General features: G+C 67.8%; 51 protein-coding genes and 1 other RNA gene (1 of these 52 only partly in view). 34 read left to right on the top strand and 18 right to left on the bottom strand.

Translation table 11 applies throughout. The features are described 5' to 3' along the window. Both xseA and D103_RS0112195 read right to left on the bottom strand, forming a co-directional pair. Window positions 1–842, bottom strand: the 5' portion of a protein-coding gene (xseA, locus tag D103_RS0112200; protein ID WP_018876989.1) for an exodeoxyribonuclease VII large subunit. It extends 568 nt beyond the left edge of the window; 842 of the gene's 1,410 nt are visible here — the first part of the coding sequence; the start codon lies at window positions 840–842; its stop codon lies beyond the left edge, outside the window. A gap of 11 nt (window positions 843–853) precedes the next feature. Further along, a complete protein-coding gene (locus D103_RS0112195; RefSeq protein ID WP_018876988.1) occupies window positions 854–1,627 on the bottom strand; it encodes a DUF4197 domain-containing protein in 774 nt (257 codons plus the stop codon). 193 nt (window positions 1,628–1,820) lie between these two features. Here D103_RS0112195 and guaB point away from each other — a divergent pair, with 193 nt between their 5' ends. The 6 genes from guaB to D103_RS0112165 all read left to right on the top strand — a co-directional run bounded on the left by guaB (window position 1,821) and on the right by D103_RS0112165 (window position 14,252). Next, window positions 1,821–3,281, top strand: coding sequence for an IMP dehydrogenase (guaB, locus tag D103_RS0112190; RefSeq protein ID WP_018866382.1), 1,461 nt, complete (start codon window positions 1,821–1,823; stop codon window positions 3,279–3,281). A 64-nt stretch (window positions 3,282–3,345) separates the two neighbouring features. After that, window positions 3,346–4,923, top strand: a complete 1,578-nt coding sequence (gene guaA / locus D103_RS0112185; RefSeq protein ID WP_018876987.1) for a glutamine-hydrolyzing GMP synthase — start codon at window positions 3,346–3,348, stop codon at window positions 4,921–4,923. A gap of 436 nt (window positions 4,924–5,359) precedes the next feature. After that, entirely contained in the window at window positions 5,360–9,085 is a 3,726-nt protein-coding gene (locus D103_RS0112180) for a PAS domain S-box protein (protein ID WP_018876986.1), read from the top strand. Window positions 9,086–9,087: 2 nt separating this feature from the next. Next, on the top strand, window positions 9,088–12,162 hold the full coding sequence (locus D103_RS0112175) for an ABC transporter substrate-binding protein (protein WP_369772236.1): 3,075 nt from the start codon (window positions 9,088–9,090) through the stop codon (window positions 12,160–12,162). 24 nt (window positions 12,163–12,186) lie between these two features. Then, window positions 12,187–12,570 (top strand): response regulator, encoded by a 384-nt coding sequence (locus D103_RS0112170; protein ID WP_018876984.1) that lies wholly within the window; start codon window positions 12,187–12,189, stop codon window positions 12,568–12,570. After that, window positions 12,567–14,252 carry a diguanylate cyclase gene (locus D103_RS0112165; RefSeq protein WP_026280361.1) on the top strand — a complete coding sequence of 562 codons (1,686 nt, stop codon included), beginning with the start codon at window positions 12,567–12,569 and terminating at the stop codon, window positions 14,250–14,252. The genes D103_RS0112170 and D103_RS0112165 overlap by 4 nt, the downstream gene beginning before the upstream one ends. 37 nt (window positions 14,253–14,289) lie before the next feature. Here the strand turns inward: D103_RS0112165 and D103_RS0112160 are convergent, their stop codons facing one another. Continuing rightward, window positions 14,290–14,871, bottom strand: a complete 582-nt coding sequence (locus D103_RS0112160; RefSeq protein ID WP_018876982.1) for a BLUF domain-containing protein — start codon at window positions 14,869–14,871, stop codon at window positions 14,290–14,292. Window positions 14,872–14,924: 53 nt separating this feature from the next. Continuing rightward, on the bottom strand, window positions 14,925–15,776 hold the full coding sequence (locus tag D103_RS0112155; RefSeq protein ID WP_018876981.1) for an HDOD domain-containing protein: 852 nt from the start codon (window positions 15,774–15,776) through the stop codon (window positions 14,925–14,927). Between the two features lie 131 nt (window positions 15,777–15,907). On the opposite strand from D103_RS0112155, the gene D103_RS0112150 reads away from it, so the two are divergent. Then, window positions 15,908–16,507: an RNA ligase partner protein gene (locus D103_RS0112150; RefSeq protein ID WP_017941871.1), complete on the top strand. Its 600-nt coding sequence runs from the start codon at window positions 15,908–15,910 to the stop codon at window positions 16,505–16,507. Window positions 16,508–16,557: 50 nt separating this feature from the next. Here the strand turns inward: D103_RS0112150 and D103_RS0112145 are convergent, their stop codons facing one another. From D103_RS0112145 to D103_RS0112135, 3 genes are read right to left on the bottom strand one after another with little or no spacing between them, the layout of a single operon-like run. Further along, complete coding sequence (locus D103_RS0112145; RefSeq protein ID WP_018876980.1) at window positions 16,558–17,661, bottom strand: RNA ligase; 1,104 nt, start codon at window positions 17,659–17,661, stop codon at window positions 16,558–16,560. Between the two features lie 31 nt (window positions 17,662–17,692). Beyond that, complete coding sequence (locus tag D103_RS0112140; protein ID WP_018876979.1) at window positions 17,693–19,363, bottom strand: Na/Pi cotransporter family protein; 1,671 nt, start codon at window positions 19,361–19,363, stop codon at window positions 17,693–17,695. A 21-nt stretch (window positions 19,364–19,384) separates the two neighbouring features. After that, the gene (locus D103_RS0112135) at window positions 19,385–20,785 is read right to left on the bottom strand and encodes an MBL fold metallo-hydrolase RNA specificity domain-containing protein (protein WP_018876978.1); all 1,401 of its coding nucleotides are present in this window, start codon (window positions 20,783–20,785) and stop codon (window positions 19,385–19,387) included. 193 nt (window positions 20,786–20,978) lie between these two features. Here D103_RS0112135 and D103_RS0112130 point away from each other — a divergent pair, with 193 nt between their 5' ends. Both D103_RS0112130 and D103_RS0112125 read left to right on the top strand, forming a co-directional pair. Further along, a complete protein-coding gene (locus tag D103_RS0112130) occupies window positions 20,979–21,410 on the top strand; it encodes a YbhB/YbcL family Raf kinase inhibitor-like protein (protein WP_018876977.1) in 432 nt (143 codons plus the stop codon). Window positions 21,411–21,434: 24 nt separating this feature from the next. Continuing rightward, window positions 21,435–22,979, top strand: a complete 1,545-nt coding sequence (locus tag D103_RS0112125; RefSeq protein WP_018876976.1) for a BCCT family transporter — start codon at window positions 21,435–21,437, stop codon at window positions 22,977–22,979. Between the two features lie 7 nt (window positions 22,980–22,986). Here D103_RS0112125 and D103_RS0112120 read toward each other — a convergent pair whose 3' ends face one another. From D103_RS0112120 to D103_RS0112110, 3 genes are read right to left on the bottom strand one after another with little or no spacing between them, the layout of a single operon-like run. Beyond that, the gene (locus tag D103_RS0112120) at window positions 22,987–23,331 is read right to left on the bottom strand and encodes a hypothetical protein (protein ID WP_018872340.1); all 345 of its coding nucleotides are present in this window, start codon (window positions 23,329–23,331) and stop codon (window positions 22,987–22,989) included. 25 nt (window positions 23,332–23,356) lie between these two features. Beyond that, the gene (locus D103_RS0112115; RefSeq protein WP_018876975.1) at window positions 23,357–23,686 is read right to left on the bottom strand and encodes a hypothetical protein; all 330 of its coding nucleotides are present in this window, start codon (window positions 23,684–23,686) and stop codon (window positions 23,357–23,359) included. A gap of 27 nt (window positions 23,687–23,713) precedes the next feature. Further along, on the bottom strand, window positions 23,714–24,838 hold the full coding sequence (locus D103_RS0112110; protein WP_018876974.1) for a transporter substrate-binding domain-containing protein: 1,125 nt from the start codon (window positions 24,836–24,838) through the stop codon (window positions 23,714–23,716). Window positions 24,839–24,912: 74 nt separating this feature from the next. On the opposite strand from D103_RS0112110, the gene D103_RS0112105 reads away from it, so the two are divergent. The 6 genes from D103_RS0112105 (at window position 24,913) to D103_RS0112080 (ending at window position 32,541) form a co-directional block, all read left to right on the top strand. Beyond that, a complete protein-coding gene (locus D103_RS0112105; protein ID WP_026280360.1) occupies window positions 24,913–26,154 on the top strand; it encodes a methyltransferase domain-containing protein in 1,242 nt (413 codons plus the stop codon). After that, window positions 26,151–26,906 carry a DUF429 domain-containing protein gene (locus D103_RS0112100; protein ID WP_018876972.1) on the top strand — a complete coding sequence of 252 codons (756 nt, stop codon included), beginning with the start codon at window positions 26,151–26,153 and terminating at the stop codon, window positions 26,904–26,906. The genes D103_RS0112105 and D103_RS0112100 overlap by 4 nt, the downstream gene beginning before the upstream one ends. A 60-nt stretch (window positions 26,907–26,966) precedes the next feature. Beyond that, window positions 26,967–29,300 (top strand): DNA translocase FtsK, encoded by a 2,334-nt coding sequence (locus D103_RS0112095; protein WP_038028887.1) that lies wholly within the window; start codon window positions 26,967–26,969, stop codon window positions 29,298–29,300. Between the two features lie 151 nt (window positions 29,301–29,451). Further along, the gene (lolA, locus tag D103_RS0112090; RefSeq protein ID WP_018876970.1) at window positions 29,452–30,105 is read left to right on the top strand and encodes an outer membrane lipoprotein chaperone LolA; all 654 of its coding nucleotides are present in this window, start codon (window positions 29,452–29,454) and stop codon (window positions 30,103–30,105) included. A 271-nt stretch (window positions 30,106–30,376) separates the two neighbouring features. Then, window positions 30,377–31,759, top strand: coding sequence for a replication-associated recombination protein A (locus D103_RS0112085; RefSeq protein ID WP_018876969.1), 1,383 nt, complete (start codon window positions 30,377–30,379; stop codon window positions 31,757–31,759). A 5-nt stretch (window positions 31,760–31,764) separates the two neighbouring features. After that, window positions 31,765–32,541 carry a TVP38/TMEM64 family protein gene (locus tag D103_RS0112080; protein WP_018876968.1) on the top strand — a complete coding sequence of 259 codons (777 nt, stop codon included), beginning with the start codon at window positions 31,765–31,767 and terminating at the stop codon, window positions 32,539–32,541. Here the strand turns inward: D103_RS0112080 and D103_RS0112075 are convergent. Next, window positions 32,476–33,033, bottom strand: a complete 558-nt coding sequence (locus tag D103_RS0112075) for a TMEM165/GDT1 family protein (protein WP_018876967.1) — start codon at window positions 33,031–33,033, stop codon at window positions 32,476–32,478. The two genes, D103_RS0112080 and D103_RS0112075, sit on opposite strands and share 66 nt — an antisense overlap. A 303-nt stretch (window positions 33,034–33,336) precedes the next feature. Here D103_RS0112075 and D103_RS0112070 point away from each other — a divergent pair, with 303 nt between their 5' ends. The 16 genes from D103_RS0112070 (at window position 33,337) to D103_RS0111995 (ending at window position 49,679) form a co-directional block, all read left to right on the top strand. Further along, a complete protein-coding gene (locus tag D103_RS0112070; protein ID WP_026280358.1) occupies window positions 33,337–33,579 on the top strand; it encodes a hypothetical protein in 243 nt (80 codons plus the stop codon). A gap of 90 nt (window positions 33,580–33,669) precedes the next feature. Then, window positions 33,670–34,026, top strand: a complete 357-nt coding sequence (locus tag D103_RS0112065) for a DsrE family protein (RefSeq protein WP_017941855.1) — start codon at window positions 33,670–33,672, stop codon at window positions 34,024–34,026. 127 nt (window positions 34,027–34,153) lie between these two features. Continuing rightward, window positions 34,154–35,467, top strand: a complete 1,314-nt coding sequence (locus D103_RS0112060; RefSeq protein WP_018876965.1) for a nitrate regulatory protein — start codon at window positions 34,154–34,156, stop codon at window positions 35,465–35,467. Between the two features lie 489 nt (window positions 35,468–35,956). Beyond that, window positions 35,957–37,261: a CmpA/NrtA family ABC transporter substrate-binding protein gene (locus D103_RS0112055; RefSeq protein WP_018866406.1), complete on the top strand. Its 1,305-nt coding sequence runs from the start codon at window positions 35,957–35,959 to the stop codon at window positions 37,259–37,261. A 48-nt stretch (window positions 37,262–37,309) separates the two neighbouring features. Next, window positions 37,310–38,245: a nitrate ABC transporter permease gene (ntrB, locus tag D103_RS0112050; RefSeq protein ID WP_018876964.1), complete on the top strand. Its 936-nt coding sequence runs from the start codon at window positions 37,310–37,312 to the stop codon at window positions 38,243–38,245. Window positions 38,246–38,271: 26 nt separating this feature from the next. Then, window positions 38,272–39,072: an ABC transporter ATP-binding protein gene (locus D103_RS0112045; protein ID WP_018876963.1), complete on the top strand. Its 801-nt coding sequence runs from the start codon at window positions 38,272–38,274 to the stop codon at window positions 39,070–39,072. Further along, window positions 39,072–41,552 (top strand): nitrite reductase large subunit NirB, encoded by a 2,481-nt coding sequence (gene nirB, locus D103_RS0112040; protein WP_018876962.1) that lies wholly within the window; start codon window positions 39,072–39,074, stop codon window positions 41,550–41,552. The genes D103_RS0112045 and nirB overlap by 1 nt, the downstream gene beginning before the upstream one ends. Beyond that, a complete protein-coding gene (nirD, locus tag D103_RS0112035; protein ID WP_018876961.1) occupies window positions 41,549–41,920 on the top strand; it encodes a nitrite reductase small subunit NirD in 372 nt (123 codons plus the stop codon). Before nirB ends, nirD begins: the two co-directional genes overlap by 4 nt. Before the next feature lies 1 nt (window position 41,921). After that, window positions 41,922–44,612 (top strand): nitrate reductase, encoded by a 2,691-nt coding sequence (locus D103_RS0112030; RefSeq protein WP_018876960.1) that lies wholly within the window; start codon window positions 41,922–41,924, stop codon window positions 44,610–44,612. Between the two features lie 2 nt (window positions 44,613–44,614). Continuing rightward, window positions 44,615–46,087, top strand: coding sequence for a siroheme synthase CysG (gene cysG / locus D103_RS0112025; RefSeq protein ID WP_018876959.1), 1,473 nt, complete (start codon window positions 44,615–44,617; stop codon window positions 46,085–46,087). Continuing rightward, the gene (locus tag D103_RS0112020; RefSeq protein WP_018876958.1) at window positions 46,084–46,965 is read left to right on the top strand and encodes a uroporphyrinogen-III synthase; all 882 of its coding nucleotides are present in this window, start codon (window positions 46,084–46,086) and stop codon (window positions 46,963–46,965) included. Before cysG ends, D103_RS0112020 begins: the two co-directional genes overlap by 4 nt. A 58-nt stretch (window positions 46,966–47,023) precedes the next feature. Then, the gene (locus D103_RS0112015; RefSeq protein WP_026280357.1) at window positions 47,024–47,965 is read left to right on the top strand and encodes an aldo/keto reductase; all 942 of its coding nucleotides are present in this window, start codon (window positions 47,024–47,026) and stop codon (window positions 47,963–47,965) included. Between the two features lie 102 nt (window positions 47,966–48,067). Next, window positions 48,068–48,721 carry a DUF6064 family protein gene (locus tag D103_RS0112010; RefSeq protein WP_018876956.1) on the top strand — a complete coding sequence of 218 codons (654 nt, stop codon included), beginning with the start codon at window positions 48,068–48,070 and terminating at the stop codon, window positions 48,719–48,721. A 31-nt stretch (window positions 48,722–48,752) separates the two neighbouring features. Beyond that, complete coding sequence (locus D103_RS0112005) at window positions 48,753–49,028, top strand: cupin domain-containing protein (RefSeq protein ID WP_012982192.1); 276 nt, start codon at window positions 48,753–48,755, stop codon at window positions 49,026–49,028. 74 nt (window positions 49,029–49,102) lie between these two features. Next, window positions 49,103–49,381: a type II toxin-antitoxin system RelE/ParE family toxin gene (locus tag D103_RS0112000; RefSeq protein ID WP_018876955.1), complete on the top strand. Its 279-nt coding sequence runs from the start codon at window positions 49,103–49,105 to the stop codon at window positions 49,379–49,381. Window positions 49,382–49,400: 19 nt separating this feature from the next. Continuing rightward, window positions 49,401–49,679, top strand: coding sequence for a HigA family addiction module antitoxin (locus tag D103_RS0111995; RefSeq protein WP_018866417.1), 279 nt, complete (start codon window positions 49,401–49,403; stop codon window positions 49,677–49,679). Between the two features lie 121 nt (window positions 49,680–49,800). Here D103_RS0111995 and D103_RS0111990 read toward each other — a convergent pair whose 3' ends face one another. From D103_RS0111990 to D103_RS0111970, 6 genes are all read right to left on the bottom strand, one after another. Further along, window positions 49,801–50,478: a glutathione S-transferase family protein gene (locus D103_RS0111990; protein WP_018876954.1), complete on the bottom strand. Its 678-nt coding sequence runs from the start codon at window positions 50,476–50,478 to the stop codon at window positions 49,801–49,803. A gap of 4 nt (window positions 50,479–50,482) precedes the next feature. Continuing rightward, a complete protein-coding gene (locus D103_RS0111985; RefSeq protein ID WP_018876953.1) occupies window positions 50,483–50,947 on the bottom strand; it encodes an EVE domain-containing protein in 465 nt (154 codons plus the stop codon). A gap of 31 nt (window positions 50,948–50,978) precedes the next feature. Further along, window positions 50,979–51,626 carry a 5-formyltetrahydrofolate cyclo-ligase gene (locus D103_RS0111980; RefSeq protein WP_018876952.1) on the bottom strand — a complete coding sequence of 216 codons (648 nt, stop codon included), beginning with the start codon at window positions 51,624–51,626 and terminating at the stop codon, window positions 50,979–50,981. Window positions 51,627–51,667: 41 nt separating this feature from the next. Then, a non-coding RNA gene (ssrS, locus tag D103_RS14115) (6S RNA) lies at window positions 51,668–51,853 on the bottom strand. Window positions 51,854–51,934: 81 nt separating this feature from the next. Next, window positions 51,935–52,372 (bottom strand): rhodanese-like domain-containing protein, encoded by a 438-nt coding sequence (locus D103_RS0111975; RefSeq protein WP_019583143.1) that lies wholly within the window; start codon window positions 52,370–52,372, stop codon window positions 51,935–51,937. Window positions 52,373–52,422: 50 nt separating this feature from the next. Then, window positions 52,423–52,932 (bottom strand): heme-binding protein, encoded by a 510-nt coding sequence (locus D103_RS0111970; RefSeq protein WP_018876950.1) that lies wholly within the window; start codon window positions 52,930–52,932, stop codon window positions 52,423–52,425. A gap of 150 nt (window positions 52,933–53,082) precedes the next feature. Here D103_RS0111970 and aroC point away from each other — a divergent pair, with 150 nt between their 5' ends. The 3 genes from aroC (at window position 53,083) to dapB (ending at window position 56,262) form a co-directional block, all read left to right on the top strand. After that, a complete protein-coding gene (gene aroC / locus D103_RS0111960) occupies window positions 53,083–54,186 on the top strand; it encodes a chorismate synthase (protein ID WP_018876949.1) in 1,104 nt (367 codons plus the stop codon). Between the two features lie 45 nt (window positions 54,187–54,231). Next, on the top strand, window positions 54,232–55,395 hold the full coding sequence (locus D103_RS0111955; protein WP_018876948.1) for an MFS transporter: 1,164 nt from the start codon (window positions 54,232–54,234) through the stop codon (window positions 55,393–55,395). Window positions 55,396–55,467: 72 nt separating this feature from the next. After that, window positions 55,468–56,262, top strand: a complete 795-nt coding sequence (gene dapB / locus D103_RS0111950) for a 4-hydroxy-tetrahydrodipicolinate reductase (protein WP_018876947.1) — start codon at window positions 55,468–55,470, stop codon at window positions 56,260–56,262. A 240-nt stretch (window positions 56,263–56,502) separates the two neighbouring features. Here the strand turns inward: dapB and D103_RS13540 are convergent. Then, window positions 56,503–56,724, bottom strand: a 222-nt coding sequence (locus D103_RS13540; RefSeq protein ID WP_026280305.1) for a transposase, incomplete at its 5' end; no start/stop codon positions are given.

Below are 56,724 nucleotides of genomic sequence, written 5' to 3'. Positions count from 1 at the left end.
AGGCCGGTGAGGCGTTCGCGGGCCCGCGCCAGCTGGTGGCGCAGGGTGGCGGCATCCGGGCTGACGGCCTCCGCCGCGGCGGTCGGCGTGGAGGCGCGCAGATCGGCGACGAAGTCGGCGATGGTGGTGTCGGTCTCGTGCCCCACGCCGGTGACGATCGGGATGGGGCAGGCGGCGATCGCGCGTGCGACGCTCTCCTCGTTGAAGGCCTGCAGGTCCTCCAGCGAGCCGCCGCCACGGGCGAGGATAATCACGTCGACCCGGCCCTCGGCCGCAGCCTGTTCCAGCGCCGCGACGATCTGGCCGGCGGCCTGCGCGCCCTGGACGGCGGTGGGGTAAAGCGTGACCGGCAGCAGCAGCGGGAAGCGCCGCGCCAGGGTGCGCTCGATGTCGTGGCGCACGTCGCCCTGGGTGGAGGTGATCACGCCCAGGCGGTGGGTCCAGGCGGGCAGCGGCTGCTTGCGCTCGGCGTCGAACAGGCCCTCGGCGGCGAGTTTCTCCTTGAGCCGCTGGAAGGCGGCCAGCAGGCGCCCCTCGCCGGCCGGCTGCAGGGCCTCGACGATGATCTGGAACTGGCCACGGGCGCCGTAGATCCCGGCGCGCCCGCGGATCTGGACCGCGTCGCCGTCGGCAAAACGCGCCGCCTGGCGCGCCTTGCCGCGAAACAGCACGCAGTTCACCGAGGCGTTCTCGTCCTTCAGCGAGAAGTACTGGTGGCCCGAGGCATACTGGCGCAGGTTGGAGACTTCGCCCTCGACGCGCACCACGCCGAGGCCGTCGCGGAGCAGCCCGTCGGCGCACTGGTTGAGTTGGGTGACGGAAAAGACCGGGGTATCGCTCATGCGGCCCTCGCTTACAGGCGGCTGAAGACGCGCTGGAACACGTCGGTGCCGCGCCCGACCGGGTCGACCCGCAGGCGGGCCTCTTCCTCGGCCATGGCATGGAACAGGCCGTCCATGGTGTGCTCCAGCACGTGCTCGGCAAGGTCCAGACGCACGTTCGCGAGGAACGGGATGTCGCGCATGCGCGCCTCCAGTTCGCGATAGGTTGTCAGGGCCTCCACGGCGTCCAGGCTGTTCTCCACGACCGGGCGCATGGCATCGGTCAGGCGCGGGCGCATGTGGGCCTCCAGATGGCGGGTGGCGGCGTCCTCGTCGCCCAGCAGGATGCCCCGTGCATTGTTCAGGTCGAGGGCGAAGATGGCCCGGATGAAGGGCTCCCGTGCCTGCCAGACGGCGTCCTCGGCCGCGCGGTTCATGCGCTCCTCCAGGGTGTCCAGCGGCGCGGCCATACCCAGGCGCCCCAGGGAGCGCCGGGTGGTCGCGAGTACCTCGGGCAGGGGGATGCGCACGTCGGGATTGCCGTAGAAGCCGTTGCGCCGGCTGAGGGTCTCGGAGGCCGCGTGGGTCGCGATGACCAGTGCTTCGTGGACGGCCTCGATCAGCTCCGCGGTGGACAGCCCGGAGAACTCCGGCGGACGCGTGATCAGCGAGCGGAACATGTCCTGGCCGAAGCGCCACCAGTCGGCCTGGGCGCTGGACGCGGTGGCCAGGCCGAGGCCGGGGGCCAGCAGCAGGGCCAGCGCGGAGCGGCGGGTGATGCGGGCCGGGGGCGCGCGTTCGGGCATGGGTTCTCGCCTGGCGGAGGGTCCGGAGTGAACCGGCATCCTATCAGGGTGCTCCGGCAGCGTCTGCGATCCGCCCTTCGCAGGCCTGTGTGCGCTTGTCGCGGGAGAGTGCGAATTCTATACTGAAGGGCTATTTATCTACCCCCGGGATTTCCTCCCCCTGCGTCCCGGCGGGCCTGTCCTGGAGTGGTGCATGCGGATACTCGGTGAAGCCCTTACCTTTGATGACGTGCTGCTGATCCCGGGACATTCGGATGTCGTTCCGCGCGATGTCGACCTGAGTACCCGGATCACCCGCGAGATCACGCTGTCCGCGCCGGTGGTGTCGGCGGCAATGGATACGGTCACCGAGGCCAGCCTGGCGATCGCGATGGCTCAGGAGGGCGGGCTCGGTATCGTCCACAAGAACATGTCGGTGGAGGCCCAGGCGGCCGAGGTCCGGCAGGTCAAGAAATACGAAAGCGGCGTGATCAGCGAGCCGATCACCATCGGCCCGGGCGCCACTATCGGCCAGGTGGTGGAGCTCACCGAGGCCAATCACATCTCCGGCGTGCCAGTGGTGGATGGGAACGATCTGGTCGGCATCGTGACCTCCCGTGACCTGCGCTTCGAGACGCGGATGGAGGCGCCGGTCACCGAGATCATGACCCCGCGCGACCGACTGGTGACCGTGCCCGAGGGGGCCGACCGCGAGATGGTGCTGGAACTGCTGCACAAGCATCGCATCGAGAAGGTGCTGGTGGTCAACGACGACTTCCAGCTGCGCGGGATGATCACCGTCAAGGACATCCAGAAGTCCACCGAGCATCCCAATGCCTCCAAGGACGAGCGCGGCCGCCTGCGCGTGGGCGCGGCGGTCGGCGTGGGCGATGGCACGGACGAGCGCGTGGCCGCGCTGGTCGAGGCCGGGGTGGATGTGCTGGTGGTGGATACCGCGCACGGTCATTCCCAGGGCGTGCTCGACCGCGTTGCCTGGGTGAAGAAGCACTACCCGGACGTACAGGTGGTCGGCGGCAACATCGCCACCGCCGCCGCCGCGAAGGACCTGGTCGCGGCCGGGGCGGATGGCGTGAAGGTGGGGATCGGGCCGGGCTCGATCTGCACCACCCGCATTGTGGCCGGCGTGGGCGTGCCGCAGATCACCGCGATCTCGGATGTGGCCGAGGCGCTCCAGGGCACCGGCGTGCCGCTGATCGCCGACGGCGGCGTGCGCTTCTCCGGGGACCTGGCCAAGGCGATCGCCGCGGGCGCGGACTGCGTGATGCTGGGTTCGATGTTCGCCGGGACCGAGGAGGCCCCGGGCGAGGTCGAGCTCTACCAGGGCCGCTCCTACAAAATCTATCGCGGCATGGGCTCGCTGGGTGCGATGCAGCAGGGCTCCTCGGATCGCTATTTCCAGGACCCGAACGCATCGGCCGACAAGTTCGTGCCCGAGGGCATCGAGGGTCGCGTGCCGTACAAGGGCTCGATCGTCGCGATCATCTACCAGCTGATGGGCGGGCTGCGCTCGTCCATGGGGTATGTCGGCGCGCACAACATCGAAGAGATGCGGACCAAGCCGCACTTCGTCCGCGTGACCGCCGCCGGCATGCGCGAGAGCCACGTGCACGACGTGGCGATCACCAAGGAAGCCCCGAACTACCGAATGGACTGACCGGCCCGACACGGCCCGGTCCCGATACCCCACCGGCCGTCCGGCCGGTATAGCGGATGACCTCATGACCCAGGATCTTCACGCCCACCGCATTCTGGTGCTGGACTTCGGCTCCCAGTACACCCAGCTGATCGCCCGCCGCGTGCGCGAGGCCGGGGTCTACTCCGAGGTACACGCCTGGGACATGCCGGCGGCGGACATCCGCGCGTTCAATCCCACCGGGATCATCCTGTCCGGTGGCCCGGAGTCGGTAAATATCGACCAGCCGCCGCGCGCCGAGGACACAGTGTTCGAGCTGGGCGTGCCGGTGCTGGGGATCTGCTACGGCATGCAGACCATGGCCGCGCAGTTGGGCGGCCGGGTCGAGCCGTCCGAGCGTCGCGAGTTCGGCTACGCCCAGGTGCGCGCCCGCGGTCATACCCCGCTTTTGCGCGACATCGAGGATCACACCACACCGGAGGGCTACGGCCTGCTGGACGTGTGGATGTCGCATGGCGACCACGTGACCGAACTGCCGGAGGGCTTTCGCCTGATGGCCTCCACCGACTCCGCGCCGATCGCCGGCATGGCCGACCCGGAGCGCGGCTTCTACGGCGTGCAGTTCCATCCCGAGGTCACGCACACCACCCAGGGCCAGCGCATCATCGAACGCTTCCTGCACGAGATCTGCGGCTGCGAGGCGCTGTGGACCGCCGACAACATCATCGACGACATGGCCGCGCGGGTGCGCGAACAGGTCGGCGACGACCACGTGGTGCTGGGCCTGTCCGGCGGGGTGGACTCCTCGGTGGTCGGTGCGCTGCTGCACAAGGCGATCGGCGACCAGCTGACCTGCGTGTTCGTGGACACCGGACTGCTGCGCGAGGGCGAGGGCGACCACGTGATGGCGACCTTCGCCCGCCACATGGGCGTGAACGTGATCCGCGTGGATGCCGAGGACCGCTTCATGCGTGCGCTCGCCGGGGTCGAGGATCCGGAGGCCAAGCGCAAGGTCATCGGCGGGCTGTTCATCGACGTGTTCGACGAGGAGGCCGCGAAGCTGAACAACGTGCAATGGCTGGCCCAGGGCACGATCTACCCGGACGTGATCGAGTCGGCCGACTCGAAGACCGGCAAGGCGCATGTGATCAAGTCGCACCACAACGTGGGCGGCCTGCCGGAGAACATGAAGCTGGGGCTGGTGGAGCCGCTGCGCGAGCTGTTCAAGGACGAGGTGCGCAAGATCGGCGTGGAGCTGGGCCTGCCCACCGAGATGGTCTACCGCCACCCGTTCCCGGGGCCGGGTCTGGGCGTGCGCATCCTCGGCGCCGTGAAAAAGGAATACGCCGATCTGCTGCGCCGGGCCGATGCGATCTTCATCGAGGAGCTGCGCAAGGCGGATCTGTACGACAAGACCTCGCAGGCGTTTGCGGTGTTCCTGCCGGTGAAGTCGGTCGGGGTGATGGGCGACGGTCGGCGCTACGATTACGTGGTCGCGCTGCGCGCGGTGGAGACCATCGACTTCATGACCGCGCGCTGGGCGCACCTGCCGTACGACTTCCTCGATCACGTCTCGCGCCGGATCATCAACGAGATCCCCGGCATCTCGCGCGTGACCTACGACATCTCCGGCAAGCCTCCCGCCACCATCGAGTGGGAATAGTCCTCTTGGACGGCGTCTCTTAGGGAGACGCTGATTGAATTGCACGTCCGCGTTGGTGTCCCCTGTTTTCCGAGACAAGGCGCGTCGTGTAGCGGGTAGTGGTTCTACCCGCAAGCGGCGCAACGCAGGATCGGGGAACAGGGGGCACCAACCCCACAAGCCATCGAAATCAGGGGCTCGGCCGCTTTTGCGCGCGCACGGCGTTGCGGCTCCCTTGTGCAGAATGACTGCACGGCAGTCACCGCGCCTTGTTCGCACGCAAAAGCGACTCGAGCGCGGACGTGCGATTCAATCAGCGTCTCCCTGGTTGGGGCAGAAAGCTGGACGTGGCAGTATCGGGTATTCCCGAGTTGTGCGTGGTCCAATTCTGTTGAAAACGCCTCCCTGCCCCGGCAACGAAAAAGAGCGGCTGCGAGCGCTGCGGGCTCGAGGGCTATTGGATACCGCGGCTGAGGAGCGGTTCGACCGACTGACGCGTCTGGCGCGGCGGATGTTCGGGGTGTCCATCGCGCTGGTTTCGCTGGTGGATGAGGACCGGCAGTGGTTCAAGTCGCGGCAGGGTCTCGAGGTGGCGGAGACCGGGCGTGATGTCTCCTTTTGCGGGCATACGATTCTCGGGGGCGATATCTTCGAGATTCCCGATGCGCGCGCGGACGCCCGGTTTGCCGACAACCCACTGGTGACCGGGGAGCCGCAGATCCGGTTCTACGCCGGTGCACCACTGACAACCTCCGACGGTTACCGGATCGGGACGCTTTGCCTGATCGACGGCCGGCCGCGGCAGTTGAGCGAGGACGAGCGACGCTCCCTGCGTGACCTCGCCGATGCGGTCGCGGCGGAAATCGACTCCACCGAACAGCGGGCGCTTGGCAATGCGCTGGGGGATCTGCGGCAGCTTGGCGAGGTGATTACCCGTGCGCAGTCGGCGTTTATTCGCGATGCCGATCAGGACCGTGGGCAGGTCTTTGACGGACTGCTGGCGGATATTCTCGAGCTGACCCACAGCGAATACGGCTTTATCGGAGAGGTGCTGCACACGCCTGAAGGTTCGCCTTACCTCAAGACCAGTGCCATCACCAATATCGCCTGGGATGACGCGACCCGCGCCTTCTATGCGGCCAACGCACCCCAGGGGCTGGAGTTTCACAACCTGGAGACCCTGTTCGGCGCGGCCCTGACCGGCGCGGGGCCGGTGATTGCCAATGACCCCGCCGGAGACCCGCGCAGCGGCGGGTTGCCCGAAGGACATCCGCCGCTCAAGGCCTTTCTGGGGATACCCATCGAGTACGGGGGCGAGCGGATCGCCGTGCTGGGGATCGCCAACCGTCCGGGTGGCTACGACCCGGAACTGGTGGAGTTTCTGCAGCCGCTGCTCGCCACGCTGGGGCAGTTGGTGGATGCGGCTCGCACTCGTCGTCGTTACCGGGCGGGCCAGTTGGAGCGGGCGCGGCTGTCCCGGGTGGCGAGCGAGACGACCAATGGCGTGATCATTACCGACGCCGACGGTCGGGTCGAGTGGATCAACGACGGCTTTACCCGCTTGAGTGGCTACACCCTGGACGCAATGCTTGGCCGCCAGCCGAGTGAACTGTTGCAGGGTGCCGGGACCGATCCGGAGACGGTAGCCCGGATCGGTGGGGCGCTGGCGCGTGGCGAACCATTCGTTGAAGAGCTGTTGAACTACCACATCGACGGCCACCCGTACTGGGTGCGGATCCACTGCACCCCATTGCGCGACGAGCAGGGGGTGTTGCAGGGGTTCATCGCGATCGAGTCCGATGTGACCCGGGAACGCGAGGATGCCGAACGGATCCGCGAGAGCGAGCAACAGTTCCGCTCGCTGGTCGACAATATCCCCGGAATCACCTATCGCTGCCTGCCGGATTCGGACTGGACCATGCTCTACATGAGCGACCAGGTGGATCCGCTGTCGGGCTATCCTGCCAGCGACTTCATCGACAATGCCGTGCGCAGTTACGCCAGCGTGATCCACGAGGATGATCAGGCACGAGTCCAGGATGCGGTGGAACAGGCCTTGAGCGCCGGCAACGACTGGTCCGTTGAATACCGTATTTGGCATCGTGACGGCAGTATCCGCTGGGCCCAGGAACGGGGCTCCGCCATTCGTGATCCGGATGGCCGAGTACGCTACCTCGACGGCTTCATCCTCGATGCGACCCGGGAACGGGAACATCGTGAACAGCATCAGCGCCAGCTGGACGCGTTCGCGGCGCTCAACGAGATTGCATCCCTGGTGGCGCTGGACCTCGATGACCAGCTCGAGCGCGCGCTACAAATGGGGGCCGACTTTCTTGGGCTGGAACTGGGCATCGTCAGCCGGATCCGCGGCGACGACTATACGGTGCGTGCGTTCGTCGCGCCGGCTGGCGCCCCTCTCGAGCGTGGTCAGCGCTTTGCACTCGGGCATACCTACTGTGCGCTGACCCTTGCGCACAACGACCTGCTGACGATCGAGCACATGGGCGCGTCCGAGCACCAGGGCCACCCGTGTTACGCGGACTTCGGCCTGGAAGCCTACATCGGTGTCGTGCTGGAGGTTGAGGGGCAGCGCTTTGGCACCCTGAACTTTTCGTCGGCGCACCCCAGACGGGCCGCGTTCAGCGAGGGTGAACGCATGTTCGTGCGTCTGTTGGGGCGCTGGGTGGCGGCGAGCCTGGAGCGGGAACAGTCGCACGAGCAGTTGAAGAAGCTGACCTCACTGGTGCCGGGTATGGTGTATCAGTATCGGCAGTGGCCGGACGGCCGCGTGGCCTTCCCGTACAGCAGCCCCGGCATCCGGGACATCTACGGCATCAGCGCAGAGGCGGCACGCGAGGATGCCAGCGCGGTGTTCCGCCGTCTGCACCCGAAGGACCGGGATCGGGTGGCGCAGTCCATCGAACGGTCACGGCGGGAAATGAGCAACTGGCATTGCGAGTATCGCACCCTGCGGGATGATGGTCGCGTGGGGTGGGTGCAGGGTCACGCCTCGCCCGAGCCCCTCGACGACGGCAGTACGCTGTGGCACGGATATATTCGGGATATCACGGATGAAAAGGAGGCCGAGCTGGCCGTCGCGGACAGCGAGGCCCGCCTGCGGGGGCTGTTCGAGCTCTCACCGGTGGGGATCGCGCTGAACGATTACGAGACCGGGGCGTTTGTGGATCTCAACGCGGCCCTGTTGCGCCCGACCGGTTATACCCGCGAGGAGTTCGTTGCACTCAGCTACTGGGATGTCACGCCCCGGGAGTACGCAGCGCAGGAAGCGCAGCAACTGGAGAGCATGGAACAGACGGGCCGTTACGGCCCCTACGAGAAGGAATACATCCGCAAGGACGGCACCCGGTATCCCGTGCTGCTCAACGGAATGGTCGTGCACGACAAGTCCGGTCGCAAACTGATCTGGTCCATCATCGAGGATATCTCCGAGCGCAAGCGCATCGAGCGCATGAAAAACGAGTTCATCTCCACCGTCAGCCACGAGCTGCGCACGCCGCTCACGTCGATCTCCGGGGCCCTGGGCCTGCTGACGGGCGGGGCGGCAGGAGCGTTGCCGGAGCGGATGCAGGAGATGCTGGAGATTGCCCACAAGAACAGCCAGCGCCTGGGGCTGCTGATCAACGACCTGCTGGACATGGAAAAGCTGGTGGCCGGCAAGATGCGCTTCGAGATGCAAGAGCAGCCGCTGTTCCCGTTGCTGGAGCAGGCTGTGCGCAGCAACCAGAGCTATGCCGACCAGTACGGGGTGCACCTGGTGCTGGATGTGGAGGATGACGGGGTCCGGGTCGAAGTGGATGCCGACCGCCTGCAGCAGGTGCTGGCCAATCTGCTCTCCAACGCAGCCAAGTTCTCGCCGGAGGGTGGCGAGGTGCGGATGACGATGGAGCATGGCGAGGCGCAGGTGCGCGTCTCGGTGATCGATCACGGCCCCGGGATCCCGGAGGCGTTCCGCGAACGCATCTTCCAGAAGTTTTCCCAGGCCGATGCCTCCGACACCCGCCAGAAGGGCGGTAGCGGCCTGGGGCTGGCGATCACCCGGGAGCTAGTGGAGCGCATGGGCGGTGAGGTCGGGTTCGACTCCGTGCCGGACGCGGGGGCGACCTTCTGGTTCGACCTGCCACTGACCGGACAGGGCCGGGGCAAGCATGGGGGTGCCCAGTGAATGTGGGGAGCGTAAGGCTCGGCCTGATGCCGCCACTGACCGGCCTGGTCAGCATATACGGAACGGAAATCCTCCGCGCCGCCGAGATCGCCTGTGCCGAGATCAACGAACAGGGCGGTGTGCTGGGCCGGCCACTGGAGCTTGTGGTCGAGGATGACGGCAGTTTGCCGGAGAGCGCGGTCGCCGCAGCGGAAAAACTGGTCAAGCAGCATGGCTGCGCCGCCATCATTGGCAACCTGCTGTCCAACTCCCGTATCGCCGTTGCCTATCGCGTGGCCGAACCGAACCGGGTTCCGCAGCTCAATTTTTCCTTCCACGAAGGCAGTATCGATAGCCGCTATTTCTTCCACTTCGCCGCCCTGCCCAATCAGCAGATCGACCGCATGATCCCCTACATGCGGGAGCAGTACGGCCCGCGGTTTTTCTTTGCTGGCAACAACTACGAATGGCCCCGCGGCTCCATTGCAGCCGCCAAGGACGCGTTGGCGAAGTGCGGCGGTGAGTCGTTGGGTGAGGAATACCGCGACCTCGGCGTGGCCGTAGAGGAGATTGATCGCCTGCTCGATGTTGTTGCGGCGGCAGCCCCCGACGTCTTTGTGCCCTACTTTGCCGGAGCCGACCAGATCAACCTGCTTACGCGCTTTTCCGAGCGTGGACTCAAGTCAGGTATTGCTGTGGTTATGGGGCACTACGACGAGATGATGGCGAGCAAGCTGCCGCCAGAGGTGCGTGAAGGCCTGTACTCCAGCAACACCTATTTCATGAGCGTTGACAGCGATGCCAATCGTGATTTTATGGAGCGGCTTGCACAGATGCCCGATGTCAATGGCATCTGGCCGCATGGCAATGGCACCGTCACCAACTTCAGCGAGGGCGCCTATGTCTGTGTGAAGGCATTTGCCACGGCAGCCAATGCCGCCGGCAGCACCGATTCCGAGGCGCTGGTCGATGCACTCAAGACCGTCCGCGTGACGGCTCCGCAGGGCAGTGTGGTGATGGACCCGGAGACCCAGCATGCCGCGGTCAACTGCTATCTGACCCGATGCAACCGCGAGGGTGTCTTCGACATCATCCAGGCATTCGAACTACAGCCACCGGTGATTCCCGAGCGTTACCGTCACCAGAAAATCAGCAGTCACGCCACCCTGGAGGACGATATTCGTCTGCAGGCGCGAATGCTGGAGCAGATGCAGGGTGGGGTGTTGCTCATCGATTCGGGCAGCCAGGCCGTCATCTACGCCAATGCCGGCGCTGAGAAGATGTTCGGATACGAGCGTGGCGGACTGGTCAACACTCCGTGGCAGCAGCTCGGCCCGCCTGGTCGCGAATCTGGCGCCAGTCGGCTGGAGGATGTCGCCACCAGCATCCTGCAACATGGCGCCTGGGAAGGGGAACTGCGACAGCGGCACCAGAACGGCACCGAACTCGACTGTATGGTTTCTTTCAGCACCTTCACTCACCCGGTACAGGGAGAGGTGTGGCTTGCCGTCTACACCGACATAACCGACCGCAAGCAGGCTGAACGCAAATTGCGCGAGAGCGAGCAGCGCTTCCGGGATGCCACCCAGCAGTTGACGCTGGCCACCGAGGCGGCGCAGCTGGGTGTATGGGATTTGAACCTGACCAGTGGGCGGCTTGACTGGGATTCCGGGATGTTCCGTCTTTACGGCGTGTTACCCCGCGATTTTGGTCACCATGCCGATGACTGGAGGCGCGCCTTGCTGCCCGAAGACGTGGAGCACGCAGAAGCCAGCCTCGAAACGATCCTTGAACGTCCCGGGACACCCCGCGAGTTCACGTTCCGAATTCTCCGGGGCGATGGGGCGACACGTCATATTCGCGCTATGGCACAGGCGATAACCGATGCGGCAGGTGTGGTCGTGCGGGCGACTGGCGTGAACGAAGACGTAACCGAGCGTATAGAGGCGGAGCGAGCCCTGGCGGAGCAGGCGCTTCGCACGCAGACGATCATCGATAACATCGTAGACGGGATCATCACGATCGATCGCGATGGGTTGATCCAGTCGTTCAATCCGGGTGCAAGTCGCATCTTCGGGTATATGCCCCGTGAGGTTGCCGGTCGCAATGTAAGCGTGTTGATGACCGGGCCTGATCGTGAGAGCCATGACGTATACCTGCGTAATTATCAGGCCACTGGCAACCGGCGGGTGATTGGCACCAGCAGGGAACTGCAGGGGCGCCGCAAGGATGGAACCGTGTTCCCGATGGAACTCGCCGTATCGGAGGTCACGCAACACGGCGAGCCCCTCTATGTGGGGGTTGTGCGTGACATCACCGAACGCAAGCGGGTGGAGCGCATGAAGAACGAATTCGTCTCCACGGTCAGCCACGAACTGCGGACACCACTGACGTCGATCTCGGGCGCCCTCGGGATGATTGCCAGCGGCGCGCTCGGCGAACTGCCCGGCAAGGTCGGCGAAATGGTCACGATTGCCCAGCGCAACAGCCAGCGGCTAACGCTGTTGATCAACGATCTGCTCGATATGGAGAAGATCGCGGCGGGCAAGCTGCACTTTGATATGCGTGCGGAGCGGCTCGAGCCGCTGCTCGAACAGGCGCTCGAGAGTTATCGGGGTTATGCCGAACAACACCAGGTCCAGCTGGTGCTCGATAGTGGCGCGCCCGGGGTTGCGGTTCGGGTCGATGACCAGCGCCTGTTGCAGGTGCTCGCCAATCTTCTGTCGAACGCAGTGAAGTTCTCGCCCCCGGGCGGCAGCGTGCGGGTTTCGGTGCAGGCGTTGAGTGAACCGACTGAAGGCGTCCGGGTCAGTGTGGCGGATGATGGGCCGGGTGTTCCGGACAACTTCCGCGAGCAGATCTTCGGGAAATTCGCACAGGCGGATGGCTCCGACAGCCGAACGAAGGGCGGGACCGGGCTCGGCCTCGCGATTAGCCGGGAACTGGTAGAACATATGGGCGGGCGTATAGGCTTTGACTCCGTGGAGGGCGAGGGAGCGACATTCTGGTTCGAGTTGCCGCTTGCCCGCGATGCGAATGGTTATCCATCCAGTTCAGAACCAGGGTCCGGCTACGGCCCGCACGTCACGGACCCGTAGCGGTTCACCCCAGGGGAGTCGAAAGTGTCCGAGTTGCAACGCATTCTCTATGTCGAAGACGAGCCGGATATTCAGGCGGTTGCCGAACTGGCCCTGGAGACGGTGGGTGGTTACACCGTGAAGACCTGTGCTTCGGGCGAGGAGGCGGTACGCGATGCCGAGGCATTTGCACCAGACCTGATCCTGCTGGATGTGATGATGCCCGGGATGGATGGTCCCACGACCCTGGAGGCCCTACGCGGGATTCCGGCGCTGGCCGAGGTGCCGGTGGCGTTCATGACCGCCAAGGTGCAGCCCTCCGAGATCGCACACTACAAGTCGCTGGGGGCGCGTGACGTGATCGCCAAACCGTTCGACCCCATGACGCTTTCCGACGAGGTACGGCGGATCTGGCAGGGGGCGGCATGACAAGTGCTGGCGCCGAGCAGGCCTTGAAAGACCGTCTGGCACAACTGCGTGCTCGGTATCTGGAACACCTGCCGGATGAGCTAGCTGCATTGAGTTCTCTGCAGGGCCGGTTGGCCGGGAAGGAGCAGGACCGCGAGGTGCTGGACGAACTGCAACAGCGTCTGCACAAGCTGGCCGGCAGCGGGGGCAGTTTCGGCTGTGCGTCGCTGAGCACGGCAGCCCGTGCGCTGGAGCAGCGAATCGGGGACTGGCTGCAGGTGCGGGAATTGGCGCTGGATGCGCCGACTCGGCGGTCCCTGGCGAACGAGCTGGCGGCCCTTGCGCGTACGGTGCCCGAAAGCCCGGAGCGCTCGGCGGTCCGGTGGGTGCCGGAGGCCTGGAGTGCCACCGAGAGCGCTATGGCAATTTGGCTGGTCGAGGACGATGCGGAACTGGCCCGCCAACTCAAGCAGCAGCTGGAATCCTTCAACTACGAGGTTCGGGTGTTCAAAGGCATCGACGCGCTCCGGCGGGCGGTGGAAGACCAGCAGCCGGATCTGCTGCTCGTGGATGTCATGCTGGAAGATGGTCGCGAAAACGCGACCGAGCGGCTGGTGGATTGCCCGCAGGTGCAGGCGCTGGATTGCCCGCTGATCTTCATCTCCGTGAATGACGACTTCCCGTCGCGTGTGCGCGCGGTTCAGCTGGGCGCGCAGGGGTATTTCCTGAAACCGCTGGATGTACCCCGGCTCGTGAGCCGCATCTCGCAGATCTTCGAGGAGCGCCATGCGCCGGCGCAACGGGTGCTGATCGTGGACGACGACGCCGATCTTGCCGAGCATATGCGGCTGGTGCTGACCGCGGCCGGGATGGAGGCCCGGGTGCTGGATGCGCCGCGCGAGATCATGGATACGATCGCCGCCTTTCGGCCGGAACTGGTGCTGATGGATCTGTATATGCCCGAATACGCGGGCACCGACCTGGCGGGGGTGATCCGCCAGCACGAGGCCTATATCCATCTGCCGATTGTGTATCTGTCCGCGGAAACCGATATCGAGCGCCAGATCGAGGCCATGGGTCGGGGCGCGGACGACTTTCTGACCAAGCCGATTTCCGACCTGCAACTGGTGGCAGCTGCCCGCTCGCGGATCGCGCGCGCACGCCAGCTGGAGGAGCGGATCAGCAAGGACAGTCTGACCGGACTGCTCAAGCACGCCAGCATCAAGGAGGCCGCCAGTCGGGAGGTGTTGCGCGCTAGACGGATCGGGCGACCCGTCACGCTTGCGATGCTCGACATCGACCACTTCAAGAGAGTCAACGATACCTACGGGCATGCCGTGGGAGATGTCGTGATTATGTCGATCGCGACCTTGCTGCGACAGCGCCTGCGCCAGTCCGACATCATCGGCCGCTATGGCGGGGAGGAGTTTGTCGCGGTGCTGCCGGAATGCGAAGCGGAACATGCCCGACCGGTGCTGGAGGAAGTTCGGCGGAACTTCGCTGCTCTGGAATTCAACCACCAGGGGGAGCGCTTTGGCAGCACCATCTCCATCGGCATGGTGTGCTCGGCCGATTACCCCGACCAGGATGGGCCCGAACTGCTGGTTGCCGCCGACGAGGCGCTCTACCGGGCCAAGCGGGGTGGGCGCGATCAAATCCAGCAGGCGTTCCCGGCGCCCGCACCCGACGTCACGGATTGTTGAAGGCGGCGGGCCGGGCTGCCGGTATGTCCCGAGGTCTCTACGACGTGACGAGCAGGTAGGTCGCGGCTCCGATCACGCCGAGCACGATCGCCACCGTGACCAGGCCGACCCCGAGCAGGGCACGGCTTGCGCCAGGGGTGGCATCTCCCGGGTTGGAAGCGGTGGAGCTCGCAGCTACGCCGTGGGTGGTATCGCGGCCTTGGCGCAGCAGGTCCAGCATCGCGTCGATGCGGTCGTTGTCGAAGGCGAACGGGTCGAACTGGCGCTGGCCGAAACGTTGCAGCAGCTGCCGGACGTCCACGGCCGCTGGAACGTATTTCATCGACCATTCCCCGAAGCCGGGGTCGTCCAGTGACTGTTCGCGCAGCACACGGACCTCCTCGTGGCGTTCGTCGCGGCGGATGCGGTCGAGGGTTTCCCGTACCGTATCCGGCTCGCCCTCCAGGCACTGGAAGAAGTGGCCATCCCCGTAATAGAGCGCGCCCACGATCCCGCCGCGCGGGTTGTTCTGGCGCGACTGCATCAGGATACGGCTGACCTCGGGTTCGATGCCCTGGCTGGAGGCGGTTTCGGGAAACGTGGCGCGCGAGGCGTAGACGAGCTGGAGAATGGCGGGCATGCGGGCGTCCGTTCCGGGGCGATATGAAGAAGACCGCCCGCGCCCCGCGGGGTTCATTCGATCATCTGGTTGACGTGTTCCAGGCCGATTGCGTCGTCTTCCCAGTTCAGGCGGGTGGTGCCGGGCTTGGCCGCCAGACGGCGGATGGAGGCGACCGAGCTGCGGTCGATATGGGCCAGTCGATGCCGGGTGGCGTTGTGGCTCTCGATGTTGGCGGCCTGCAGAATGTCGCTGTAATTGACCGGTTCGCCTTCCTCCGGCTCGCGCTTGAGGTTTTCGTGTTCGGCCACGGCGCGGATGATCTCCGGCTCGAAGTTCCAGTTCTTCAGCATCGCGCGGCCGATGGCGACGTGCGCGGCATCGGCCGCGGCCTGCAGGGCGCGTGGATCCTCGTAGATCTCCTGGGTCTTCTCGGCGCGGCGCAGGATCGGGATCATGCCGATGTCGTGAACCAGCCCGGCGAGCAGGGCGGTGTCCGGGTCCAGATGGGGGTGGCGACGGGCCAGCAGGTAGCTGATGATCGCCACCTCCAGGCTGTGGTTCCACAGCTCCTCCATCCGGATGCGGATGGCCTCGTTCCCGCTCTGGAAGACCTCCTTCATGGACAGCGCGATGATGGTCTGGCGGGCGCGTTCCATGCCCAGGCGGGTCACCGCAGAACGGATGGTGGCGCAGCGGGTCAGCCCCCGGTAGGCCGGGCTGTTGGCATGGCGCACCAGGCGCGAAGCCAGGGCCGTGTCGCGCGAGATCAGGTTGACCAGATCGGCGATGGAGCTGGATTCGTCCTGGGTGATGAACAGCGCCTGCACCGAGACATCGGGCAGGGTCGGGATCTCGATCTGGTGACGTTCGAGGTCCTCGCGCAGGCGCTCCAGGAATTTTTCGACTTCCGCTCGGGTGGCCAAGGGCAATCCGTGTCCGGCTGGGTAAAGACGCGCCGATTATGCCACAGGCGTTGGCACGGGCGGGGTGTCGCGGGCCGGTTGACGGGCTGCCGGCCCCTGCCGATGATGAAGGGAGCCGACAGGAGGTCGTGATGCGCCGATTCGTGCTGGATACCAGCGTCTTTACCAACCCGCATGTGGCCGGGCAGTTCGGCGAGGACCCCGAGGACATCCTGCGGACCTTTCTCAACCTGGCGCGCCACTGCCCCGCCGAGTTCTACATGCCGCTGTCCGTGTACGAGGAGTTTCGCGGCATGCGCGACCTCGAGGCCCTGGCGGCCGACTTCGAGACCGTGGTCTGGGTGCGCTCCCCGCGGCGTTTCGCCCTGACCCTGCCGAGCGACATCCTCTACGAGTTCATCGACGAGGTGCGTACCCGCATCGACCGCGGCCTGCGCATCGCCGAGGAACACACGCGCCAAGCCGGGGCGGCCGAGTCGCTGCGCCCGGAGCTGATCACGCAGCTGCGCGAGCGTTTCCGCGAGGCGATGCGCAAAGGCCTGGTGGACTCGCGCGAGGATGTCGATGCCGTGCTGCTGGCGATGGAGCTGGATGCCGAGCTGGCCAGCGCCGACGAGGGCATGCGCAAGCTGGGCAACCGCATGGGCATCAAGCTGGTCACCGCCGACTACCTGCGCCAGGTGATGGAGAACCTCTCCGAGTCGGGCATCCCCGGTCAGGGCGGAGCCTGAGGCCGCAAGTCGGGGCCTTTCCCGAGTTCGCCTGCAAGCAGGCGAAGGGCTCAGTCGTATTGCCGGTCTCCGGCCAGGGCGGAGGCGAGGGTGCCGGTGATGCGGTCGAACAGGCGTTCGAACTCCAGCAGCCAGTAGCCGCTTTCTTCCTGACGCGGGGTGCCCGGCAGGAAGCGCACGTGGCGCCCGCCGGTTGCCTGCATGTGGTCGACAAAGCGCTGCGCCCCCGCGCGCTCGCGAAAGCGGCAGCGGTAGGTATGGCCGACGCGTCCCTCGCGCCGGCTCTTGTCCACTGCGGTTGCCAGTCCGGACAGCAGGGCCTCGCCCAGTTCCCTTTCCACGGCGGCAGGTTCGGTGGGGGGATGCTCCGCGAGGAACACCGCCAGGCGGGTCAGGCGGTTGGTGAAGTATTCCGGCGGCAGGTCCAGCAGCTGCTCGGAACACACCCGGATGTCGTTGATGCAGGAGCCCCCGGCCACGTACTTGGCGCGGTGCTGGCCGTCCGCGGTCTTCAGTACCAGCCCTTCGGCCCCCTCCGCATCCAGTTGTCGGATCAGGCGTCCCAGTGCTGCGCTGTCCGCGGGCGTGAACCGTCCGTGCAGGGGTGCCGGGGGTAGCTGGTGGCGTTCCATCAGGGCGAATTTCTCGTCCTGCGGCACGAAGCCGGGGCGGCCGAGCCGCATCAGGTCGAACACGAACAGGCCAACATCCTGTGCCACGCGCGGCGTGGAGCCTTCCAGGTAGGGGGTGTCCGGTCCGGCGATCTCCGCGCACAGCACCAGGTCGGGCTCGGCGTCGAACACCCCGAGGTCCACGAAATCGGGCACCCGGTCGGTGCTGAAGGCGCAGACGAAACCGCCCCGACTGAAGGCGTAGACCCGGCCGTCCCGGCGCAGGATGCGCACGTTGAAGCCGTCGATCTTTTCCTCCGCCCAGAACGGCTGCTCGAACTGGCGCGGCAAGCCGGCCTCCAGTGACTGGATCCGCCCAATGGCCGGGTAGCCGGGCACCACCGAGCCGTCCGGCAGCACCACGGAACCACGCGGGTAGTGGTTCACCGGTTCCAGCAGCCGGGCGTATTCCAGCCCGTCAAAGGTCAGGGCCTCAGCCCGGTGGTTCGCGATCGCGTCCTGCAGCGTGTCCCGGTCGATCATGCGTTCTCCATTGCCAACGCGAGCGTGTGCATCAATCCGTGTTTCCCTTGCGCAGCCCCCGGATCTGGTCTTTCAGCGCCTCGGTGTGGTGACGCGCCTTGGCCGCCTGAGTGACCAGGCGCCGCGCCATGCTGATGATCCGCAGCTGGCGTTCCATCTCGGCCATGCTCAGCGAGCCGAAGGTGCCCTCGCGCAGCAGGGCGGCCTTCAGTTCGGCGTAGGTGGTTTCCACCGCGTCCACGGCCTCGGCGGCGGCCAGATCATGGCCATTGTCGCCGTCGTCCGCCTCCAGATTGCACAGGTCCAGGGCGCGTATCGCCTGTTCCTGCCAGGCGCGGCGCTGCTCGGTCACGATCGGGCGCTCCTCGCCGCTGGACTGGCGGCGCAGGTCGGCGATCTCGTCGGCCAGTATGGCGACCTCGCGGTGGTAGCGGGCGATGCGCACGGCCTCGGCGATGCCGTGCCCGACCTGTTCCGGCATCGGGTGGTTGGCCGTGTGCGCCGCGAACTCGGCAATGGCCTGGGTGAGCTGCTCCGCGGCCAGGCGCCGGCGATCGAGGATGCCGGCAGCTGGCGGGGTGGCCTGCAAGGCCTCGCGTGCCATCGAATGGCCGATATCGGCCAGGCGTTCGGTCTCCTGGATCAGCGACTGCAGGGCGAGATCCGGGACCCCGGAGCTGCTGCGGTCCAGATACCGGGGCCGGGCGATGTCTTCCTCGATGGTGCGGAAGCGGCCCTGCAGCCAGCGGATCATCGGCGGGGCGACCGGGACCATCAGCGCCACGCCCAGCAGGTTGAACGCGGTATGGAACAGCGCCAGCAGCACCGCCGGGGCCGGGGCCTCGCCGGTGCTGCCCCAGATCCAGGCGATCGCGGCCAGGAACCAGGGCAGGATCAGCAGCGCGACGATTGCGGTCAGGCCGTTGAAGATCACATGGGCTGCGGCGACGCGCTTGGCGTTCGGGGTCGCGCCGATCACCACCAGCAGCGCCTTGACCGTGGTGCCGAGGTTGGCGCCGATCACGGCCGCGGCGGCCGCCTCCAGCGGGACCGCACCGCTCATCGCGGCGGTCAGGGCCATGGCCATGGAGGCCGAGGAGCTCTGCATCAGCACGGTCAGCAGCGCGCCGATGCCGACCATGATGACCAGCCCGAGGAAGCCGGGGCGGGCCAGCGCGCCGAGGTCGAAGGTGGCACTAAGCCCCTCGAAGGCCTCGCGCAGTACGTCGATGCCGAAGAACAGCAACCCGAAGCCGGCCAGGGCCAGGCCCAGGTAGCGCGGCCGCGCGGCCTTCATGAACAGGTAGAGCAGGGCGCCGATGCCGATCGCCGGCAGGGCGAAGGCCTCGATGCGGATGTTGAAGCCGATCAGCGCGACCAGCCAGCCGGTCATGGTGGTGCCGACGTTAGAGCCGAAGATCACCCAGACCGACTGTCCGAGCGTCAGCAGGCCGGCGTTGGCGAAGCCGATGGTGGCCACGGTGACCGCGCTGGAGGACTGCACCAGTGCGGTCACGCCCATGCCCGAGGCGAGGGCGCGCGGCCGGGTGCGGGTCCATTGCCCGAGGATATGCTGCAACGCCTTGCCGCCGGCGGTCTTCAGGCCGTCGGTCAGCAGGGTCATCCCGAGCAGGAACAGGCCGAGACCGCCGAGAAAACCGGCGATCAGGGCGTAGGTGCTGACGGCTTCGGCCTCCGGCATCGCAGCTGTGGGGATGCGGCGTTACAGGGTGATGGTCTCGCCGAAGGCGGGCACACGCGCCTCGGCCCCCAGCTCGTCACGCAGGCCGGCGGCCAGGGCCTCGCGCGCCTCCGGCTCGCCGTGGACCAGATGGAACACCGGCTGGTCCTGAAAGCCGCGTGCCCAGTCGAGCAGCTGGCTGCGCCCGGCGTGAGCGGAAAAGCCTCCCAGGGTATGGATCTTGGCGTTCACCGCGACCTCGTCGCCCAGCAGCTTGACCTTCTCGGCGCCGTCCACCAGACGCCGCCCGAGCGTGCCGGCGGCCTGGAAGCCGACGATCACCAGATGCGCCTCGCGCCGCCACAGGTTGTACTTCATGTGGTGGCGGATGCGCCCGCCATTGCACATGCCGGAGCCGGCGATGATGATCGCGCCGCCCGTGATGCGGTTGATCGCCATGGATTCTTCCACCGTGCGACAGACCTGCAGCCCGGGCAGGTAGGCAGCCGGATCCCCATTCGCGGCCTGGTGCAGCCGGTCCATGTCCTCCGGGTCCAGCGTTCGGCGCAGGCGGGCGTACAGCTCGGTGACCTTGATCGCCATCGGGCTGTCGAGGAAGACCTTTTGCTGCGGCAGGCGCCCGGCGTGGTGCAACATGCTCAGGTGGTAGAGGACCTCCTGGGTGCGGCCGACCGCGAAGGCCGGGATCAGCACGTTGCCGCCGCTCTTGTCGGCCTCGGCCAGCACCTGCGCGAACTCCTCGACCGTCTCCTCCATCGGGCGGTGGTCGCGGTCGCCGTAGGTGCTCTCCAGCAGCACGTGGTCGGCGTGTTCCGGGCGCGCGGGCTCGTGCATCAGCACGGCGTCGGCATTGCCGAGATCGCCCGAGAACACCAGATGCCGGTCGCGACCGCCAGCGGGCACGATCAGGTCCACGATCGCGGAGCCGAGGATATGCCCGGCATCGCGAAAGGTCAGGCCAATCCCGCCCGCGATCTTGCGCGCCTGGCCGTAGGGCACGGCCTCGCACAGCCCGAGGGTGGTGGCGACGTCGTCGATGTCATAGACCGGCTCCAGCAGCGGCTTGTCCGCGCGCCGGCGCCACTTGTTCTCCCACTCGATGTCCTTGCTCATCACGAACGCGGCATCCTCGAGCATGATCTCGAGCAGTTCCTCGGTGCCCGGCGTGCAGTAGATCGGGCCGCGGTAGCCGTCGCGCACCAGCTTGGGCAGGAGCCCCGAGTGGTCGAGGTGGCCGTGCGACAACACCACCGCGTCGAGGCTTTCCGCCAGCTCGGCGAGCGGGGCGCGGTTCGCCTCGTCCGCATCACTGTTGCCCTGGTACATCCCGCATTCCAGCAGGATGCGGGCGTCGTCGGTCTCGAGGAGATAACGCGATCCGGTGACCTCGCCGGTCGCCCCCTGAAAGGTCAGCTTTGCCATACGGTGAAGTGTACGCGCGACGCGGGTGTGATGGGCAAGCAACGGCCCGGGACTTGATCCCGATCAATGTGGCCGCGGGTTGTCGGGCGCACGGCTTGACCCGCCCTCGGCCGCGGGCGAGCCTGTAACCGGGTCATGGAGGAGGATGCGGGCCATGCGATTGAGCAGTCCGGCCTTTACCGATGGAGAACGGATGCCGATCGAGGTCTCGGCGCGGGATGCCAACGAGCTGCCGCAGCTGGAGATCCGCGAGGTGCCGGCGGGCGCGCGCAGCCTCGCGCTGATCCTGGAGGACCTGGATTCGCCGCTGGGGGAGGTCACCCACTGGCTGGTCTGGAACCTGCCGCCGGATACGCATTGTGTGGATGCCCTGCACCTGCCCCGCGAGGGGCGCGTGGGGATGGATGCCTTCGGCAAGGTCGGCTACCTCGGCCCGGTGCCGCCGGAGGGCTGTCATCACTACCGCTTCCGCCTGCTGGCGCTGGATGTCGAGCTGGAGCTGGAGGCGGGGGCGACCCGCAGCCAGTTCGATGTCGTGGCCGAGGGGCACGTGCTGGACCAGGCGGATCTCACCGGGGCGCTGTGCTCCGCGGACGAGGGCACGGATTCCGATGCGTCGGGCTGATCCGGCCAGCGGGGAGGCGGCGGCATGAATGACTATCGCCCGGAGGCCTTCTTCGCCACGGTGAACCCGACGGTGTTCACTGCCTCCGCGATCATGGTGGTGGTGTTCGTCGCCTTCGGGGTGATCTTCCCGTCCACGGCCAGCGAGGTGTTCGCCAGCATCCACGGCTTTATCACCGAGTATCTCGGCTGGGGCTACCTGCTGGTGGTGACCTTCTTCCTTGGCTTTTTGATCTGGCTGGGTTTCAGCCGCTATGGCGTGATCCGGCTGGGGCAGCCGGACGACCGGCCGGAGTTCGGTTTCGCTGCCTGGTTCGCGATGCTGTTCTCCGCCGGTATGGGGATTGGCCTCGTGTTCTGGAGTGTGGCCGAGCCGATCCTGCACTACCAGCACCCGCCGACCGGCGATGGCGAGACCGACGCGGCCGCGCGCCAGGCGATGGTCTACACCTTCTTCCACTGGGGCCTGCATGCCTGGGCGGTGTACGTGGTGCTGGGGCTGTCGGTCGCCTATTTCAGCTTCCGGCACCGCCTGCCGCTGACCATCCGCTCGATCTTCTACCCGCTGCTGGGGGATCGCATCTACGGCCCGATCGGGCATGTGATCGACATCCTCGCGGTGTTCGGCACCCTGTTCGGGCTGGCGACTTCGCTGGGGTTCGGGGCGATGCAGCTCAATACCGGGCTCAACGTGCTGGTCGACATGCCGGTCTCGCACTGGTGGCAGGTGGGCATCATTACCGCGATCACCGCGGTGGCAGTGCTGTCGGTGATCTCCGGGCTCGATCGCGGGCTGAAGTGGGTCAGCGTGTTCAACCTGGTGCTGGCGATCAGCTTCATGCTGTTCGTGCTGATCGCCGGGCCGACGCTGTTCATCCTGCGCTTCTTCCTCGACTCCACCGGCGGCTATCTGCAGCAGATCATCCAGCTCAGCCTGCACACCGACGCCATCGGCGGTTCGCAGTGGCAGAAGGACTGGACCATGTTCTACTGGGCGTGGTGGATCGCCTGGTCGCCGTTCGTCGGCATCTTCATCGCGCGCATCTCGCGCGGGCGCACCATCCGCGAGTTCATCGTCGGCGTGCTCGCCCTGCCCAGCCTGTTCGTGTTCGCCTGGATGGCGATCTTCGGCGGCACTGCATTGCACATGGAGCTGTTCGACGACGGCGCGGGCATCGCCGCGGCGGTCGCCGAGGACACCACCGTGGCCCTGTACGCGACCCTCGCGCAGCTGCCCTGGACCACGATCGCCTCTGGCGTGGCGACCCTGCTGATCGCGACCTACTTCATCACCTCGTCGGCCTCCGGCACCTACGTGGTGGATGCACTGATCTCGCGCGGCTCGAAGCACTCGCCGAAGCGCCAGCGGGTGATCTGGGGGATTACCGAGGGCGCGGTGGCCGCGACGCTGCTGATCGTCGGCGGCGAGCGCGCGCTGGACAGCCTGCAGACCGGCTCCCTGACCGCCGGGCTGCCAGTGGCAATCATCCTGGTCTTCTGCTGCTTCAGCCTGCTGCGCGCGCTGGGCCGCGAGTATCGTGTGGAGGGCGTGGATCCGCCCTGGCGTTGAGCCGCGTTCAGTGTTTCCCGAGCGTCTTGCGCAGGTGCTCGATCTGTTCCGGCTTGATGCCGGCGATGTCCTTGATCGGCAGGGTCACGGCAAACCCGTTGCCCAGTCGGCTCAGTTCCAGTTCCGCGTCCAGGTGGTCCAGCATGCGCCGGGCAAGGCTGGACTCCAGCACCATCAGCAGCACCTTGCGGCCGGAGGTGTCCTTCAGGTCCATGACCGGGTTGCGCCGCAGCTGGGCGATGCCCTGGGCATCCAGTAGGGTCAGGCCGGCGGCCCCGTCGCGCTGAACGATCTCGATCGCGCGGTCGGCCAGGCTGCGCGGGATGACGGCGGCGAGCAGAACGAATTGCATGGCAGAGTCTCCGTATCCGGGGGCGTCAGGGCGTGGTGGTCAGGTGGCCGACGAACTCCATGCCCTGAAGGGCGTTCACGTCCAGGGTGAAGGCAAGCCCGTTGTAGGGCTGGAACAGGTCGAGCTCCAGGTTCAGGCGCTGCGCAATGCGTTCGGCGCGCGCGGTATCCAGCTGCCAGATGCAGACCGACTCGTTGCCCTGGTAGGTCACGCCGAGAAAGGTCATGTGCTCGGGGAAACCGAGGCCCGAACCCTGGATCACCGCCCCGTCCGCGCCGCCTTCCTCGGCGGCGATGGCCAGGGCCTGCTCCTCGCGGTCCTGGTCGACGATCGCGATCAGAAAGGTCTCCTCCATGATGGTGTCTCCCCGTGACAGGCTCCGTCAGTTGCCGAGATAGCGCCGCAGCACCCGCTGCCACTCGTCGGATTCCAGAATCTCGAGGATAGCGACGTTCATCGGGGCGCGCAGCGGCGAGCCCTGGGGCAGGGCGAGGGCATAGTCCTGGCGCAGAAACTCGACCGGCAGAACCTCCAGTTGCCCCGCAAAGTGCTCGCGGACCTGATAGCGCAGCAGCGGAGCGTCGTAGACCATGGCGTCGGCCCGGCCCTCGGCGACTGCGCCCAGTGCGGTGGCGAGGTCCGCATGGTCACGGTAGGCAAAGCCCTGGTCGTCCAGCCAGGCGGCGGCACTGGAGCCGCCGATGGTGGCGATGCGCTGGCCCTCCAGGTCGGAGACATTCTGGATGCCGGTGTCCAGCGAACTGACGGTCAGCGTGGTCGCAATGGCGGCGGTGAAGGTGGAGACCAGGATCAGCGCCGCGAACATCCAGACCAGCGCAATCGCGCGGCCGGGCAGGGTGCGCGGGGCCTTGTCGCCATAGCCCACCGTGGTCATGGTCACGGCGGCCCACCAGAACGCGGAGCCGAGCCCTTGTGCGGCACTGCCGCCGAACTCGTCAGCGTTGCGCCGGCGTTCGAACAGCCAGAGCAGCGCACCCACCAGCAGGAGCAGTCCGGAGAGCGCGAGGATGACCATCAGGAAGGGTATGGAGATGAACGCGCGCAGGGCCCCGGCGACCGGGTTGCCCTGCTGGGGCACGGCAATCGACAGCCCGGTGCTGTAGTACGGATGGGTGAAGTCGACCCGTTCGGCGCGTTCAGCGGTCGCGGTTAGGGCCGCGACCGAGATATCGATACGGTCATCCCCCAGGCCCTCGATGAGTCCCTCGAGGCTGGTCTCCCGGTAGTCGGAGTCCAGTTCCATGCGTTCCGCGACCCGCTCCCACAGTTCGATGGCAATGCCGGAAGGAGCGGCGCCCGGCTCCTCCGGCGCAATCACGAACGGTGGCACGAAGCGCGTCCCCACGCGCAGGGTCGAATCGGCGCCGATGCCGCGGGCCTCATCTCCCTCGGCCTGAGCGGACGGCAGGCTCAGCAACGTGGCGAACACGAACACTGCGCCGGCCAGCAGCGACACAAACGGGGGCGAGCAGAGGGTGCGGGGCATGCGGACATCCGGTGGGGGCTTGCCCGTACCATAACCGGAAGATCGTCAACGAGGCAGTCTACGGGAGGGTGTTCATGCGGGATCCATTCGCCAATCCGAATAACAGTGAAGCGCGACCGACGCAGGGAATGGCTGTGGATGTCGGCTTCACGCTGGACTGGGTGAGTGCCGAGGCCCGTCACCGGGAGTGTCTGTTCCTGCCGTGGCTGGAGCCGGAACGGGACCGCTGGCCGGGCGATCTCGGGGCCGCCCTGCGCGGGTCGGGCGCGGGGCTGGCGCACGAGGCCTCCCGCGAGGCCGCCGCGGCCCTGGTTCCGCAAGAGGAGGCCGACCGTGTGCTGGAGCTTCCGGCATCGGCGTTCAACCGGGGCCTGCGCCGGCACCGCCGGGTGGAGCCCCGTGCGGGGCGTTTCTACCCGCGTGCGTTCCTTGCCGGTCATGCGGGGATCGAGGCCGGGGATCGCGAGTTGTTCCGGATCGGGGCGCTGGAGGGTGATCACCTGGTGGCGGATCGGAATCATCCGCTGGCCGGGCACGAGCTGCGGCTGCAGGCGCGGGTCATGGCGCGCCACGAGGTTGGGCGTGACGATGAGCGGGCGGTGGATGTCGCCCGGCTGCTGACGGCCCGCGGGCCGGGCATGCAGGCCCGCTGGCGTGGACGGCCGACCGACTTCTGGGCCGACGGGGCGCTGGGGCGCGAGGACCCGGAGTCCGATGCGGTGTTCTATGCCGAGCCGCGCCGGGTGCACCACCTGGACGCGACCGCGCGGGCCGAGATCGCCGCGCTGTATGCCGCCTGCATCCCGGCGGGTGCGCGGGTGCTCGACCTGATGAGCAGCTGGGAGTCCCACCTGGACCGAGTCGAGTCGCCTGAAGCCGTGATCGGGCTGGGCATGAACGCCGAGGAGCTGGCGGACAACCCCCGGCTGACGTCATCCTTGGTGCACGACCTGAACCTCCGTCCGGAACTGCCGTATGCGGCGGCGAGCTTCGATGCCGTGGTCTGTACCGCGTCGGTCGAATACCTGACGCAGCCCGAGGCGGTGTTCCGCGCGGTACGCGAGGTGCTGCGCCCGGACGGGGTGTTCATGGTCACGTTCTCCGATCGCTGCTTTCCGACCAAGGCGATCGCGGCCTGGGAGCCGCTGTACGACTTCGAGCGCATGGGGCTGGTCCTCGACGTCTTTCTGCGCGCCGGCTTCGTGGATCTGTCGACCTTCTCCCTGCGTGGGCTGCCGAGACCCCCGGACGACCCGTATGCCGGGCGACTGGAGCATGCCGATCCGGTGTTCGCGGTCTGGGGCCGGCGGCCGTGAGCGGCACCGTCCGCATCATCGGGGTCGATTGTGCGACCCAGCCACGCAAGACGGGCCTGGCTCTGGCCCGCTGGTCCGGCGGGGTTCTGCGTCTGGAGGCGGCACGGCGCGCATCCCCGACTGAACCGCCCGCCGCGATCCTGGGCGGCTGGATGGATACGCCGGAACCCGTTCTGCTGTGCCTGGATGCGCCGCTTGGCTGGCCATCGAGCCTGGCAAGCGAGCTGGCCGGGCACCAGGCCGGGGCGGGCATCGCGGCGCACGCCGATGCAATGTTCCACCGTCATACGGACCGGGTGATCCGGGAGCGCCTTGGCAAACGCCCGCTGGAGGTGGGGGCGAACTTCATCGCGCGCACCGCGCTGGCGGCGGTCAACCTGTTGCAGGCCCTGCGCGACCACAGCGGGCAGTCGCTTCCGCTGCCCAGGGTGGCCGGGCCGATTGCCGATTCGACCGCGATCGAGGTGTATCCGGCTGCCTTGCGCAAGGTCCGAGGCTGGGAGACTCGGGTCGACGTCCGAGCCCGGCTGCCGGGGTCCTTCGAGGTGTCCGTGCCGGACCTGGACGATGTCACTGACGATGTGGTGGATGCCGTGCTGTGCGTACTGGCCGGGGCCGATTTTCTGGACGGGCAGGCGGTTGCGCCGACGGCAGACGAGGCCGCGATCGCCGCGCGCGAGGGATGGATCTGGTCCGCCGACCCGGAACCGGTTCGCAGCCCGGGCCGGGCGCGCCCACGAACGCCGGTTTAACCGGTAAACTGCGCGATGATTCGAGTTGCCCGCGACGCGGGCCTGACCAGTGGGGAGTGCATGGCCGCAAGCAAGGCCAAGACCGGGGGCAAGGGGAAGAAGACGGCGGAGCCGGTGGCCCCGCCGAGCCTGAGCGGGCAGCTGCTGCGCGGGCTGCGCGAGGGCGCGCTGCTGATCTTCGGCATGCTGGCGCTCTATCTGCTGGTGGCGCTGGCCAGCTATCACCCCGGCGATGCGGCGTGGTCGACCACCGGCGACGGCGAGGGCCTGCGCAATCTCGGCGGTACTACCGGGGCCTGGTTCGCGGATATCGCCTTTCACCTGCTGGGCTATCTGGCCTACCTGATCCCGCTGGCGGTCGCTGGCATTGGCTGGTGGCTGTTCCGGCATCGCCGCGAGGCGCAGATTGCCAGCCCCACGGAGCTGACCGTGCGCGGCCTGGCGCTGATCGTGGCGCTGATCGCCGGTTCCGCGCTGGCCGCCCTGCATTTGCTGCCGGGCGGGATGCCGGTGCATGCCGGCGGTATCCTCGGCGATCTGTTTGGCGGCTGGGCGGTCGCCGGACTGAGCCTGGTGGGCGGTACGCTGGTCCTGCTGGCCCTGTTCCTCGCGGGGGTGACGCTGTTCACCGGGCTTTCGTGGTTCCTGCTGATGGACCGGCTCGGCCAGCTGGCCGTGCGCGGTTGGGAGCGCGCCCGTGCGGCGATCGATTCGGCGCGCGACCGGCGCATTGGTGCCCGTGAGCGGGCCGAGCGCGAGACCCGGGTAGAGAAGGAGCGCAAGCGCACCGAGAAGCGCGCGCCCTCGCGGGTGGAGCCGCGCATCGAGACGCCGCCCCCCAGTCCGCGCGTGCAGAAGGAGAAACAGGTTCCGCTGTTCACCGAGGGCAGCGGGGCCGATCCGCACCCGCCGCTGTCGTTGCTCGACGAGCCGCCGCCGCCGCCCGAAGGTTTCTCGGAGGAGTCCCTGCAGGCGCTGTCGCGGCAGGTGGAGCTCAAGCTCAAGGATTTCGGCGTGGAGGTCGAAGTGGTCGCGGTGCAGCCGGGCCCGGTGATTACGCGCTTCGAGCTGCAACCGGCCGCCGGGGTCAAGGCCTCGCGCATCTCCGGGCTGTCCACCGATCTCGCGCGTTCGCTCTCGGTGATGGCGGTGCGCATCGTCGAGGTGATCCCGGGCAAGTCCACGGTGGGCCTGGAGATCCCGAACGAGAATCGCGAGATCGTGGCGCTGTCCGAGATCCTGCGCTCGGACCTGTTCGATTCGAACAAGTCGCCGCTGACCATGGCGCTGGGCAAGGATATCGGCGGCGCCCCGGTGATGGCCGATCTGGCGAAGATGCCGCACCTGCTGGTGGCCGGGACGACCGGTTCCGGGAAGTCGGTGGGCGTGAACGCCATGCTGCTGTCGCTGCTGTACAAGGCGACTCCGGACGAGGTCCGGCTGATCCTGATCGACCCGAAGATGCTGGAGCTGTCCGTGTACGAGGGCATCCCGCATCTGCTGTGCGAGGTCGTGACCGACATGAAGGACGCCTCCAACGCCCTGCGTTGGGCGGTGGCGGAGATGGAACGCCGCTACAAGCTGATGTCGGCAATGGGCGTGCGCAACATCGGCGGCTACAACAAGAAGGTGCGTGATGCCCAGGCCGCCGGCGAGCCCCTGAAGGATCCGCTGTTCAAGCCCGAGGAAGCGATTACCGAGACCGAGGCGCCGGAGCTGGAGCCGCTGCCGTTTATCGTGATCGTGGTCGACGAGTTTGCCGACATGATCATGGTGGTCGGCAAGAAGGTCGAGGAGCTGATCGCGCGCCTGGCACAGAAGGCCCGTGCCGCCGGCATCCACCTGATCCTGGCCACCCAGCGCCCGTCGGTGGACGTGATCACCGGCCTGATCAAGGCGAACATCCCGACCCGCATCGCCTTCCAGGTTTCCTCGCGCGTGGACTCGCGCACCATCCTCGACCAGATGGGCGCGGAACACCTGCTGGGCCACGGCGACATGCTCTACCTCCCGCCCGGCAAGGCCATGCCCGAGCGCGTGCACGGGGCCTTCGTTGGCGACAACGAGGTGCACCAGGTGGTCGAGTACCTGAAATCCACCGGCGAGCCGGACTACAACGAGGCCATCCTCGACGAGCCGGAGGCGGGTGCGGCCAGCATCCCCGGGCTGGAATCGCCGGACGGGGGCGAGAGCGAGTCGGACCCACTGTACGACCAGGCGGTCCAGGTGGTCATCGAGTCGCGCAAGGCCTCGATCTCGTTCGTCCAGCGGCGGCTGAAGATCGGCTACAACCGCGCCGCGCGCATGGTCGAGGACATGGAAGCCGCCGGTCTGGTCAGCCCGGTGCAGTCGAACGGGAATCGCGAGGTCCTGGTCCCCGGCCCGAACGACTGAGCGCCCCGAACCCGGGCGATCCGAACCCTGGGGCATGGGCGAGGTCCATGTCCCTGATCGCGTGACGCGGTTCGTCCTCCCCGTACACCACATTCACGCCCGGTTAAGCGACCGGGCGCAGGATGATTGCAACAACCCAACTGGAGTTCGCATGAAGCCTCGCTCTCCTTCGCGCCTGTTCCTGGCCCTCGTGGCCGCGGCTTTCCTGGTCGCCGGCCCGCCAACGGCCGCTGAACCCGCCGCGGATGCCCGCGTCGCGCTGGATCGCTTTGTGGACGGCCTGGAGACCTTCTCCGCCGTGTTCACCCAGACCGTGCGCGACGACACCGGCTACGTGTTGCAGGAGTCCGATGGCCGCATGCAGCTGGGCATGCCCAACCGCCTGCACTGGGAGGTGACCGAGCCGTTCCCGCAGACCATCGTCTCCGACGGGCAGGACCTGTGGATGTACGACCCGGACCTGTCGCAGGCCACGGTGCGCCCGCTGGGCGATGCCTTCGATGCGACCCCGATCGCCGCGATCACTCAGCCGGAGCGCCTGGACGAACACTTCCGCATGTCGCTGCGCCCGGTGCCGGGGGGTGACGCCCTGCGCCTGGTGCTGGTGCCGCGCAACGAGCAGGCCGACTTCACCAGCCTGGACCTGGACTTGACCGCGGAGGGGGATCTCACCCGCATGGCCTTCCGCGACATCTTCGGCCAGGAGACCGTGATCCGCTTCCACGAGACCGAACGCAACGCCGACCTCGACCCGGCCATCTTCACCTTCGACCCACCCTCCGGCACCGACATCTACCGCCCGTAAACACGTCCCGTCCGCGCTTGGTCCTCTGCGCAAGGCACGAAAAACCAAGGGCGATTTACAGGAAGGCAGGAAGGTGGGAAGGGTTCTTGGGGGAAACGTGGTAGCAGAACGTTTACAACGTTTACGTGGTTCCCCGTTCATGGGTCACGGCACCGCGCCACGGCCCCATCAATCTTCGAACCTTCCCATCTTCCTGTGAATCGCCCTTGCCTATATTCGGGCGCTTCGTAGTGACTAAGGGGTCTTTCCCCCGAGGCGTTACAATCGCGCCATGAGCGATTCCCCCGAAGGTGATCTGTTCGGCCCGGATCCGGACATGGCATCGCCCGAATCCGATCCCGAACCGGCCCCGGCAGCCCCGGATCCGACCGCGCCACTGGCCGAGCGGATGCGTCCGGCGCGGCTGGACGAGATGGTCGGCCAGGACCACCTGGTGGGCCCGGATGCGGCGCTGCGCCAGGCGATCGAGCAGGGCCAGACCCCCTCCATGATCCTGTGGGGCCCGCCCGGATGCGGCAAGACCACGCTGGCGCGGCTGGTGGCGGCGGCCGGCGCCCAGCGACTGGTGACGCTGTCCGCCGTACTGGCCGGGGTGAAGGACGTTCGTGCGGTTGTGGAGTCCGCGAAGGCGCGCCGGCGCAATGGGGTCGGCACGCTGTTGTTCATCGACGAGATCCATCGCTTCAACAAGGGCCAGCAGGATGCGCTGCTGCCGCATATCGAGGACGGCACGCTGACCTTCGTGGGCGCGACCACGGAGAATCCGTCGTTCGCCCTGAACAGCGCGTTGCTGTCGCGGGCGCGGGTTTACCGCATGGAGGCGGTGGGGCCGGAGGCCGTGGAGGCCCTGATCGAGCGCGCCCTGAACGACCCGGAACGGGGTCTGGGCGGGCGTGGCCTGACGCTGGACCCGGAGGAGCGTCAGCGCCTGGCGCGGGCCGCGGACGGGGATGCCCGGCGTGCCCTGAACTGGCTGGAGACCGCCTCCGACCTGGCCCGCGACGGGGCGATTACCGGAGACGCCCTGCGCGCGGTCATGGGCGCGCAGTCCCTGGCCTTCGACCGCCAGGGCGATGCCTTCTACGACCAGATCTCTGCCCTGCACAAGTCGGTGCGCGGTTCCGACCCCAACGCGGCGGTGTACTGGCTGACCCGCATGCTGGATGCCGGCTGCGATCCGGACTACCTGGGCCGGCGGCTGCTGCGCATGGCCTACGAGGACATCGGCCTGGCCGCAGTCGGGCTGGGCGCGCGGGTGCTGGCGGCCTGGCAGACCGTGGAACGCCTGGGCCGGCCGGAGGGCGACCTGGCGCTGGTGCAGGCGGTGATCGAACTGGCCGCCGCACCCAAGAGCAACAGTGCCTACGTTGCGCTGAACCAGGCGCGCGCGGCGATCCTCGAGACCGGGAGCCCGGGCGTGCCGCTGCATCTGCGCAACGCGCCGACCGAGCTGATGCGCGCGGAAGGCTTCGGGGCCGGGTACCGCTACGATCACGACGAGCCCGATGGCTTCGCCCGTGGGCAGGTCTACCTGCCGGAGGGTCTGGAAGACGAGCGCTTCTACAGCCCGCGCCGGGACGGCACCGAGCGCGCGCTGGCGGAGCGCCTGGACCGTCTGCGCGACGCGGATGGAAACCCCGGCGGGGAGGGCTGACCGGGTTGCGCATCCGGCATCACAAGCGGTGGCTGACGGTGGCGGCGATCCTGTTCGGCGTGTCGCTGGCGTGGATCCTGCTGACCACCGAGTGGCCGAGCCTTGGCTTCCCGCTGGGCGAGGTGGAGGCCTGGCTGCGGGGCTGGGGTGCGGGTGCCTATCTGGTGTTCGTGCTCGCCTTCATGCTGCTGGCCCTGTTCCCGCTGCCCAGTACCTTCTGGATCCTGCTGGGCGGGGCGTTGTTCGGCCCCTTCACCGGCGCCGCCCTCAGCCTGCTGGCAGCGACCCTGGCGGCGGTCATTGCCTTCCTGCTGGCGCGTACCTGGCTGCAGCCCTGGCTGGCCCCGCGCATGGGGCCGCGCAGCACGCGGCTGCGGGCGGATGTGGAGGCCGAGGGCTGGCGGGTCGTGGCCCTGACCCGCCTGGTGCCGGTGTTTCCGTTCGCGCCGACGAACTACGCCCTGGGACTGGTCCGGCTGCCGCTGCCGGTCTTCGCGCTGACCACCATGGTCGCCCTGATCCCCAGCCTGTTCGCCTATGCCTGGCTGGGGCACGCCACCCGGGAGATGGCCAGTGGCGCCGACAGCGGGGTCCAGCTGGGGCTGGCCCTGCTCGCGGTGCTGGCGCTTCTGTTGTTGCTGCCGCGTCTGGTGCGCCGCATCTGGCTGGGCCAGAAGACACTGCACACCGAGGCGCCGCTGACCTCAGTATCTTCCTCAGACCCAGGCGAGCAGGACCCCGATGCCCAGGGCGAGGAACAGCAGGGCGGCGAGCGCGCGTAACAGCCGCAGGGGCAGGTGGCAGGCGAAGCGCTGGCCCAGCCACACCACCGGGGCATTCGCGAGCACCATGCCGATGGTCGAGCCGATCACGACCAGGATCAGGCTGTCGAAGGTCGCGGCCAGCGCGCCAGTGGCGACCTGGGTCTTGTCGCCCATCTCGACCAGGAAGAACAGCACCGTGGTGGTCCAGAACACACCGTGCTTCGACGCGGCCGGCAGCTCGTCCTCGCCATCCGGGACCAGTACCCAGGCGGCCATCACGATGAACCCGATCCCCAGGCCCCAGCGCAGCCAGTCCTCCGGGATGCTGGCGCCGATCCACACGCCCGCCAGCGCGGCCAGGAAGTGATTGGCCAGCGTGGCCACCACGATGCCCCAGATGATGGGCCAGGTCTGCTGGTAGCGGCAGATCAGGAGCAGGGCGAGGAGCTGGGTCTTGTCGCCCATCTCGGCGATGGCGACGATGACGGTAGAGACGAGCAGGGCTTCCATGACGGTCTTCCGGGCCGGGTGGGTGGGCAAGACATGTGACATCGCACCACCCACCCGGCCACGGATCGGGGCGCCATGCCACAGGTCTCGCGGGGCCCGGTGCCGCATCGGCGGCGGGGCTGTCTGCACCACGGTCCTCCGGGCGGAGGATCGAATCTGTTGATGCAGACCCCGGTGAGGCCAGGCCACCCGGGTCGCTACTCCCCTGAAGCTGGCCGGATTCTAGTCATCCCGGTCCGCGCGGGCAAGGACGATCGCGGCTCCGGGCTGCGGCGCTGACGAGGCTTGGGTAGCATGCGCGCGATGAAACGCTTCCTTTACTGGGTCGATCGGGCCCCCCTTTGGCTGTTCGCACTGCTGGTTGCGACCGTCGGCCTGGCCCCCTGGATCCCCGAGCCGCATGTCGCGGAGAAACTGCGCTGGCTGTTCGCCGGTGAGCTGACGCGGCTACCGGACATTCTTGACCTGGTCCTCCACGCCACACCGTGGCTGTTGATGGCCTTCAAGCTCTACCGCAACAGCGTCACGGCCCGCGGCACCCCCTGACCCGAGTGTTTCCCCGCCGCTTGTGGGAAATCGACGCCGCGATCACCGGCCGCTACCGTTTTCGCACCTTTTCAACCCCGGGAGACTCCCATGCGCTTTATTGTTGCCGTCACCGCCGGTACCGACGACCCGACCCGCGCCACGCTTGGCATGATCGCCGCCAATGTGGCCAAGCAGCAGGGCCACGATGTGACCGTCTGGCTGCAGGGCGAGGCCGTGAACATCGCCAACCGCAACGTGTACGACAAGATCGTTGGCCACAACATGCCGGCAATGAAGGACATCGTGGATTCGCTGGTGAGTGAAGGCGTCCCGTTCTGGGCCTGCGAGGCCTGCGCCAAGGGTCGCGACGTCGGCGAGCACAACTTCCTGCCGAACGCCGAGATGGCCGGCATGGGCCACTACGTCCAGGCCGTCGCCGAGTTCGACCGCTCCATGAGCTTCTGATCGGCCGTGCCGTTCCGCGGGCGGGGCGTGATGCCCCGCCCGTTTTTGTTTGTACCCCCGCTGTCAGTCGGTCGAACTGGCACATCGCATGCTTGTTTGTTCCGGGAGTGATTCACGGACGACGAGCATGACCCAGAACACATCCCCGAATTTTTCCCTCGAAGAGTCCATTGGCGATTTCCTGGTCGCCTCGCGCAAGTGCGAGGTGGTGAGCCTGGAGCGCCTGCTGGAGGCGGTGCAGCTGGTCGGGCGCATCCGCGCGCTGGTGCATGCCCTGCAGCGCGAGCGCGGGGCCTCCAGCCTCTGGATCGGGTCCGGCGGCCAGCGCTATACCCGCGAACTGGAGCAGTACCGGGCCGAATCGGACGCCGCCGCGGCCGCGTTCCGCGAGCACCTGGATGGCTGGCTGGCCCCGGACGCCTGCGCCCATGGCCGCAGTCGGCTGCTGGGGCGCATGGCGCTGGCGCTGCATGGCCTGTCCGGCCTGGGCAGCCTGCGCGAGGAGGTCCTGGAGCTGACCCTGAGCCCGATGGACTCGACCCGCGGCTTCAGCGAGCTGATTCGCGCCCTGATGGCCCTGGTGTTCGAGGCTGCGGATTCGGCGACCGATCCCGAGGTCTCGCGGGCCCTGGTGGCCCTGCTGAACTTCATGCAGGGCAAGGAACTGGCAGGGCAGGAGCGCGCGATCGGGGCCGCCGGGTTTGGCGCCGCGAACTTCGAGCCCGAACTGCGCCAGGCGCTGGTCCATCGGATCGATGCCCAGGAACGGGCGTTCCGCATCTTCTCCGAGTTCGCGGCACCGGCGGCCTGTGCCGCCTGGCGCGAGCTGCAGACGGCGGCCTTCGCCGCCGACATCGAGCGCCTTCGCCGTCGGGCCTGTACCGAGGCTTCCGGGCACCACGACCCCGCCCGGGCCGAGGAATGGTTTGCCTGTACCACCGCGCGCATCGACGCGATGAAGGAGATCGAGGATCTGCTGGAGATGCACCTGAACGAGTGCTGCTCGGCACGCATCACGGCGGATCGCGCGGACCTCGGCGCGGTGCGTGACCGGGTCGCGCAGCTCGCCGAGTCGGAGCTGCGCGACAGCGTGCCGTATGCGGTGTTCTTTGGGGCGCCGGAGGGCCTGGAGCCCGCGCAGGAGGAGGGCGATGCCGCACTCAACGTACCCATTGTCGGGCACTCGGTGATGGACCTGGTGCAGCGCCAGGCGGCCCGGCTGCAGTCGGTGGAGGACGAGCTGCATGCGGCACGCCAGGCCCTGGCCGAGCGCAAGACCATCGAGCGTGCCAAGGCGCTGCTGATCCAGCACCGCGGCCTCAGCGAGGATCAGGCCTACAAGCTCCTGCGCCAGACGGCGATGAACCAGAACCGGCGCCTCGCCGAGGTCGCCGAGGCGACCGTCGCGATGTCCGACCTGCTGGGCAAGGGCGGCCTGTAGCCCATTCTCCGGGAAACGGATGCCGGTGGGCGGCGCCTCTGTGGGAGCGGGCTTGCCCGCGAAGCCCCTGCCAGTGGCGGACACTGGCAGGGGCTTCGCCGCCAGGGCGGATCCTACAGGTTGTGCACCAGCGCGGTTCATCTGCACCGCAAGCGCGCCCCAGTATGGTGCCTTGCGGATCGTCTCCCGGACGCCGGGTTTTCCGAAAGCGTTCGACTCCATACGGCGAACCATCCGATTTTCCCGCGCCATGGCGCGATTGTTTCTGGCGGGGTCGATTAGCAACGGCTAATTGGCACACCTCCTGCAGGAGTATCGGCAAGACGAGCCAACGGCGGTTCGTCGCCTGACAACAGGGAGACCCGACGACCGGGCCTCCCAAGGGACTGGACAAAGGCGTCCATCACCCGGCTGCAAACGCGGCCGGGCTGATGTGACGCCTTTTTTCGTTTTTGGGATGTGTTTGCTGACAAGGGGAGTGAACCCGCAATGACCGATCACACGAATGACACGAAAAAGACCTCCGGCCTGTCGCGCCGGCGTTTCCTGGGCGGCATGGCCGCCGGGATCGGCGCGACCGCGCTGGGTGTTTCCGGGGCCGCGCCGTGGGGCTATGCGAAGGCCGGCAACGGCAAGCCGGAGACGACCGAGGCGAAGCTGGGCTTTATTGCCCTGACCGACGCCGCGCCGCTGTTCGTCGCGTTGGAGAAGGGCTTCTTCGCCGCCCATGGCATGCCCGACGTGCAGGTGCTGAAGCAGTCCTCCTGGGGCACGGTGCGCGACAACCTGGAACTGGGCTCGCGCCGCGGCGGTATCGACGGCTCGCACATCCTGACGCCGATGCCCTACCTGATCCACCGCCGTGGCACGCCGATGACGATCCTCGCGCGGCTGAACCTGGCCGGGCAGTGCATCTCGGTGGGCGACGAGTACGCGGACCTGAAGGTCGGGACCGACACGACCGAGTTCAAGGGCGCGCTCGCCGAGAAGGCCGCCGGCGGTGACGACATCCGCGCGGCGATGACCTTTCCCGGCGGGACCCATGACCTGTGGATCCGCTACTGGATGGCCGCCGGTGGGATCGACCCGGATCGCGACATCGCCACCATCGTCGTCCCGCCGGCGCAGATGGTCGCCAACATGCGCGTCGGTTCCATGGACACCTTCTGTGTCTGCGAGCCCTGGAACATGCAGCTGATCAACCAGGGCATCGGCTACACCGCGAACACCACCGGCGAGCTCTGGCACAACCACCCGGAAAAGGCGCTGGGGATGCGCGCGGACTGGGTGGAAGCCAATCCGAATGCGGCCCGCGCCCTGACAATGGCGGTAATGGAGGCGCAGATGTACTGCGAGGATCCGGCGAACAAGGAAGAGGTCGCCGAGATCTGTTCGCGCCGGCGCTACATCCACGCCCCGTACGCCGACATCATCGATCGCATGCAGGGGAACTTCGACTACGGCACCGGCCGCGTGGTCGAGGACCACCCCGACCAGATGCGCTACTGGAAGGACCAGGCCTCCTATCCCTTCAAGAGCCACGACCTGTGGTTCCTTACCGAGGACATCCGCTGGGGTTACCTGCCGCCGGATCTCGACATGCAGGCCCTGGTAGACGAGGTCAACCGCGAGGATATCTGGCGCGAGGCGGCCGACACGCTTGGCATCGATTCGGCCGACATCCCCGAATCCACCTCGCGCGGCCAGGAAACGTTCTTCGACGGCAAGGTCTTCGACCCGGAAGACCCGCAGGCCTACCTCGACAGCCTGGAGATCAAGGCGATCGCGTCCTGACGCGGCGGCCCGCCGACACCTGCACAGACGATTCAAGAGGATTCGATGATGAGTGCCATTCTCGATCGCAACATGACCTTCGGCGCCGGGCGCGAACGTCCGGCGGCCGCGGAGACCTCCACGGCCCCGGTGGCCCGCTCGGCCCCGCCGCCGGCCCGTTCCGGCGGTGCCCCGCCGCCCGACCCCGGGCTCTGGGGCCGGCGTATGCGCCACGCGGCCACCGTGGTGCTGCCCCCGGTGATCGTGACCGCGATTTTTTTGTTTCTGTGGGAAATGATGACGTCCTCCCAGGGAGCCGTACTGCCCGGCCCGAGTCAGGTGATCTCCGACACCTGGGAACTGATCGTCAATCCGTTCTATGACTACGGCGGCAACGACGTGGGTATGGCCTGGCAGCTGCTCGCCAGCCTGGAACGTGTGGCCTACGGCTACGCCCTGGCGGTGGTCGCCGGGATCGGTCTCGGCGTGCTGGTCGGCCAGTCCACCTGGGCGATGCGCGGGCTGGACCCGCTGTTCCAGGTGCTGCGCACTGTACCGCCGTTGGCCTGGCTGCCGATCTCCCTGGCTGCCTTCCAGGCCAGCAACCCGTCGGCCATCTTCGTGATCTTCATCACCGCGATCTGGCCGATCATCATCAACACCTCGGTCGGCATCCGGAACATCTCGCAGGACTACGTGAACGTGGCCCGCGTGCTGCGTCTGAACGGCTTCGAGTACTTCACCAAGATCATGCTCCCGGCCGCCGCGCCGTATGTCTTCTCCGGTCTGCGCATCGGCATCGGCCTCGCCTGGCTGGCGATCGTTGCCGCCGAGATGTTGATCGGCGGGGTCGGCATCGGCTTCTTCATCTGGGATGCCTGGAACGCCTCCATGCTCAGCGACATCGTGCTGGCCCTGGTCTACGTCGGCCTGGTCGGGTTCTTCCTCGACCGTCTGGTCGCGATCGTCGGCAACTGGGTCACCCGCGGCACGCAGGCCGGCTGAGCCGGCCCCCTCAAAGGAGAATCATCATGACCAGCTATCTCTCCATCGAACACGTCCACAAGACCTTTGGCGAAGGCCCGACGGCCAGCGAGGTGCTGCGCGACGTCGACCTGCACGTGGACCGCGGCGAGTTCATCTCCATCATCGGCCACTCCGGCTGCGGCAAGTCGACGGTGCTCAACATCGTCGCCGGGCTGCTGGAGACCAGCACCGGCGCGGTGATCCTGGATGGCAAGGAGGTCAGCAAGCCGGGTCCGGATCGCAGTGTCGTGTTCCAGAACCACTCCCTGCTGCCCTGGCTGACCGTGCGCGACAACGTGGCGCTGGCGGTGGACAAGACCTTCAAGGGCACCAAGTCCGCCGCCGAACGCCGCGAGTGGATCCTGCAGACGCTGGATATGGTCGGCATGAGCCACGCGCTGGACAAGCGCCCGGACGAGATCTCCGGCGGCATGAAGCAGCGCGTGGGCATCGCCCGGGCGCTGGCGATGGAGCCGAAGGTCCTGCTGATGGACGAACCCTTTGGCGCGCTTGACGCGCTGACCCGGGCGCACCTGCAGGACGAGGTGATGCGCATCCAGTCGGAGCTGGGCAATACCGTGCTGATGGTCACTCACGACGTGGACGAGGCGGTGTTGCTGTCCAACCGCATCGTGATGATGACCAACGGCCCGGCGGCGACCATCGGCGAGATTCTGGAGATCGACCTGCCGAAGCCGCGCGAGCGCCTGGCGATGGCCGACAACGCCGATTACAACCACTACCGGGCCGAGGTGCTGCGCTTTCTCCACGAGCGCCACAAGAACCCCGAGTCGGAGGCCGCGTGATGGATACCGCGAACGACAAGCCGCGGCTGGTCCTGATCGGCAACGGCATGGCCGGAATGCGCACGGTCGAGGAGCTTTTGAAGCTCAAGCCGGACATGTACGACATCACCGTGTTCGGTGCCGAGCCCTGGGGCAACTACAACCGCATCATGCTCTCGCCGGTACTGGCCTCGGAGAAGACCGTCGACGAGATCATGCTGAACGACGATGCCTGGTATGCCGAACGCGGCATCACCCTGCACAAGGGCAAGCGCATTGAGCGGATCGACCGCGTAAACCGGCGGGTGATCGCCGAGGACGGCACCGAGGCGCCCTATGACCGCCTGCTGCTGGCGACCGGCTCCGACCCGGTGATGATCCCGGTGCCGGGGCACGAACTCGAGGGCGTGGTCGCCTTCCGCGATATCCACGACGTGGACGCGATGCTCGCGGCCAGTCGCGCACACCGGCATGCGGTGGTGATCGGCGGTGGCCTGCTAGGCCTGGAGGCCGCCAACGGTCTGATGCGCCAGGGCATGGAGGTCACCGTGGTGCACCTGATGGATCACCTGATGGAGCGCCAGTTGGATGCCGAGGCCGCCGGGATGCTGCGCGGCTCGCTGGAGCAGCGCGGCATGCGTTTTCGCATGGCGCACCAGACCGAGACGATCCTGGGCGAGGACCGCGTCACCGGCGTGCGCTTCACCGACGGCAGCGAGGTCGATGCCGATCTGGTGGTGATGGCGGTCGGCATCCGCCCGAACACCGCGCTGGCCGAGTCCGCCGGGCTGCACTGCGAGCGCGGCGTGGTGGTGAACGACACCATGCAGACCTATGACCCGTCGATCTATGCGGTCGGCGAGTGCGTGCAGCACCGCGGCGCCACCTACGGCCTGGTCGCGCCCCTGTGGGAGCAGGCGAAGGTCTGCGCCAACCACCTGGCCGAGTACGGCATCGGGCGTTACGAGGGCTCGATGACCTCCACCAAGCTGAAGGTGACCGGGATCGACCTGTTCTCTGCCGGCGACTTCACCGGCGACGAGACCACCGAGGACCTGGTGTTCAAGGATGCCGCGCGCGGCGTCTACAAGCGCCTGGTGCTGAAGGACAACCGGATCCAGGGGGCGGTGCTGTACGGCGATACCCTGGACGGCTCCTGGTACTTCCAGCTGATGCGCGATGCCACGCCGGTGGCCGACATCCGCGAGAACCTGCTGTTCGGCCAGGCGCATATCGGTGACTCCGGCCACGGCGACGAGGCCTCGCGGGTCGCGGCGATGCCCGACGAGGCCGAGATCTGCGGCTGCAACGGCGTGTGCAAGGGCGAGATCGTCCAGGCAATCAGCGAGCACAAGCTGTTCACGCTGGAGGACGTGCGCGCCCACACCAAGGCGTCGAACTCCTGTGGCTCCTGCACCGGGCTGGTGGAGTCCGTGCTCGCCACCACGCTGGGCGGCGACTACTCCGACGCCCCGGCGAAAAAGCCGGTCTGCGCCTGCACCGACCACAGCCACGACGAGGTGCGCGCGGCGATCAGCCGCGACGGGCTGAAGACCATGGACGCGGTGTTCGAGGCCCTCGACTGGAAGACCCCGAACGGCTGCCATGTCTGCCGCCCGGCGCTCAACTACTACCTGCTGGCGGCCTGGCCGAAGGACTACCAGGACGACGCCCAGTCGCGCTTCATCAACGAGCGTGCCCACGGCAACATCCAGAAGGACGGCACCTATTCCGTCGTGCCGCGCATCTGGGGCGGAGTGACCACGCCGGCCGAGCTGCGCGCGATCGCCGAGGTGGCCGAGCGCTACCAGGTGCCCACGGTCAAGTTCACCGGTGGCCAGCGCATCGACCTTTTGGGGGTGAAGAAGCCCGATCTGCCGGCGATGTGGCGCGATCTTGGCGCGGCCGGGTTTGTCTCCGGCCATGCCTACGGCAAGGCCCTGCGCACGGTGAAGACCTGTGTCGGTTCCGAGTGGTGCCGCTTCGGCACCCAGGACTCGACCGGGCTCGGCATCCAGCTGGAACGGATGACCTGGGGCTCCTGGACCCCGCACAAGTTCAAGATGGCGGTCTCCGGCTGTCCGCGTAACTGCGCCGAGGCGACGATCAAGGACCTGGGCGTGGTCTGCGTGGACTCGGGCTACGAGCTGCACGTGGGCGGCAACGGCGGGGTGAAGGTCCGCGCCACCGACTTCCTCTGCAAGGTGGAAACCGAGACCGAGGTGCTCGAATACGCAGGGGCCTTCATGCAGTTCTATCGCGAAGACGCGCGCTACCTGGAGCGCACCGCCCCGTGGATCGAGCGCGTCGGGCTGACCCGCGTGAAGGAACGCCTGGTGGACGACGCCGAGAACCGCGCCGCGCTGTACGCCCGCTTCCTGGAGTCGCAGGAGGTGGCGCAGGTGGACCCCTGGGCCGAGCGGGCCGCCGGGCATGCGGCGCACGAGTTCATCCCGATCACGCCGGTGGACGCGGCCCCGCGCCAGGGGGTGTCGGCATGAGCTGGCTCGCGATCTGTCCGCTCGAGGACATCCCGCCGCTGGGTGCGCGCGTGGTGGCGGGCCCGAACGGCGACATCGCCGTGTTCCGCACCGCGGATGACCGCGTGTTTGCCCTGCGCGACCAGTGCCCGCACAAGGGCGGGCCGCTGTCGCAGGGCATCGTCCACGGCGAGCGCGTGACCTGCCCGCTGCACAACTGGGTGATCGACCTGCAGTCCGGCGAGGCCACCGGGGCGGACAGTGGCTGCACCCATGCCTTCCCGATCCGGGTGACCGACGGTCAGGTGTGGCTGGATCTCTCCGGCGCCACGGCCAATTCCGCGGACGATCCCTCGGCAGTGCCGGTCGCCTGCCGCGAGGCGGGCTGAGATGGCCACGGCTGAGTCGGTGACCCGCACGACCTGCCCCTATTGCGGGGTGGGCTGCGGCGTGGAGGTGACCGCGACGCCGGAAGGCGAGTTTCCGGTCGCGGTGCGCGGCGACCTCGCCCATCCGGCGAATGCCGGTCGCCTGTGCTCCAAGGGCGCGGCACTGGCGGAGACCCTCGATGACGAGGGCCGGCTGCTGCACCCGGAGATCGGCGGGCGGCGCGTCGACTGGGAGACCGCGCTGGATCATGTGGCGGACGGCTTTCGCGAGACCATCGCGGCATACGGGCCGGATGCGGTCGCCCTGTACGTCTCCGGGCAGATCCTGACCGAGGACTACTACGTCGCCAACAAGCTGATGAAGGGCTTCGTCGGCTCGGCCAATATCGACACCAACTCCCGGCTCTGCATGTCCACGGCCGTGGCCGCCCATACCCGCGCCTTCGGGGTGGATGGCGTGCCGGGGAGCTATACCGACCTCGAGCAGGCCGATCTGGTCGTGGTGACGGGCTCCAACATGGCCTGGGCCCACCCGGTCCTGTTCCAGCGCCTGCAGGCCGCCCGCGCGGCGCGCCCGGAGATGAAACTGGTGGTGATCGACCCGCGGCGCACGGCCACCGCCCAGGCGGCCGACCTGCACCTGCCGCTGGCGCCGGGCACGGATGCCTGGCTGTTCAATGGCCTGCTGGACCATCTGCGCCGGGAGGATGCGCTGGACCCCGGCTTTCTGGAGCGGCATGTCGACGGCTTTGCCGACGCCCTGGCGGCCGCGCGGGCCTCCAGCCCGTCGATCGCCGCGACCGCCGAGGCCTGCGAACTGGAGCCGGAGGCCGTGGCAACGTTCTTCCAGTGGTTTGCCCGTACCGAACGCACCGTGACCGCCTTCTGCCAGGGCATCAACCAGTCCGACAGCGGCGTGGACAAGGCCGGGACGATTCTCAACGTCCACCTGGCCACCGGCCGCATCGGGCGCCCGGGCATGGGCCCGTTCTCGCTGACCGGCCAGCCGAACGCGATGGGCGGGCGCGAGGTCGGCGGACTGGCCAGCCAGCTGGCCGCCCATATGGGCTTCGACGACGCGGCCCTGGACCGGGTCGGACGTTTCTGGGGCGCACCGAACCTCGCGCGCCAGCCGGGGCTTAAGGCGCTGGACCTGTTCCGCGCGGTCGAGTCGGGGCAGGTGAAGGCGGTCTGGATCATCGGCACCAATCCGCTGTTCAGCCTGCCCGAGGCCGCGCGCTTCGAGCAGGCCCTGGCCGAATGCCCGCTGGTCGTGGTCTCCGACTGCGTGCGCGAGACCGAGACCACGCGGGTGGCCGACGTCCTGCTGCCGGCGACCACCTGGGGCGAGAAGGACGGCACGGTAACCAACTCCGAGCGCCGCATCTCGCGCCAGCGCCCGTTCCGGGCGCCCCCGGGCGAGGCCCGCCACGACTGGTGGGCGCTGGCCCGAGTCGCGCAGCGGCTGGGTTTCGCCGACGCCTTTCCCTATACCCATCCGGGCGAGATCTTCCGCGAGCATGCGGCGCTGTCCGCCTTCGAGAACCACGGCACGCGCGACTTCGACATCGGCGCACTGGCCAGGCTGTCCGACGCCGAGTACGAGGCCCTGGAGCCGGTGCAGTGGCCGCTGCCGGCGGGGAGCCGGACCGGTGCCGAACACCTCTATGCCGATGGCCGTTTCTTCACCGCCAATGGCCGGGCGCGGCTCGCGGCCGTGACTCCGCAGGCCCCGACCGACCCCGTCGCTGCCGACTATCCGCTGCGCCTGAACACCGGCCGCATCCGCGACCAGTGGCACAGCATGACCCGTACGGGATGCACCCCGCGCTTGAGTGCGCATCAGCCGGAGCCGTTCGTCGAGATCCATCCGGTGGATGCCGGGCTGTTCCGGGTCCAGGCCGGCGATCTCGCCGAGGTGACCAGTCGCCACGGACGCCTGCTGGCGCGGGTGCAGACCCGCCGCGAGCAGCGCCCGGGCAGCGTGTTCGTGCCCATGCACTGGAGCCGGCCGATCGCGCGGCTCGCCCGGGTCGATGCGCTGGTGCCCGCGCATGTCGACCCGGTCTCCGGTCAGCCGGCGTTCAAGCACACGGCTGTGGCCGTGTGCCCGGCGGCGCTGGACTGGCACGGCTTCGTGCTGAGCCGCGAGCCGGTCGCTGCGCCCGCAGCCGACTATGCGGTCACCGCCCGTGGTCCCCGGCACCTGCGCATCGAACTGGCCGGGCGGGGCGCACCGCCCACGATGGATGCGTGGCGCGAACGCCTGGACGGGCCGGGGGAATGGCTGGAGTTCGCCGATCCCGCCGGGGGCCGCTACCGCGCCGCGCGGATCCACGAGGGCCGGCTCGCCTGCGTGCTGTTCGCGGGTCCCGACCGGGGCCTGCCCGAGCGCGAGTGGCTGGCGGGCCTGTTCGCGGCCGAGACCATCAGCGATACCGAGCGCATGGCGCTCCTGACCGGGCGACCGCCGAACGGGCAGGTCGCGCGCGGGCGCATGGTGTGTGCCTGCTTCGGCGTGGACGAGACGCGAATCCGAGCCGCGATCCGCGAGCAGGGGCTGGCCACCTGCGAGGCCGTGGGTGCGTCCCTCGAGGCGGGGACCAACTGTGGCTCCTGCCGACCCGAGATCCAGACCCTGTTGAATGAAGAAGCCGAGGTGCCCACGAACCCCGTGGCGCGGGAGGGATAAGCATGGAACACCTGCCGATTTATATGCAGTTGCACGGCCGCGAGGCCCTGGTCGTAGGGGCTGGTCCGGTGGCCACGCGCAAGGCGGCGCTGCTGCTGGAGGCCGGGGCGCGGGTGCGCCTGCGCTCCCCGGCGTACAGCGAGGCCGCCGAGCGCCTGCTGCGCGAACAACCGGGGTCGATCAGCCGCGATTCGGGGGTCTATGACACCGAATGCCTGGCGGGGGTGGCGATCGTGATCGCCGCCACCGACGACGCGGCGGTCAACCGCCAGGTCTCGGAGGACTGCATCGCGCGCTCGATCCCGGTGAACGTCGCCGACCAGCCCGAGCTGTGCAGCTTCATTCTGCCGGCCATCGTGGAGCGCGGGCCGCTGACCATCGCGATCGGCTCCGGTGGCCGCGCCCCGGTGCTGGTGCGCCTGCTGCGCGCGAAGATCGAGAGCCTGATCCCGGCCGGCTATGGCCGGCTGGCCGATCTCGCCGGGCGGCTGCGCGACCGGGTGCGCGCCCGTTTCGACCATGTGAACGCCCGGCGCGCCTTCTGGGAACGGGCCTTTGCCGGGCCGGCCACCGAGCTCGCCCTGGCCGGTCGCATGGACGCGGCCGAGGCGCGCCTGGAACAGGAACTGGCCGACGCGGCGGCTAGTACGCCGGGCGAGGTCTACCTGATCGGCGCCGGGCCGGGCGATCCCGACCTGCTGACCTTTCGCGCGCTGCGCCTGCTGCAGCAGGCGGATGTGGTCGTCTACGACCGGCTGGTGTCGTCCGAGGTGGTGAACCTGGCCCGGCGCGAGGCCGAGCGCTTCTATGTCGGCAAGGAGCGCGACCACCACTGCGTGCCGCAGGAGGAGATCAGCGCGCTGCTCTCCCGGCTGGCGCGCGAAGGCAAGCGCGTGGCGCGGCTGAAGGGCGGCGACCCGTTTGTGTTCGGCCGGGGCGGCGAGGAGCTGGACGTGCTGGCGCGCGACGGCGTGGCCTACCAGGTCGTCCCCGGCATTACCGCGGCCAGCGGCTGTGCCGCCTATGCGGGCATACCGCTGACCCACCGCGACCATGCCCAGTCGGTGCGATTCATCACCGGCCATACCCGCGAAGGGCGGCTGGATGTGGACTGGTCGCAGCTGACCAGTACCCGCGAGACCTTGGTGTTCTACATGGGCCGCAAGGGCGTGGGCGAGATCTGCCGGGGGCTGAAGGGTGCCGGCCACGCCGGGCAGACCCCGGCGGCGATCATCGAGAACGGCACCACCGCCCGCCAGCGCGTGGTCAGCGGCACGCTGGATACCCTGGCCGCGCGTGCCGAGCGCGAGCAGGTGGGTTCGCCCAGCCTGATCGTGATCGGCGAGGTGGCGGCCTGCCACGCGCGTCTGGCCTGGTTCCAGCCGGATGTCGGGGCCTCCACGGTGTTCCCGCAGCCGATGCCGATGCCGATGTCGGGGCCGGGGCCGCGGGCCGCGGCGGCGAGCGCGGCGTGACGGCCGCATCCGTCCTGCCGGAGGCGGCGGCCGGCGCCCTCGCGGGTCGCCGGGTGGCCTTGCCGGAGAGCCGGGCGCTGGAGGTCTTCGCCGGTCTGCTGGAGCGGCGCGGGGCCGAGGTCTGGCGCTGTCCCCTGATCGCGATCCACGACAGCCCCGACCGCACGGCGATCGAGGCCTGGCTGCACAGGGCGATCGAGGCGCCGTTCGACCGCCTGATCTTTCTGACCGGCGAGGGCTTCACCCGCCTGACCGGTTTTGCCCGGAGTGCCGAACGCGAGGACGCCTGGCTGGCGGCCGTGGCGCGGACGCCGACCCTGGTGCGCGGCCCCAAGCCGGGGCGGGCAATGAAGCCCTTCGGCGTGCGGCCGGATGCGATTGCGGCCACACCGACGACCGAGGGCATCATCGAAACCCTTTCCGGACAGGATTGGGCCGGACAGGATCGGGCCGGGCAGCATCTGGCCGGCCAGCGTATCGGGGTGCAGCTCTACGGCGCTGAACCCAACCGCCGCCTGCTCGAGTTCCTGGAGCAGTCGGGCGCCGAGGTCTTCCCGGTCTGGCCCTACCGCTATGCGGACGCCGCCGAGACCGGGTGCGTGACCGGGCTGATCGAGGCCCTGATCGCGGGGGAGGTCGATGCGATCGCCTTCACCAGCCAGGCCCAGGTGCGGCGCCTGCTGGCGGTTGCCCGGGCCGATGATCGTCACGATGCGTTGCGGGCGGCGCTGGAGGGAACCGTGGTCGCCGCGATTGGCCCGGTGGTGGCCGAGGAACTGCGCACCCACGGCATTTCCCCCGCGGTGGTCCCCGAAGGCCGTTACTTCATGAAGCCGCTGGTCTCGGCGCTTACCCGGCATCTGCGGGCGGCTGCGTAGGGAACTTGTGGCCCGGGCGAATGGCCCACGAATTGAACCCCCTGCGTTGATCCGGGCCATGAAACCAACGTCCACACGGCGTTCGCGCCGATCCTTCCTGCGCTGGATGGCCGGCTCTGCCCTGGTGGTCGGGGCGGGCTGGCCGGTCGTCGCGGGTGCCTCCGAAGACCGTGAACCGCAGCGTAAGGTGATTCCGTCCACCGGGGAGAAGATCCCGGTGATCGGCATGGGGACCTGGATCACCTTCAACGTGCCGGAGGACCCGGATGCGCTGGCGGTGCGCACGCGCATCCTCGACACCTTCATCCGTCGCGGCGGCGGAATGATCGACTCCTCCCCGATGTACGGCCGCGCCGAGGCGGTGGTGGGGCACGGTCTGCGCGAGCTGGGGCATCCGGAAGGTGCCTTCGCGGCCACCAAGGTCTGGACGCGCAGCACCGCTACCGGGCGCGAGCAGCACGCGAAATCCCGGGAACTGTGGGGCGTCGATACGCTCGACCTGCAGCAGGTGCACAACCTGCAGAACTGGGAGGCCCACCTGGAGACGCTGCGGGAGCGTCGCGAGGCGGGGGAGCTGCGCTACATTGGCGTGACCACCTCGCACGGACGCCGCCACGACGAGCTGGAGCGTATCCTGCGGCGCGAGGATCTGGACTTCGTGCAGCTGACCTACAACATCCTCGACCGCGAGGCGGAGCAGCGTCTGCTGCCGCTGGCGCGCGAACACGGGGTGGCGGTGATCGCCAACCGGCCGTTCCGGCGCAAGGCGCTGATCAATCAGTTCGAGGGTCATCCTCTGCCGGACTGGGCGGCGGAGATCGAATGCGCGAACTGGCCGCAGTTCCTGCTCAAGTTCATCGTCTCGCATCCGGACGTGACCTGCGCGATCCCGGCGACCTCGGTCGTGGCGCACATGGAGGAGAACATGGGCGCGCTGTACGGCCCGCTTCCGGATGCCGATATGCGCAGCCGCATGGTTGCCTACGTCGGCGACCTGTAGGAGGCCAGCCCTCTGGCCGACGAGTCTAGTCGCACTCCGAATCGGCCAGAGGGCTGGCCTCCTACAGTAATGACTTTCAACCCATGGATACGGGGTAGATAGATGCTGCCGTTCGATAGCGCCACCTGGCTGGCCATCCTGGGCCAGTACAACACCGCCATCTGGCCGCTGCACGCGGTCGGTGCCCTGCTCGCGCTGGTGGCCGTCGCGCTCGCGTTCACGGGCTGGCGCGGGGCGGCCCGTGTCTTGGGCCTGATGCTGGGCGTGCTGTGGATCTGGACCGGAGTGGTCTTCTTCGGCGGCTCGCTCGCACCCTTCCACTTCGCCTCTGAATGGCTGGCCGGGGTCTTCGTCGCCCAGGGCCTGATGCTGCTGTTCGCGCTGACCCTGATGGGCCAGGCCCGCTTCGGCTGGCCCGGCGGGCTGGCGGGCAGCGGCGCGGTCTTGATGATCGTCTCCGCGCTGGCCGGCTATCCATTGCTCGATCTCGCGCTGACCGGTGCACCCTGGGCCCAGTTGCAGTACGTCGGCGTCGCGCCCGGTCCGACCATGCTGCTGACGCTCGGGCTCCTGCTGCTCGCCCGCCCGCGGCCCCCGCTGGTGCTGGCCATCATCCCGCTCCTGTGGGCGCTGGTCACCGGATTCATCGCCTGGGAGCTGGGCCTCTGGCTGGAATACCTGCCGGCCGCGCTGGGTGTGCTCACCTTCGGGTTGCTGCTGGTGCGCTGGCTGCGTTCGGGTGATCGGGCTCGTTAAGATGACGGCTGATTCCGACAAGGAGACCGTCATGTCCATCGAAGTGATCCATCGGCCGGAGCAGGACCATCTGGAGCGTCTGGGGGTGTTCGACTGGCCGGTGTGGGAGAAGGAGGTTTCGACCTTCCCCTGGCACTACGACGAGCGCGAGGTCTGCTACATCCTGGAGGGTCAGGTGACGGTGACCCCGGACGACGGTGGCGAGCCCGTCACCGTGGGCGAGGGCGATCTGGTGACCTTCCCCGAGGGTATGGGCTGCACCTGGGAGATACACCGCGACATCCGCAAGCACTACCGCTTCGGCTGAGGCTCGTGTCAGTGGATTGAGTTGACCACTGTAACGTTACAGATTACATTTTAGTCGTGTGCCAAGGAAGGCCGATGATCAGGAAGATTCGTCACAAGGGGCTCAAACGGCTTTACGTGAAGGGCGACCGCCGTGGGTTGCCGGCGGACCATGTGGAAGACCTGGAAGATATTCTCGCGCTGCTGGATGCGGCGACCCATCCCGGACAGCTGGATCTGCCGGGATTGGATTTTCATCCGCTACGTGGGGATCGCGCGGGCTTTTTCTCGGTGCATGTGAATGGCAACTGGGTTGTCACCTTCACGTTCAGTGGCGACGATGCGGACCAGGTGGATTATGAAGACTACCATTGACCCTCAGGAACACGCGGCGATGCGGAACCCGCCCCACCCAGGGCGGATCCTGCGCCGCCGTGTGCTGCCCGGGCTGGGCCTTTCGGTGACGGAGTTTGCACAGCATCTGGGGATGTCCCGCAACGCGGTCTCGCGCGTCCTGAACGAACATGCCGCGATCTCGCCGGACTTTGCCGTGCGCCTCGAGAGCGGCGGCATCGGCGAGGCGCGCCACTGGCTCACCATGCAGACGAACTTCGATCTGGCCCGGGCCGAATCCCGCGACGAGAACCACATCCGGCGCTTTGCGGCCGCCTGATCGTTGCTGCTCCTTTCGTCGCTGTGGCAAGTAGCCCAGTGGGAGCGTGCCTGCACGCGAATGCGGTGCCGGTGCCTGCGCCTACCGCCGGTTCGCGGCCAGGGCCGCTCCCACACGGCCTTTAGCGGGCGAGCCACTGGGTGTCGAGGGGGGTGTTGAAGGTCTCCTCGACGCGGCGCAGGTAGTAGAGCATGTCGACGGGCAGGTTGATGCCGTCGTGCATCTGCAGGGGGTAGAGGTCGGCGGCGATCACGCAGTCGGCGATGGACGGGTGGCCCAGGTAGAAGCGACTGGCGGCCAGGTGCTTGGCCAGCTCTGGCAGGTGGCTTAGTTTTGCGAGCTGGTTGTAGCCGTCGTAGCGGTCGTTGGCCAGTTCCTCCAGCGACATGCCGAAGCGGTGCTGCACCTGGGCCTTGAAGTCGGCCAGGGCATCGGCGCTTTCGCCGATGCCGTGAAAGCCCGGTGCCAGCGGGGCGTAGAGGCGGTCCAGTACGATCTCCACCTTGGCGCGCCAGTCCACCAGGGCCTGCCAGGCGTCTTCGGCGATCACGCCGTCGGACAGCGGCTCGCCGGTCGGGAACAGGCGGTCGATGTCGCGCAACGCGGCGAGCGTGTCGGTGGCCAGGGAGCCGTCATCCATCTGCAGGATCGGCGACTGGCGCGCCACGCCCAGTTCGAAGAAGGTTTCGTCGTCGAACCAGTCCAGCGCGCGGGTTTCGAGCTCCACACCCTTGTAGCCACAGGCCAGGCGAAGGCGGTCGGCCTTGGCGTCGTGCGGGAAGTGGTAGAGCGTGGCCACGGGGCTATTTCCCGCGCTGGGCATGGCTCAGGATGAAGTCCCACTGCTCCTGGGTGATCGGCATGACCGACAGGCGGTTGCCGCGGCGTACCAGCGGGCAGTCCTCGAGCTGCGGCTGCTGCTTCAGCCAGTCGAGGGTGATGATATCGCCGAATTTTTCCTCGAAGGCGACGTCGACGCGCAGCCAGCGCGGGTTGTCCGGGTCGCTTTTCGGGTCGTAGTGCGGGTCTTCGGGGTCGAAGGCGCAGGAGTCCGGGTAGGCCTCTTTCTCGATGCGCAGGATACCGACGATGCCCGGTGGCTTGGCGTTGGAGTGGTAGAAGAAGGCGAGATCCCCCTTCTTCATCTCGTCGCGCATCATGTTGCGCACCTGGTAGTTGCGGATGCCGTCCCAGGGCTCCACGCCGACGCGCTCCAGGTCGTCGATGCTGAACTCGTCGGGCTCGGACTTCATCAGCCAGTAGGCCATGCGGGCTCCTCGTGCCAAATCAGGGGTGGGGTCAGGTGTGCGTATTGTGCCGCGCGCGGTCCGGCAGCGCATGCCAGCCCTGTTCGGTCACGACGGCGTCCAGCGGGACGTCCCAGGGCTGGGTGGGCAGCGCCGGCACGCCCTGCAGCGAGTGGGCTACGCCGATCAGCTTCGGCCGGCGGATGCCGAAGCGCCGCCGGGCGAAATAGCGGTCGTAGTAGCCGGCGCCCATGCCCATGCGGTTGCCGGCCGTGTCGAAGGCCACCAGCGGCATCAGTACCACCTGCATCTCGCGGCGCCAGATGCGCGGGGCCTCCGGGCAGGGCTCGGCAATGCCGAAGCCGTTATGACACAGCGCATCCCCGGGCCCCCAGGCATGGAAATGCATGCGGCCGGGGCGTTTGTCGTCCATCACCGGCAGGGCAACGCGGGTGCCGCGTCCGGCCAGGGCGACGGTCAGCGGGGTCAGGTCCACCTCGCCGCGCAGGCCCCGGTAGGCGCCGACGCAGCGGGGCTGCCAGCGCTCGAACCAGCGCAGCAGGTGTTCGCAGATGGCGGCGGAGTGCTGGTCGAGCTGGGCGTCCGACAATGCGGCCCGCGCGCGGCGCAGACGCAGCCGCAAGGCGCGCAGATCGTCGGGCGATAGCGAATCGTGAACGGAGTCGGTTTCCGCTGGCATAGAGGGATCGGTATGGAGAGACGGGATCAAAAGGAAGTGGACGCGCCCCGCGGGCGCCGGCGTGACCTTTGACCTTGAACCTGAGGTTCAGGTGGGAGAAGTCTCCGAATCTTTAGGCTTTCCGCTCGAAGACGGACCTGCACAGCGAAACGGAAGTACTCGGTCCCGTGGTGAAGAATTAAGGCTCAAGGGTACCACCGGGCCACAATCGAACGCCGCAGCGACGCGTCCGGCTCCATTATGGACCAATCGCCCCGGGGTGCGCGCAACCCCCGTGACAGTGGGGGATCCACGGGGATATGAGTGCTTCAGCACTGCTCCCAGGGCAGGCCGTGGTAGCGCCAGCCGCCGCGGGTGGAGCGCTGGTGGTGTTCGTCCAGCGGGCCCTCGAAGCCTTCCTCTACCGAAAAGACATGTTCGATACCGGCATCCACCAGGGCCTGGCCGGCATCCAGCGTGCGCTTGCCGCTGCGGCAGATCAGGTACAGGGCCGGGGCTTCGTCGCTGTGGTCGCTGACGCCGCCCAGCAGCAGCTTGCGGACCTGGGGCACGAACTGCGGGTTCACCGTCCAGTCCGGTTCGTCGATCCAGGGGATGTGGACCGAACCGGTCGGATGGCCGACGAACAGGTATTCCATGGTCGAGCGGATGTCGATCAGCAGGTCCCGTGGGCGTGCCTGCAGCCGCTCGTAGGTCTCCACCGGCGAGATGCGAATGGGGGTTCGGGAAGAGTTATCTGGGGGCATGGTCTCGATCCGGCTATCGGGGTGGGCGCCGTCCCTGGCGCCCGAGTGGACTACATCACGAAGTCGAGACGTTCCTGGACCCGGTCGATCCCGGCTTGCGCGCATTCCTCGTCGAGGTCGCCGCCCGGCGCCCCGGAGACGCCCACCGCACCCAGCATGCTGCCGGCCGCTTCGACGGGTAATCCACCGGCCAGCATGATGATGCCGTCCACGTGGTTCATCTCCATGCGGATATCTTCGCGGTTGTCGCGGAAGTTGGCGGAGGTAGTGCCGGACATGGTGACGGCGCGGGCCTTGTCGCCGGCGATCTGGATGGTCTGCACGCCCGCCATGCGATCGCGCAGGACCACCTGGTCGTTGCCGGCCCGGTCGACCACGACGACCGAGGTCTGGTACCCCATGTCGCGGCAGGCCTCGACGGCGCCCATGGCGATGTCATTGGCCAGCTCCAGGGTCATGAAGCGCTGGGTGTAGACGTCATCGGCCTGGGCGCTGCTGGCCAGGCCCAGGCAGAGGGCGGCAACGGCGCCGGTGGCGAGTCGGGTCAGGGATTTCGGCATGGTGTCCTCCTTATTATGGCTTCGGATGCTGCACACCGATCATGGCAGATAGGGGACGGGGTTGCCGAGGGGTGCATTCCACAGGCTGCCGACCGGCCGCCGGGTGGGGGAACAGGCGACAGCCGCGCCGCCCGCGGCTACACTACGCGCATGTCGGGAAACAGCTTTGGGCGACTGTTCGTCGTCAGTACCTTTGGTGAGAGTCACGGGCCGGCCCTGGGCGCGGTGGTGGACGGTTGTCCGCCCGGTCTGGAGCTGTGCGAGGCGGATCTGCAGTTCGACCTTGATCGCCGCCGGCCGGGGCAGTCGCGCCACACTACCCAGCGGCGCGAGCCGGATCAGGTGCGCATCCTCTCGGGCGTGTTCGAGGGTCGCACCACCGGCACGCCGATCGGGCTGCTGATCGAGAACGTGGATCAGCGTTCCAAGGACTACAGCGAGATCATGGATCGCTTCCGTCCCGGGCATGCGGACTACACCTACCATCAGAAATACGGCGTGCGCGACTATCGCGGTGGCGGGCGCAGCTCCGCGCGCGAGACGGCGCTGCGGGTTGCGGCCGGCGGCATCGCCCGGCGCTACCTTGAACAGCGCTACGGCATCACCATCCGCGGCTGGTTGTCCCAGCTGGGCCCGATCGCGCTGGAGGCGAAGCAGCCGGAGATCGCCAACGACAACCCGTTCTTCTCCCCGGACCCGGACAAGGTGCCGGAGCTGGAGGAGTACATGGACGCCCTGCGCAAGTCGGGCGACTCCATCGGCGCGCGGGTCACCGTCGAGGCCACCGGCGTGCCGGCCGGCTGGGGCGAGCCGGTATTCGACCGCCTGGATGCCGAGCTGGCGCATGCGCTGATGAGTATCAATGCGGTGAAGGGCGTGGAGATCGGCGCGGGCTTTGAGTCCGTGACCCAGCGCGGCACCGAGCACCGTGACGAGATCACCCCCGAGGGTTTCCTCTCCAACCACGCCGGCGGCGTGCTGGGCGGGATCAGCACCGGCCAGGCGGTGCGCGCCAGCATCGCGATGAAGCCGACCTCCAGCATCCGTCTGCCCGGGCGCAGCATCAACACCGCGGGCGAGTCGGTCGAGGTGGTGACCAAGGGGCGGCACGACCCCTGCGTGGGCATCCGCGCAACCCCGATCGCCGAGGCGATGATGGCCCTGGTGCTGATGGATCACGCGCTGCGCCATCGCGGGCAGAACGCGGACGTGGCGGATACGGGCCTCGCACTGCGCGATCATCCCGGCGAATGACGCGGCCGTCCGGCCGTAGTCTCCTGAACCGCTAGGGCCCCTGCAATGGCCGTGACGCAGAACGCGCGCCTGTCCGGGGTCTATTTCTTCTACTTCGCCAGCCTCGGTGCGTTCATGCCGTTCTGGGGGCCGTATCTCTCCGAGGAGGGGTTCAGCGGCGCCCAGATCGGCGAGCTGATGGCGATCGTGCTGGCGACCAAGATCATCGCCCCGAACGTCTGGGGCTGGCTGGCCGACCGTGCTGGCGCGCACATGCCGATCGCGCGCTGGGGCGCGCTGGGCGGGGCGGTGGCCTTCACCGGCGTGCTGCTGTACACCGGCTACTGGTGGCTGGCGGTGGTGATGGCTGCCTACAGCTTCTTCTGGAATGCGATCCTGCCGCAGTTCGAGGCGACCACCATGCGCTCGCTGGGGCAGGATGCGCACCGCTATGCCCTGGTGCGGCTATGGGGGTCGGTGGGTTTTATCGTCGCGGTGGCGCTGCTGGGCTGGGCCTTCGATCATATCGACGTGGCCTGGCTGCCGTGGATCGTGCTGGCGATCCTGATCGCGGTGGTGGCGGCCGCGCAGTTCGTGCGCGAACCGGCGCGCAACCAAGAGGAAGACAACAACGCCCCGCCGCTGCTGACCGTGCTGCGCCGGCCGGAGGTGATCGCGCTGTTCGTGGCCTGCTTCTTCATGCAGGCCAGCCATGGGCCGTACTACGCCTTCTTCACCCTGTACCTGGAACAGGCCGGGTTCTCGCGCGCCGTGGCCGGGCAGCTGTGGGCGCTGGGCGTCGCGGCCGAGGTGGTGCTGTTCCTGCTGATGCCGCGGCTGATCCTGCGCTTCGGGGCCTGGCTGCTGGTGTCGGCAGCGCTGGTGCTGACCACGCTGCGCTGGGGGCTGCTGGCGGCGGTACCGGATTCGTTGCCGATGCTGCTGTTCATCCAGGTGCTGCATGCGGCCAGCTACGGGGTGTACCACGCGGCGGCGATCTCGCTGATCCACTATTTCTTCCCGGGCCGGCTGCAGGGGCGCGGGCAGGCGCTGTACTCCTCGCTGGCCTTCGGGCTGGGCGGGGCGATGGGCTCGCTGGTGGCCGGCTATCTGTGGGACGGCATCAGCCCCGCCTCGGTGTACGTGTTCGCGGCGTTCCTGGCGGCGGCCGGGGTGATCGCCTCGGTGTACGGCGAATGGCGTTTCCGCACCCCGGTGCGAACCCTGTAACTGGCACGTTGCGGCAAAGCTTCGTAGGGTGCGCATACCCCGATGGAACGACAGAACCGGATGGAACAAACGATGATTCGAATTGCGATTGCGGGCGCCGGCGGGCGCATGGGCCAGAACCTGGTGCAGGCGGTGGACGAGCACCCCGAGGCGCAGCTGGGCGCGGCCAGCGAGCGGCCGGGTAGCGAGGCGATTGGAGAGGTCGTCGGTCAGGAGGGCCAGGTACGCCTGGTCGAGGACTTGGCAACCGTGACCGACGACTTCGACGTGCTGATCGACTTCACCGCGCCGCAGGCCACCATGCAGCACCTGGATCTGTGCGCGCGCGCCGGCAAGGCCCTGGTGATCGGGACCACCGGTCTCGACGCGGATCAGGAGCAGCGTCTGCGCGATGCGGCGGCCACGATGCCGATCGTGTACGCGCCGAACATGAGTGTCGGGGTGAACCTGACCTTCAAGCTGGTGGAGCTCGCGGCGCGGGCGCTGGGCGACAGCGTGGACGTCGAGATTCTGGAGGCGCATCACCGCCACAAGGTCGATGCCCCCTCCGGTACCGCGCTGAAGCTGGGGCGTGTGGTCGCGGAGACCCTGGGACGGGACCTGGAGCGCGATGCCGTGTACGGCCGCGAGGGCCAGACCGGGGCGCGTGACCGTCGTACCATTGGCTTCGCCACGGTACGTGGCGGCGACATCGTGGGCGAGCACACCACGCTGTTCGCGGGCGATGGCGAACGCGTGGAGATCACCCACAAGGCCTCCAGCCGGACCGTGTTTGCTTCCGGTGCGGTGCGGGCCGCCGTCTGGCTGGCTGGTGCCGGCAATGGGCTGTTCGATATGCAGGATGTACTGGGGTTGCGGGACCTCTAACCGGCGGCGCCGACAGGCGTTACAAGCGCAGTATTTTCCGTCGTTCGAGTTTCGGGGGGCTTCGCTTGGACGTCTGCCTCGTGGTGGCTGGTCCTGGTTCGTCCTCCGGTGTTTACGGTGCCTTTGGTCCACATACTGCCCGGCGCTGACTCGCCAGCGCGCCCCGAGGTCCTTTCTTGCTGGTTGTGTGCGTCAAGTTGTGCAGAAATGAGTCGGCCATGTTCGGTTGGTCCGTATGGCTCAGGCGGCCTCGGCCTGCCGGAGCAAGATCTTCTTGTGCTCTTTGAGCAGATCCATGTTCAGGTAGCGGTTGTCCTCCAGCCAGCCTTCGTGGATTTCGACGGCCAGGGCCCGCACCAGACGTAGACAGCTGTGGGTGTTGGGGAAGATCCGGACCACCCGGGTCCGGCGCCGGATCTCCTCGTTCAGCCGCTCGAGCATGTTGGTGCTCTTCATGTGCTT

The organism is Thioalkalivibrio sp. ALE31 (genome assembly GCF_000377405.1).
Taxonomy (GTDB): Bacteria; Pseudomonadota; Gammaproteobacteria; order Ectothiorhodospirales; family Ectothiorhodospiraceae; genus Thioalkalivibrio.
This window is presented reverse-complemented; position numbering and strand designations above follow the sequence as displayed.

What these genes read in the sequence shown, in the direction of transcription:
- D103_RS0112195 (WP_018876988.1), bottom strand. Translation starts at nt 1,627, where the DNA reads ATGCCCGAACGCGCGCCCCCGGCCCGCATCACCCGCCGCTCCGCGCTG.
- guaB (WP_018866382.1), top strand. Translation starts at nt 1,821, where the DNA reads ATGCGGATACTCGGTGAAGCCCTTACCTTTGATGACGTGCTGCTGATC.
- guaA (WP_018876987.1), top strand. Translation starts at nt 3,346, where the DNA reads ATGACCCAGGATCTTCACGCCCACCGCATTCTGGTGCTGGACTTCGGC.
- D103_RS0112165 (WP_026280361.1), top strand. Translation starts at nt 12,567, where the DNA reads ATGACAAGTGCTGGCGCCGAGCAGGCCTTGAAAGACCGTCTGGCACAA.
- D103_RS0112160 (WP_018876982.1), bottom strand. Translation starts at nt 14,871, where the DNA reads ATGCCCGCCATTCTCCAGCTCGTCTACGCCTCGCGCGCCACGTTTCCC.
- D103_RS0112150 (WP_017941871.1), top strand. Translation starts at nt 15,908, where the DNA reads ATGCGCCGATTCGTGCTGGATACCAGCGTCTTTACCAACCCGCATGTG.
- D103_RS0112145 (WP_018876980.1), bottom strand. Translation starts at nt 17,661, where the DNA reads ATGATCGACCGGGACACGCTGCAGGACGCGATCGCGAACCACCGGGCT.
- D103_RS0112140 (WP_018876979.1), bottom strand. Translation starts at nt 19,363, where the DNA reads ATGCCGGAGGCCGAAGCCGTCAGCACCTACGCCCTGATCGCCGGTTTT.
- D103_RS0112135 (WP_018876978.1), bottom strand. Translation starts at nt 20,785, where the DNA reads ATGGCAAAGCTGACCTTTCAGGGGGCGACCGGCGAGGTCACCGGATCG.
- D103_RS0112130 (WP_018876977.1), top strand. Translation starts at nt 20,979, where the DNA reads ATGCCGATCGAGGTCTCGGCGCGGGATGCCAACGAGCTGCCGCAGCTG.
- D103_RS0112125 (WP_018876976.1), top strand. Translation starts at nt 21,435, where the DNA reads ATGAATGACTATCGCCCGGAGGCCTTCTTCGCCACGGTGAACCCGACG.
- D103_RS0112120 (WP_018872340.1), bottom strand. Translation starts at nt 23,331, where the DNA reads ATGCAATTCGTTCTGCTCGCCGCCGTCATCCCGCGCAGCCTGGCCGAC.
- D103_RS0112115 (WP_018876975.1), bottom strand. Translation starts at nt 23,686, where the DNA reads ATGGAGGAGACCTTTCTGATCGCGATCGTCGACCAGGACCGCGAGGAG.
- D103_RS0112110 (WP_018876974.1), bottom strand. Translation starts at nt 24,838, where the DNA reads ATGCCCCGCACCCTCTGCTCGCCCCCGTTTGTGTCGCTGCTGGCCGGC.
- D103_RS0112105 (WP_026280360.1), top strand. Translation starts at nt 24,913, where the DNA reads ATGCGGGATCCATTCGCCAATCCGAATAACAGTGAAGCGCGACCGACG.
- D103_RS0112095 (WP_038028887.1), top strand. Translation starts at nt 26,967, where the DNA reads ATGGCCGCAAGCAAGGCCAAGACCGGGGGCAAGGGGAAGAAGACGGCG.
- lolA (WP_018876970.1), top strand. Translation starts at nt 29,452, where the DNA reads ATGAAGCCTCGCTCTCCTTCGCGCCTGTTCCTGGCCCTCGTGGCCGCG.
- D103_RS0112085 (WP_018876969.1), top strand. Translation starts at nt 30,377, where the DNA reads ATGAGCGATTCCCCCGAAGGTGATCTGTTCGGCCCGGATCCGGACATG.
- D103_RS0112075 (WP_018876967.1), bottom strand. Translation starts at nt 33,033, where the DNA reads ATGGAAGCCCTGCTCGTCTCTACCGTCATCGTCGCCATCGCCGAGATG.
- D103_RS0112070 (WP_026280358.1), top strand. Translation starts at nt 33,337, where the DNA reads ATGAAACGCTTCCTTTACTGGGTCGATCGGGCCCCCCTTTGGCTGTTC.
- D103_RS0112065 (WP_017941855.1), top strand. Translation starts at nt 33,670, where the DNA reads ATGCGCTTTATTGTTGCCGTCACCGCCGGTACCGACGACCCGACCCGC.
- D103_RS0112060 (WP_018876965.1), top strand. Translation starts at nt 34,154, where the DNA reads ATGACCCAGAACACATCCCCGAATTTTTCCCTCGAAGAGTCCATTGGC.
- D103_RS0112055 (WP_018866406.1), top strand. Translation starts at nt 35,957, where the DNA reads ATGACCGATCACACGAATGACACGAAAAAGACCTCCGGCCTGTCGCGC.
- ntrB (WP_018876964.1), top strand. Translation starts at nt 37,310, where the DNA reads ATGAGTGCCATTCTCGATCGCAACATGACCTTCGGCGCCGGGCGCGAA.
- D103_RS0112045 (WP_018876963.1), top strand. Translation starts at nt 38,272, where the DNA reads ATGACCAGCTATCTCTCCATCGAACACGTCCACAAGACCTTTGGCGAA.
- nirB (WP_018876962.1), top strand. Translation starts at nt 39,072, where the DNA reads ATGGATACCGCGAACGACAAGCCGCGGCTGGTCCTGATCGGCAACGGC.
- nirD (WP_018876961.1), top strand. Translation starts at nt 41,549, where the DNA reads ATGAGCTGGCTCGCGATCTGTCCGCTCGAGGACATCCCGCCGCTGGGT.
- D103_RS0112030 (WP_018876960.1), top strand. Translation starts at nt 41,922, where the DNA reads ATGGCCACGGCTGAGTCGGTGACCCGCACGACCTGCCCCTATTGCGGG.
- cysG (WP_018876959.1), top strand. Translation starts at nt 44,615, where the DNA reads ATGGAACACCTGCCGATTTATATGCAGTTGCACGGCCGCGAGGCCCTG.
- D103_RS0112015 (WP_026280357.1), top strand. Translation starts at nt 47,024, where the DNA reads ATGAAACCAACGTCCACACGGCGTTCGCGCCGATCCTTCCTGCGCTGG.
- D103_RS0112010 (WP_018876956.1), top strand. Translation starts at nt 48,068, where the DNA reads ATGCTGCCGTTCGATAGCGCCACCTGGCTGGCCATCCTGGGCCAGTAC.
- D103_RS0112005 (WP_012982192.1), top strand. Translation starts at nt 48,753, where the DNA reads ATGTCCATCGAAGTGATCCATCGGCCGGAGCAGGACCATCTGGAGCGT.
- D103_RS0112000 (WP_018876955.1), top strand. Translation starts at nt 49,103, where the DNA reads ATGATCAGGAAGATTCGTCACAAGGGGCTCAAACGGCTTTACGTGAAG.
- D103_RS0111995 (WP_018866417.1), top strand. Translation starts at nt 49,401, where the DNA reads ATGCGGAACCCGCCCCACCCAGGGCGGATCCTGCGCCGCCGTGTGCTG.
- D103_RS0111985 (WP_018876953.1), bottom strand. Translation starts at nt 50,947, where the DNA reads ATGGCCTACTGGCTGATGAAGTCCGAGCCCGACGAGTTCAGCATCGAC.
- D103_RS0111980 (WP_018876952.1), bottom strand. Translation starts at nt 51,626, where the DNA reads ATGCCAGCGGAAACCGACTCCGTTCACGATTCGCTATCGCCCGACGAT.
- D103_RS0111975 (WP_019583143.1), bottom strand. Translation starts at nt 52,372, where the DNA reads ATGCCCCCAGATAACTCTTCCCGAACCCCCATTCGCATCTCGCCGGTG.
- D103_RS0111970 (WP_018876950.1), bottom strand. Translation starts at nt 52,932, where the DNA reads ATGCCGAAATCCCTGACCCGACTCGCCACCGGCGCCGTTGCCGCCCTC.
- aroC (WP_018876949.1), top strand. Translation starts at nt 53,083, where the DNA reads ATGTCGGGAAACAGCTTTGGGCGACTGTTCGTCGTCAGTACCTTTGGT.
- D103_RS0111955 (WP_018876948.1), top strand. Translation starts at nt 54,232, where the DNA reads ATGGCCGTGACGCAGAACGCGCGCCTGTCCGGGGTCTATTTCTTCTAC.
- dapB (WP_018876947.1), top strand. Translation starts at nt 55,468, where the DNA reads ATGATTCGAATTGCGATTGCGGGCGCCGGCGGGCGCATGGGCCAGAAC.